The 57,671-nt window shown below is 61.8% G+C and carries 46 protein-coding genes, 7 tRNA genes and 1 riboswitch (1 of these 54 running past the window's edge); of the genes, 25 read left to right on the forward strand and 28 right to left on the reverse strand.

Going from position 1 to position 57,671, the window contains the following annotated elements; all coding sequences use genetic code 11:
* Positions 1-130 precede the first annotated feature (130 nt).
* From P353_RS26375 to P353_RS26405, 7 genes are all read left to right on the forward strand, one after another.
* Positions 131-215: transfer RNA gene (locus tag P353_RS26375), tRNA-Leu, on the forward strand.
* 143 nt (positions 216-358) lie between these two features.
* A tRNA-Leu gene (locus P353_RS26380) sits at positions 359-443 on the forward strand.
* Positions 444-668: 225 nt separating this feature from the next.
* A tRNA-Leu gene (locus tag P353_RS26385) sits at positions 669-753 on the forward strand.
* 143 nt (positions 754-896) lie between these two features.
* Positions 897-981, forward strand: a tRNA-Leu gene (locus tag P353_RS26390).
* A gap of 143 nt (positions 982-1,124) precedes the next feature.
* A tRNA-Leu gene (locus P353_RS26395) sits at positions 1,125-1,209 on the forward strand.
* Positions 1,210-1,352: 143 nt separating this feature from the next.
* Positions 1,353-1,437: transfer RNA gene (locus tag P353_RS26400), tRNA-Leu, on the forward strand.
* A 225-nt stretch (positions 1,438-1,662) separates the two neighbouring features.
* Positions 1,663-1,747: transfer RNA gene (locus tag P353_RS26405), tRNA-Leu, on the forward strand.
* Positions 1,748-1,887: 140 nt separating this feature from the next.
* On the opposite strand, the gene P353_RS26410 is transcribed toward P353_RS26405, so the two are convergent.
* Entirely contained in the window at positions 1,888-4,542 is a 2,655-nt protein-coding gene (locus tag P353_RS26410; protein WP_034376296.1) for a DUF349 domain-containing protein, read from the reverse strand.
* Positions 4,543-4,757: 215 nt separating this feature from the next.
* Positions 4,758-8,678, reverse strand: a complete 3,921-nt coding sequence (locus P353_RS26415; RefSeq protein WP_034376299.1) for a DUF748 domain-containing protein — start codon at positions 8,676-8,678, stop codon at positions 4,758-4,760.
* An 869-nt stretch (positions 8,679-9,547) separates the two neighbouring features.
* Between P353_RS26415 and P353_RS26420 the strand changes: the two genes are divergently transcribed.
* From P353_RS26420 to nrdR, 3 genes are all read left to right on the forward strand, one after another.
* On the forward strand, positions 9,548-10,381 hold the full coding sequence (locus P353_RS26420) for a lytic transglycosylase domain-containing protein (RefSeq protein ID WP_034376301.1): 834 nt from the start codon (positions 9,548-9,550) through the stop codon (positions 10,379-10,381).
* A gap of 115 nt (positions 10,382-10,496) precedes the next feature.
* A riboswitch (ZMP/ZTP riboswitch) is annotated at positions 10,497-10,651 on the forward strand.
* 35 nt (positions 10,652-10,686) lie between these two features.
* Positions 10,687-11,934 (forward strand): serine hydroxymethyltransferase, encoded by a 1,248-nt coding sequence (gene glyA, locus P353_RS26425; protein WP_003053390.1) that lies wholly within the window; start codon positions 10,687-10,689, stop codon positions 11,932-11,934.
* A gap of 21 nt (positions 11,935-11,955) precedes the next feature.
* Positions 11,956-12,438: a transcriptional regulator NrdR gene (nrdR, locus tag P353_RS26430; protein ID WP_034376303.1), complete on the forward strand. Its 483-nt coding sequence runs from the start codon at positions 11,956-11,958 to the stop codon at positions 12,436-12,438.
* 131 nt (positions 12,439-12,569) lie between these two features.
* Here the strand turns inward: nrdR and P353_RS26435 are convergent, their stop codons facing one another.
* Genes P353_RS26435 through P353_RS26445 form a run of 3 tightly spaced genes read right to left on the reverse strand, consistent with a single transcriptional unit; the run spans position 12,570 to position 17,034 of the window.
* The gene (locus P353_RS26435) at positions 12,570-14,405 is read right to left on the reverse strand and encodes a bifunctional metallophosphatase/5'-nucleotidase (RefSeq protein ID WP_034376304.1); all 1,836 of its coding nucleotides are present in this window, start codon (positions 14,403-14,405) and stop codon (positions 12,570-12,572) included.
* A gap of 50 nt (positions 14,406-14,455) precedes the next feature.
* A complete protein-coding gene (gene aroC / locus P353_RS26440) occupies positions 14,456-15,553 on the reverse strand; it encodes a chorismate synthase (protein ID WP_034376306.1) in 1,098 nt (365 codons plus the stop codon).
* A gap of 29 nt (positions 15,554-15,582) precedes the next feature.
* Complete coding sequence (locus tag P353_RS26445) at positions 15,583-17,034, reverse strand: CoA transferase (RefSeq protein ID WP_034376308.1); 1,452 nt, start codon at positions 17,032-17,034, stop codon at positions 15,583-15,585.
* 183 nt (positions 17,035-17,217) lie between these two features.
* Between P353_RS26445 and P353_RS26450 the strand changes: the two genes are divergently transcribed.
* Complete coding sequence (locus tag P353_RS26450; protein ID WP_034376600.1) at positions 17,218-18,486, forward strand: citrate synthase family protein; 1,269 nt, start codon at positions 17,218-17,220, stop codon at positions 18,484-18,486.
* Positions 18,487-18,556: 70 nt separating this feature from the next.
* On the opposite strand, the gene P353_RS26455 is transcribed toward P353_RS26450, so the two are convergent.
* On the reverse strand, positions 18,557-19,009 hold the full coding sequence (locus tag P353_RS26455) for a CBS domain-containing protein (RefSeq protein ID WP_003053381.1): 453 nt from the start codon (positions 19,007-19,009) through the stop codon (positions 18,557-18,559).
* A 253-nt stretch (positions 19,010-19,262) separates the two neighbouring features.
* Between P353_RS26455 and P353_RS26460 the strand changes: the two genes are divergently transcribed.
* From P353_RS26460 to P353_RS26475, 4 genes are read left to right on the forward strand one after another with little or no spacing between them, the layout of a single operon-like run.
* Positions 19,263-20,561: an O-acetylhomoserine aminocarboxypropyltransferase gene (locus P353_RS26460; RefSeq protein ID WP_003076227.1), complete on the forward strand. Its 1,299-nt coding sequence runs from the start codon at positions 19,263-19,265 to the stop codon at positions 20,559-20,561.
* A gap of 15 nt (positions 20,562-20,576) precedes the next feature.
* A complete protein-coding gene (locus P353_RS26465; protein WP_034376310.1) occupies positions 20,577-22,076 on the forward strand; it encodes a DUF4303 domain-containing protein in 1,500 nt (499 codons plus the stop codon).
* Positions 22,077-22,104: 28 nt separating this feature from the next.
* Positions 22,105-22,914: an alpha/beta fold hydrolase gene (locus tag P353_RS26470; protein WP_034376313.1), complete on the forward strand. Its 810-nt coding sequence runs from the start codon at positions 22,105-22,107 to the stop codon at positions 22,912-22,914.
* Positions 22,915-22,931: 17 nt separating this feature from the next.
* A complete protein-coding gene (locus P353_RS26475; protein WP_034376315.1) occupies positions 22,932-23,819 on the forward strand; it encodes a PoNe immunity protein domain-containing protein in 888 nt (295 codons plus the stop codon).
* Here the strand turns inward: P353_RS26475 and P353_RS26480 are convergent.
* Complete coding sequence (locus P353_RS26480; protein ID WP_034376317.1) at positions 23,805-24,617, reverse strand: alpha/beta fold hydrolase; 813 nt, start codon at positions 24,615-24,617, stop codon at positions 23,805-23,807. The two genes, P353_RS26475 and P353_RS26480, sit on opposite strands and share 15 nt — an antisense overlap.
* A gap of 252 nt (positions 24,618-24,869) precedes the next feature.
* On the opposite strand from P353_RS26480, the gene P353_RS26485 reads away from it, so the two are divergent.
* The gene (locus P353_RS26485; protein ID WP_034376320.1) at positions 24,870-25,226 is read left to right on the forward strand and encodes a DUF962 domain-containing protein; all 357 of its coding nucleotides are present in this window, start codon (positions 24,870-24,872) and stop codon (positions 25,224-25,226) included.
* A 134-nt stretch (positions 25,227-25,360) separates the two neighbouring features.
* Here P353_RS26485 and P353_RS26490 read toward each other — a convergent pair whose 3' ends face one another.
* Complete coding sequence (locus P353_RS26490; protein WP_230847607.1) at positions 25,361-26,644, reverse strand: YihY family inner membrane protein; 1,284 nt, start codon at positions 26,642-26,644, stop codon at positions 25,361-25,363.
* 536 nt (positions 26,645-27,180) lie between these two features.
* Here P353_RS26490 and P353_RS26495 point away from each other — a divergent pair.
* Positions 27,181-27,696 (forward strand): DUF2069 domain-containing protein, encoded by a 516-nt coding sequence (locus P353_RS26495; RefSeq protein ID WP_080750696.1) that lies wholly within the window; start codon positions 27,181-27,183, stop codon positions 27,694-27,696.
* On the opposite strand, the gene P353_RS26500 is transcribed toward P353_RS26495, so the two are convergent.
* Positions 27,683-28,627, reverse strand: a complete 945-nt coding sequence (locus P353_RS26500) for a LysR family transcriptional regulator (RefSeq protein ID WP_034376324.1) — start codon at positions 28,625-28,627, stop codon at positions 27,683-27,685. The two genes, P353_RS26495 and P353_RS26500, sit on opposite strands and share 14 nt — an antisense overlap.
* Positions 28,628-28,770: 143 nt before the next feature.
* On the opposite strand from P353_RS26500, the gene P353_RS26505 reads away from it, so the two are divergent.
* Complete coding sequence (locus P353_RS26505) at positions 28,771-30,213, forward strand: FAD-binding oxidoreductase (protein ID WP_034376326.1); 1,443 nt, start codon at positions 28,771-28,773, stop codon at positions 30,211-30,213.
* A 70-nt stretch (positions 30,214-30,283) separates the two neighbouring features.
* Here the strand turns inward: P353_RS26505 and P353_RS26510 are convergent, their stop codons facing one another.
* Positions 30,284-30,913: a hypothetical protein gene (locus P353_RS26510; protein WP_034376329.1), complete on the reverse strand. Its 630-nt coding sequence runs from the start codon at positions 30,911-30,913 to the stop codon at positions 30,284-30,286.
* A 241-nt stretch (positions 30,914-31,154) separates the two neighbouring features.
* On the opposite strand from P353_RS26510, the gene P353_RS26515 reads away from it, so the two are divergent.
* The 3 genes from P353_RS26515 to P353_RS26525 all read left to right on the forward strand — a co-directional run bounded on the left by P353_RS26515 (position 31,155) and on the right by P353_RS26525 (position 33,894).
* Positions 31,155-31,985: a thymidylate synthase gene (locus tag P353_RS26515; protein WP_034376331.1), complete on the forward strand. Its 831-nt coding sequence runs from the start codon at positions 31,155-31,157 to the stop codon at positions 31,983-31,985.
* Between the two features lie 123 nt (positions 31,986-32,108).
* Entirely contained in the window at positions 32,109-32,612 is a 504-nt protein-coding gene (locus tag P353_RS26520) for a dihydrofolate reductase (protein WP_034376334.1), read from the forward strand.
* Between the two features lie 199 nt (positions 32,613-32,811).
* Positions 32,812-33,894, forward strand: a complete 1,083-nt coding sequence (locus P353_RS26525) for a metallophosphoesterase (RefSeq protein ID WP_034376336.1) — start codon at positions 32,812-32,814, stop codon at positions 33,892-33,894.
* A gap of 95 nt (positions 33,895-33,989) precedes the next feature.
* On the opposite strand, the gene P353_RS26530 is transcribed toward P353_RS26525, so the two are convergent.
* A complete protein-coding gene (locus tag P353_RS26530; RefSeq protein WP_034376337.1) occupies positions 33,990-34,196 on the reverse strand; it encodes a DUF333 domain-containing protein in 207 nt (68 codons plus the stop codon).
* Positions 34,197-34,612: 416 nt separating this feature from the next.
* On the reverse strand, positions 34,613-35,515 hold the full coding sequence (locus tag P353_RS26540; RefSeq protein WP_034376340.1) for a LysR family transcriptional regulator: 903 nt from the start codon (positions 35,513-35,515) through the stop codon (positions 34,613-34,615).
* A gap of 191 nt (positions 35,516-35,706) precedes the next feature.
* Here P353_RS26540 and P353_RS26545 point away from each other — a divergent pair, with 191 nt between their 5' ends.
* The 4 genes from P353_RS26545 to xth all read left to right on the forward strand — a co-directional run bounded on the left by P353_RS26545 (position 35,707) and on the right by xth (position 40,545).
* The gene (locus P353_RS26545) at positions 35,707-36,612 is read left to right on the forward strand and encodes a tripartite tricarboxylate transporter substrate-binding protein (RefSeq protein WP_052085030.1); all 906 of its coding nucleotides are present in this window, start codon (positions 35,707-35,709) and stop codon (positions 36,610-36,612) included.
* Between the two features lie 11 nt (positions 36,613-36,623).
* Positions 36,624-38,225, forward strand: coding sequence for a sulfatase (locus tag P353_RS26550; RefSeq protein WP_034376343.1), 1,602 nt, complete (start codon positions 36,624-36,626; stop codon positions 38,223-38,225).
* Between the two features lie 42 nt (positions 38,226-38,267).
* Entirely contained in the window at positions 38,268-39,362 is a 1,095-nt protein-coding gene (locus tag P353_RS26555) for a porin (protein ID WP_034376602.1), read from the forward strand.
* 406 nt (positions 39,363-39,768) lie between these two features.
* A complete protein-coding gene (gene xth / locus P353_RS26560; RefSeq protein ID WP_034376346.1) occupies positions 39,769-40,545 on the forward strand; it encodes an exodeoxyribonuclease III in 777 nt (258 codons plus the stop codon).
* An 11-nt stretch (positions 40,546-40,556) separates the two neighbouring features.
* On the opposite strand, the gene P353_RS26565 is transcribed toward xth, so the two are convergent.
* The 16 genes from P353_RS26565 to hflX form a co-directional block, all read right to left on the reverse strand.
* Positions 40,557-41,324 (reverse strand): hypothetical protein, encoded by a 768-nt coding sequence (locus P353_RS26565; RefSeq protein ID WP_232776943.1) that lies wholly within the window; start codon positions 41,322-41,324, stop codon positions 40,557-40,559.
* Between the two features lie 200 nt (positions 41,325-41,524).
* Positions 41,525-43,075: a nitrogen regulation protein NR(I) gene (ntrC, locus tag P353_RS26570; RefSeq protein WP_034376351.1), complete on the reverse strand. Its 1,551-nt coding sequence runs from the start codon at positions 43,073-43,075 to the stop codon at positions 41,525-41,527.
* A 46-nt stretch (positions 43,076-43,121) separates the two neighbouring features.
* Positions 43,122-44,231: a nitrogen regulation protein NR(II) gene (gene glnL / locus P353_RS26575; RefSeq protein ID WP_034376604.1), complete on the reverse strand. Its 1,110-nt coding sequence runs from the start codon at positions 44,229-44,231 to the stop codon at positions 43,122-43,124.
* Positions 44,232-44,267: 36 nt separating this feature from the next.
* Entirely contained in the window at positions 44,268-44,780 is a 513-nt protein-coding gene (locus tag P353_RS26580) for a hypothetical protein (protein WP_034376354.1), read from the reverse strand.
* Positions 44,781-44,959: 179 nt separating this feature from the next.
* Complete coding sequence (gene glnA / locus P353_RS26585) at positions 44,960-46,375, reverse strand: type I glutamate--ammonia ligase (protein WP_034376356.1); 1,416 nt, start codon at positions 46,373-46,375, stop codon at positions 44,960-44,962.
* A 321-nt stretch (positions 46,376-46,696) separates the two neighbouring features.
* A complete protein-coding gene (locus P353_RS26590) occupies positions 46,697-47,584 on the reverse strand; it encodes an EI24 domain-containing protein (RefSeq protein ID WP_034376358.1) in 888 nt (295 codons plus the stop codon).
* Between the two features lie 14 nt (positions 47,585-47,598).
* Positions 47,599-48,579, reverse strand: coding sequence for a sterol desaturase family protein (locus tag P353_RS26595; RefSeq protein WP_034376359.1), 981 nt, complete (start codon positions 48,577-48,579; stop codon positions 47,599-47,601).
* 21 nt (positions 48,580-48,600) lie between these two features.
* Positions 48,601-49,428: a polysaccharide deacetylase family protein gene (locus tag P353_RS26600; RefSeq protein ID WP_034376361.1), complete on the reverse strand. Its 828-nt coding sequence runs from the start codon at positions 49,426-49,428 to the stop codon at positions 48,601-48,603.
* A gap of 72 nt (positions 49,429-49,500) precedes the next feature.
* On the reverse strand, positions 49,501-50,670 hold the full coding sequence (locus P353_RS26605; RefSeq protein WP_034376364.1) for a YncE family protein: 1,170 nt from the start codon (positions 50,668-50,670) through the stop codon (positions 49,501-49,503).
* A gap of 280 nt (positions 50,671-50,950) precedes the next feature.
* Positions 50,951-51,475, reverse strand: coding sequence for a phosphoribosyltransferase (locus tag P353_RS26610; protein WP_034376365.1), 525 nt, complete (start codon positions 51,473-51,475; stop codon positions 50,951-50,953).
* A 40-nt stretch (positions 51,476-51,515) separates the two neighbouring features.
* The gene (locus tag P353_RS26615) at positions 51,516-52,892 is read right to left on the reverse strand and encodes an adenylosuccinate synthase (protein ID WP_034376367.1); all 1,377 of its coding nucleotides are present in this window, start codon (positions 52,890-52,892) and stop codon (positions 51,516-51,518) included.
* A gap of 37 nt (positions 52,893-52,929) precedes the next feature.
* Positions 52,930-54,078: an ATP phosphoribosyltransferase regulatory subunit gene (locus P353_RS26620; RefSeq protein WP_034376369.1), complete on the reverse strand. Its 1,149-nt coding sequence runs from the start codon at positions 54,076-54,078 to the stop codon at positions 52,930-52,932.
* Positions 54,079-54,171: 93 nt separating this feature from the next.
* Entirely contained in the window at positions 54,172-54,360 is a 189-nt protein-coding gene (locus tag P353_RS26625) for a DUF2065 family protein (protein ID WP_034376371.1), read from the reverse strand.
* A gap of 155 nt (positions 54,361-54,515) precedes the next feature.
* Positions 54,516-55,406, reverse strand: coding sequence for a protease modulator HflC (hflC, locus tag P353_RS26630; RefSeq protein WP_003063801.1), 891 nt, complete (start codon positions 55,404-55,406; stop codon positions 54,516-54,518).
* 11 nt (positions 55,407-55,417) lie between these two features.
* Positions 55,418-56,809, reverse strand: a complete 1,392-nt coding sequence (gene hflK / locus P353_RS26635; protein WP_034376374.1) for an FtsH protease activity modulator HflK — start codon at positions 56,807-56,809, stop codon at positions 55,418-55,420.
* A 71-nt stretch (positions 56,810-56,880) separates the two neighbouring features.
* Positions 56,881-57,671 carry the 3' portion of a GTPase HflX gene (gene hflX, locus P353_RS26640; RefSeq protein WP_196354100.1) on the reverse strand. It continues 373 nt past the right edge of the window, so 791 of the gene's 1,164 nt are visible here — the last part of the coding sequence; its start codon lies beyond the right edge, outside the window; its stop codon occupies positions 56,881-56,883.

Genomic DNA, 57,671 nt, shown 5'->3' on the forward strand with positions numbered 1-57,671 from the left:
TTGCATGCAAATGCAGCGGCTTTTTCGTTTTTACCGCCACACCAGCGGTCGCGAAAAGTTTTCTGAAAAAATCCACGCAAGACGGCATGAGCAGTACTCAAGCTGCTATATAATTCGCTCACTCTGAAATGCCCAGGTGGCGGAATTGGTAGACGCACTAGTTTCAGGTACTAGCGGGTAACTCCGTGGAGGTTCGAGTCCTCTCCTGGGCACCAAACACGACAAGCCGTTGCATGCAAATGCAGCGGCTTTTTCGTTTTCACTACCACACCAACAGTCGCGAGAAGTTTTCTGAAAAATCCACGCAAACCAGCATGAACAGTACTCAAGCCGCTATATAATTTGCTCACTCTGAAATGCCCAGGTGGCGGAATTGGTAGACGCACTAGTTTCAGGTACTAGCGGGTAACTCCGTGGAGGTTCGAGTCCTCTCCTGGGCACCAAATACGACAAGCCGTTGCATGCAAATGCAGCGGCTTTTCCGTTTTCATACTGTACCGATGAAGGCGACTCTGGGCGAACCGGCCTCTGCCCCACCGCACTTCCAACCCCGCGAGTCGACAAGGATCGCTCAAGCTCCAGAACGCCTTGTCGACAACTCGCAAAAAAAGCACCTCAACTGGCCTGGCAGCAACTTTGAACGCTATATAATTCAAGTCATCCTGAAAGCCCAGGTGGCGGAATTGGTAGACGCACTAGTTTCAGGTACTAGCGGGTAACTCCGTGGAGGTTCGAGTCCTCTCCTGGGCACCAAATACGACAAGCCGTTGCATGCAAATGCAGCGGCTTTTTCGTTTTCACAGCCACATCAGCAGTCGCAAAAAGTTTTCTGAAAAATCCATGCAACCCAGCATGAGCACTACTCAAGCTGCTATATAATTCACTCACTCTGAAATGCCCAGGTGGCGGAATTGGTAGACGCACTAGTTTCAGGTACTAGCGGGTAACTCCGTGGAGGTTCGAGTCCTCTCCTGGGCACCAAACACGACAAGCCGTTGCATGCAAATGCAGCGGCTTTTTCGTTTTCACTACCACACCAACAGTCGCGAGAAGTTTTCTGAAAAATCCACGCAAACCAGCATGAACAGTACTCAAGCCGCTATATAATTTGCTCACTCTGAAATGCCCAGGTGGCGGAATTGGTAGACGCACTAGTTTCAGGTACTAGCGGGTAACTCCGTGGAGGTTCGAGTCCTCTCCTGGGCACCAAACACGACAAGCCGTTGCATGCAAATGCAGCGGCTTTTTCGTTTTCACTACCACACCAACAGTCGCGAGAAGTTTTCTGAAAAATCCACGCAAACCAGCATGAACAGTACTCAAGCCGCTATATAATTTGCTCACTCTGAAATGCCCAGGTGGCGGAATTGGTAGACGCACTAGTTTCAGGTACTAGCGGGTAACTCCGTGGAGGTTCGAGTCCTCTCCTGGGCACCAAATACGACAAGCCGTTGCATGCAAATGCAGCGGCTTTTCCGTTTTCATACTGTACCGATGAAGGCGACTCTGGGCGAACCGGCCTCTGCCCCACCGCACTTCCAACCCCGCGAGTCGACAAGGATCGCTCAAGCTCCAGAACGCCTTGTCGACAACTCGCAAAAAAAGCACCTCAACTGGCCTGGCAGCAACTTTGAACGCTATATAATTCAAGTCATCCTGAAAGCCCAGGTGGCGGAATTGGTAGACGCACTAGTTTCAGGTACTAGCGGGTAACTCCGTGGAGGTTCGAGTCCTCTCCTGGGCACCAAATACGACAAGCCGTTGCATGCAAATGCAGCGGCTTTTTCGTTTTCACCCCCCTCCGGTAGCAAGCAGCACATATGAAAAAGGGAGCCTGACGGCTCCCTTTTTCATTAGCAATCGCCTCCCATCGAGGCGATATGTCGCTTACTTGCGCAGCAATTGCTTGAGTGCAGTCTGCAGGCGACGGGCAGATGCCTCATCGCTGGCACTGCCCAGCACAGTGGCCACGTCCTGACCCCAGGTCTGCTGGGGCGAAGGATCGTTGCGGCGGGTCAGCATCTGCAGCTGAAGCACACGGCGTGCCGCCAGCTGATCGGCAGGGGTGTGCACATCGGCAGCCATTTCCAGGCGCAGCAGGGCCTCTGCAGCATTGCCCTTGGGCGCAGCAGCCACAGCGCCGGACCAGGAAGAGCGCACAGGCGCCGTCACCTTGCTGCCCAGCTGCTGAGCCGATGGCAGCTGCGCAGCATCACGAGCCTGCCAGGCACCGAGCAACTGAGTCAGCGCTTCACCGTGCGCCTGAGCCGCCAGCTTGCGCAGAGCCTCCTGGGCATGCTCCACGGCATCACGCTGGGCACGGAAGGCTGGATCGGCCAAGCGCGGCCCGCGCTCCTCGCGCGCGAACTCGCGACGGCCACGGCCGGCATCACGGCTGTCGCGGCCATCACGGCCACCTCGCTCACCACGCGCTGCATCGCGGCCACGGCCGCCATCCTTGCGATCGCCAGGACGACCACCTGCAGCAGCTGCAGTTTCCTTCCTCATGCCAGGGCGGTCATCGCCACGCACGGCCACCACGGGGCGCGCCGGCTTGGCCACTGCAGCGGTTTCGCTCGCTTGCGCCTCAACAGCTTCAGACGCTTGCTCTGTCTGGGCCTGGTTTTCATCAGACTTGGCAGGTTGAGCCTTGATGGCTGCTTCGAGCTCGGCCAGCGCTGCGTGAATCTTTTGCACATCGCCGCTGGCATTGGCCGCCTCGACCGCCTTGGACGCATCCAGCACCCGACGGTCATGCTCTGACAACTCAACCGCCACCGGGCTGCGACCACCACGCTCCACGCTCTTGCGATTGAAGGCATCGTCCAGCGGCTTGCGGAATGCATCCCAGAGCTTTTGCTCGTGCTTGCGATCCAGTGGCACCACCTGGGCTTCAGCCTGCCAGCGCTGCTGCAGCGCCTTCACGGCGTCGATGCGCAGGCTGGGGGCTGCCCCCAAGGCCGTGGCTTCGTCGATCATGGCATGGCGACGCTCCAGGCTGGCCTTTTGTGCAGCCTGCAGGGGCGCTTCGGCAGCAGCCATGGCCTGCTTGAACAGCGGCTGCAGTTCGGCAAACAGCTTTTCGCCGATATGGCCGCTTTCACGCCAGCGCTCACCAAACTGGCGCAGCGCGCGCAACATGTTCTTCCAGTCCTGGCTGGCCGCATTGGCTGCAGCCCAGGCCTTGATTTCTTCGATCAGCTCCAGACGCTGAGCCTTGGCCTGCGTGCTGTCCTGACGAATCTTGTCGTGCCAGGACTCGACCACCTTGTAGGCTGCGTTGCAGGCCTCGTCAAACTTCTTCCACAGCGCATGATTGGCCATGGCACCTTGGTCGGCCTGCTTCCATTGTTCGCGCAGGCTGCGCAGGGTTTCCTGGATCTTGCGGCCACCCAGTGCCTGACCTTCAGGACGGTTGAGCAAGGCTTCTGCCTTGGCCACCAGATCCTCGCGCAGTTTCTCGGCCAGTTGGCGCTGCCAACCCTCGGCTTCACCGGCGGCCAAAAGGGCTTCATGCACTTCGCCTACCAGCGCCTCGTCCACAAAGCGGCCATGGGCCTTGATGGCTGCGCGCATGGCTTGCACGGCTTCGGAGCCTGCCTTGCTGTTGCCGGCTGCAGTTTCCGCTTTCAGCGCCTGCAGGGCCTGAGCCAGGCCAGCCTTGGCTGCTTCCACCTGCTCGGGCGTGGGCTTGCCACGGGCGGCAGCGGCTGCGCGCGGGGCGGCGGGTTTGGCCACTTCCACTGCAGCGGCTTCGGGAGGCAGACCACGAGCCACGCGGATTTCGTCGGCCCAGACGGGGACCGTGGGCAACGGCGCCGCCTCGTCGGCGGCAGCGGCCTCGGTCTGTGCCAGTGCAGACTGGAAAGCATCCCAAACCAGTGCCAGTTGTGCGGAGGCTGCTTCCAGCTGAGGTGGGAAACGACCGTCCACACTGCTCCAGCTGGCGTCGCCGGTCAGTTCCTTGGCCTGCTCCTGCCAGCGCGCGACATCAACCCCCAGGGCGCCCAGCACCGCCGTGGCATCCTTCCAGGACTTGGTGGACAGCACTTCGATACGCTGCGCCAGCAGCAGCGCCACTTCGCGCTGCACCTGGGTGCGATGCTGCAGGTCTTCCACAGCCTTCACTCGCTCGCCCAATCGGGCCTTGAACTGCGACAGAGGCTCGCGCGACAGCGCGGCACCGGCCTTGGCTGCATCACGCTGCCAGGCAGCTGCAGCTGCGGCATCGAAGGGCTCTGCAGCCAGCAGTGCCTGAGCCTTCTCGGCCCATTCCACGGAAATTTTTTCCTGATTCGCGGTGCGACGGATTTCGTCAAGGCGTTCGCGTACGGCACGGGCAGCACTCTTGTCGCCCTTGCTCAGTTCCTTGTGAACGTCCTGGAGTTGCTCGACCGTGGGCTGAGTCGCCAACCAGTCGCGAATGCGCGCGGCGCGATCACCCGACGTCTCGGCGGAGAAAGCACCACCCGTCAATGCATCCAGCGGATGTTGCTCAGTATTCTTGGCAGAAGCCGGGTTCACTTCAGATGCATCAGACATGGTGCTGCTAGGAGAAATAGATGTCATGTAAGGGTCAGAAAATGCTTGGCAGCCAGCGCAGTCAACGCTGCAACGGGCCGGTGCCAACCCACATGAGGGCAGACTTTCCAAGCGCAAGCCCAGGCACATGAGCACCTGGGCAAACCGGTATTTTCGCCTTTATTTAAAGGCAAGCCAAAAAATGCGAAATCGCAAGGTGTTTTGCAGCACTTTCATCACTGCGCAGACAGGCTCAACTGGGCACGTGGCGTCCAGTCCTTGTCCTGCGCATCCAGCTTGGGAGCACCCAGGAACAGACGCTCCAGCGGCAGCTTTTGCGTGGCCAGATAGTCTCGCACAGCCACGCCGCGCGCCAGCGCCAGCTCGCGCATGGCATCGTCGGGCACTTTGATGCTGGCCACCAGCAGCGCCGTCATCTGGTCGGCTGGCAGGTCCTTGGCCATTCCGACCATGTTGCGGGGCTTTTTGATGTCGGCACGACCGTAGACGGCCTTGAGCAGAGCCGGGCGCTCGGCTTCGCTGAACTCCATCACCTCGTCGCCATTCTTGCCTTCGCGAATCACGTTGCGGCGCTTTTGGGCCAGCAGCAGACGGTCCAGCTCTGCAGTCTTCCAGGCCTCCTTGTCTTCGGCTTCACGCGACTCGCCCACCACCGTCATCTTGAGCGCGGGACGGTCGTTGAGTGCCTTGACGATCTTGGCCAGCTGCTCCCTGGCCTTTCCATCGAGCCTGGCACTGCCCGGCGCAAAGTTGACTGCACCCGACTCGTCGCCACCCGAAAACGCTCCCGACAACAGCGCAAACGGCGCGGTCACGGCCTTCATGATGATGTTGCCGATCACCTTGAAGATGATGGGCGCCAGACGGAACTGCGGGTCGTTGAGCGAACCGCTCAGAGGCACATCGAGATCAATCACGCCGTTGCGGTCGGACAGCAGGGCCACAGCCAGCTTGACGGGCAGCGATGCGGGCGCACCTTCCACCTTGTCGCCAAAGGTCAGTTGGCGCAGCACCAGCTTGTTCGATGCCGTGAGCTGCCCATCAGGCTGCACCTTGTAGTTCACATCCATATAGAGCTTGCCGCGCTCTATGCCATAGCCCGCATACTTGATGGAATATGGAGACAGCGGCGACAGCTCCAGGTCATTCATCTGGGCGCGCACATCCAGCGCCAGAGGCTTGGCCAGCGGGTTGACCTTGCCGCTGATATCGAGCATCGCCGTACCCTGGGCCTTGCCCTTGATTTCAAGATCGGCCATTTGCGGCTCTACCTGGCCTGCAGGAGCCTGCGAAGAGAAGGCGCTCAGACGACCGTTCAGCTCACTCAGATCGGCCGAGTAGTTGGGCTGAATGAAGTAGTCAGAGAACTGCACCTTGCCGCCCGTCAGCACAATGGGCCCGACCTTGATGATGGGCACGGGGCCGACATCTTCGGGCTTTACGGGCTCGGCCACGTGCTTGCTGAGTTCGGGCTTCTCGCCAGCAGCCGCCTGGGCGTTCGCCTCTTCGTTCTGCGCGACGGACTGCTCGGACTTTTCAGTCTTCACGATGTCCTGCAGATTGATGCGGCCGTTGCGCTGCACGATGACGCGCGCAAAAAAGTCGCTCAGCGCGGTTTCGCGCACGCTCACCCGCAGGGGCTGGGCCGGCTGCATATTCAGGTCCAGGCCGCGCACCACCAGTGTTTTCCAGGCCAGCAAATCATCGCCCAGACCCAGACCTGTGCGCGCAGCCAGTGCCTTGGCACGGTCTGCCGTGGAGTCATTGAGCACCGCCGTCAGCGCGCCCCTGGCGGTACTGGGCTTGCCCACCTCCTCCTGCACAGGAGCCGCAAGCGTGGAGCGTACGCGCAGGTCGTTGAGCTCCACATCGCCCAACACCGACAACTGCGGCCCCTTGGCATGGGCCAGATAGTTAAGCTTGCCCCGGAAGTTGCCGTCGGCACGCACCAGATCCACATTGAGCTTGTGACCGAAATACGGCTCCAGTGCATGCAGCGGCACGGCACGTGCCTGCAGCTGACCCTGAGCCGAAACAGGGGTCAGGCCCAGCAGCCCTTTGAACTGAATTTGGCCGGCCTGCACCCGGCGATTGGCCGAGAGCTGAGCCGAGACCTCCAGCGGAGTCGGCGCTGCCTTGGCCGCCAGCGGCTCGAAAGCACCCAGGCGTACGCGCAAGGCGCTCACATCCAGCTGCACGGGCCGCGCATTCCCGCCTTGCACAGGTGCGGCATCGCGAAACTGCAGCGCACCGCCATCCACGGCAATCGCTGCGAGCTTGACCGACCAGGGCTGGCCCGGCTCCGCCTTGCCGCCCTGCGTTGCCGGCTTGGCCGCAGGCAACCAACGCTCGTACATCCAGCGCCCTTGTGCGTCACGCAGTGCCGCGAGTTGCGGCTTCTGTACGGCAATGGCCTCTACCTGCACCTGCCGGGCAGCAAGATCGACCTGAACGCCGCTGACCTTGATCTGCTCGATATTGACAGGGGCCTGCTTGTCCTGCAGTTGCAGCTTGTCGGCGGTCAGCTCTGCCACCTCTGCCACGACTTTGCCATCGCCCCAGGAGATCCGGGCATCGGTGCCCAGCATGGCGCTTAGCTGCGGCTTGAAGTGCGCTTCTATATAGGGCTGCACCCATTGCAGCGGCATCTGCTCGAGCTTGAGATTGAGCCTGCCCGCCTTGTCAGTGGCTTCTCCATCCACAGCCAGCCTGGCTGCCCCTTCCACCCGGGCTTGCTCAGTCGTTTGCAGGCCTGCAGTGGCCGTCAGTTGCAAAGGCGCATTCATGGGCCAAGCCAGATTCTTGGCCTGCAGCACCAAAGGAGCCAGAGTCAGGGCTGCAGGTGCCGCGCCTGTTGCGGCATCCTGCCAATGCACGATGCCGCCTTCAATATCGAACTGCTGCACGCCGACGACCAGGGGCTTGCCAGGCTTTTCGGCCTTCGCATCTGCCTGGGCCTTCGCATCTGCCTGGGCCTTCGCATCTGCCCGGGCCGGAGTGCTGGCCTCGGCGGAGGCGGGCTCAGGCACGGCCTTCTCCAGCTGCGCTGCGGGGGCACCCGCCGGCGCATTCAACCCCAACCAGTTGATCACGCCCTGCGCATTGCGGCTGGCATGAATCTCTGGTTTGACCCAGCGTACAGTCTCCAGCGCAATCTGGTTCTGCAGAGGCTGAGCATTCTGCAGCTGCACTTCCAGCGCCTCAAAGTTCAGCAGCGGCGCACTCTGGCGGTCTTGCACTGCGACATTGCTCAAGGCCAGCTTGCCGCTGATGCTGACTACAGGCTGGTCTTTTTCCTCGAAGCTGACCTGCAGATCCGTATCAAGCACTCCCGAGAGGGGCTGCACCGGAACGCTGGCAGGCACATAGCCCAGATAGGGAGCCAGATCGATTCGATCCCATTTGAGGTGCATCGCCGTCTGACGGGTGTCGGTGAACGGCGTGCTCTCGCCCGAAGTATCGAACTTGCTGCCGTTGAGATCGAACGCCAGATGCGGCAGCACCTTGATCTCGCGCTTTGACGCCAGATTGCTGATGAAAGGAATGCTCAGCTGCAAGTCCTTGAGTTCATGCCTGCGCTGCACAAACTCGTCATTGAGCTCGATACGGCCGTCGCGCAAGGCAATGTTGTAGAGCGCAAAGCTCACGGGCTTGGACGGCTCTTCGTCATCGGGCTCGGAGAGCCTGGCAATCACGTCGTCGATATCGAGCTTGCCCAGTGAATGCTGGGTCAGGCGCACCACCGGCGCATCGACCTCGATCGCATCCAGCACAGGAGCGAGTCTGAACAAGGACTGCGCACTGGCATTGATGAAGATGCGCTTGATCTGCATCTGTGGCTCGGCGGCAGACTGCAGATCTTTCTGAGCCACAGAGCCCTCTGCATCAGCAGTTTCAGCTACTTTTTTTATCGCCTTATCGATCACCAGATCATGCAAGGTGATGGACATGGCCCAGGGCGCAAACTCGATCTTACCCACATGCACGCCGCGCCCCAGTTTCTCGGCAGCCCGTTTTTCCAGCTGGCTCTTGGCGACCCAAGGCACTACCGCCCAGAGCAGCAGCCATAACAGCAAAAGAGCAAGAACAGACCAGATCAGCCGACGAAGCCAGCGATTCGATGTGAGCAAGGACATGGGCAATTGTTATTGATACAGAGATTGAAAGCCTTCCAAGACTCTCAGGGGCGGGATCCGCCACGCGCCCGTAACACCACTGTACCTTGAGCGCACCCTGGTGTATCTAGATTGCGCTCTATATATAGATAGAAGCAAGAGGCGTTTCCAGGGAGAAGTTTGCGCTATCGGAATACCCGCCAGAGGCAGATGCGCGCGGAAAAATGCAAACAATGCGCTGCAGAAAAAGACTCGCCGGAAATGACAAAGCCCGGAAGTGGCGAAACCGACTTCCGGGCTTTACGGCCGGTACCAGACCGGGCCGTTTTTCGCGGTTCAAGGAGGGTGTGGTCCTTGCCGCTGGAAGCAACGATTGCTCCCTTTTGTGCCTCAAGCGAAGATAAAGAGCAAGTGCCAACAGCCCATGGAATCAAAGGCCTCGGCGGAGTTTGCTTTTCCTTTCCTTTGGCAAGCACCTGCAACGTGCAGGCAGATTCACTATATCTGTGCTCGTGTAGGGCTACCAGGCTTTTTGCACTTTATTTCGCCTTGATGACAAATAAAACGATGTGAGCGTATACACCTCTTGAATCCGTGATTTTTTGCTGTAATTTTTTGAGCAAACTGTACATTCATACAGTTTTTATATAATTTTAAAATCTAAAAAGTATTTTTGTTAGTGTTGACTGAATATTTAGGGCGCTTCTAGAATCCGCCAGCGCTCGAAATGAGCGTTTTTTGTTTCCGCTGCCTCACGACTGAGCAGACCGATCGGCGCCCCAAGGGGCGCTTTTAATCGGCCCGCAGCAAACCTCATCGGCCAGTTGTCCTGGTTGCACCGCGAGATTGATCCGGTGCGGCCTCGGGCGATAGCCAAGAAAGGACAAGCTATGCCAGCGTCAGGAAAATTAATCGCCTCCGCGCGAACGTTGGGCCATAAGACGGCCCACGGTTTTCTTGCTCTTACTCACAACGGTTTCGCCCTGCTGGGCTTGGCCGTGGCCATTTCGGCCCTGATTTTGATCTCTCGTCCGGACCTGCGTCTGGCCGGCGCCACCGAACTGCGCGAGTGGCTCGACACACGCCTGCCCGCCAGCACCGTTGTGGCTGCCGCCGAAGTGGAGGAAGCCCCTGCTTCCGCCAGCATCGTCGTCGCCAGCGACCGCGCCACGGCCGTCAACCCCAAGAACCTGCCCAAGGAGCAGGCGGCTGTCGCCTACTGGCTCAGCAAAAAATACCGGGTGGCGCCCGAACCGATTGCCGCCCTGGTCAGCGAAGCCTATGCCCAGGGCAAGGCCAACAAGCTGGACCCGACGCTGATTCTGGCCATCATGGCGATTGAGTCGAGCTTCAACCCGTTTGCCCAAAGCTCGGTCGGCGCCCAGGGCCTGATGCAGGTGATGACGTCCGTGCACACCGACAAGTACGAAAGCTTTGGCGGCCAGCACGCGGCCTTCGACCCCGTGACCAATCTCAAGGTCGGAGTCAAGGTGCTCAAGGAATGCATTGCCCGCGCCGGCTCCATCGAGGGTGGCCTGCGCTACTACGTGGGCGCAGCCAATCTTCCTTCGGACGGCGGCTATGCTGCCAAGGTGCTTGCCGAACACCAGCGCCTGCGCCAAGGCGTGGGTCTGCAGGCCAGCTCGCTGATGACGGCCAAGTCCGACGAAGCCACCAAGGTCTCTCACGCTCAGCAAGTGGCACTGGCCGACTCCAACCTCTAAGCGGCAGATCCCTGCATTTCTCAAGCTGGCCGCGGCCAGCTTTTTTTATGCCCCGGCTAGGGCCAGCGGGAAAAACGGGCATAGGCTCTGCAGCCATGCCGGCTCAGCTACACTAGCGGGTGTACGCAACTGGCGATAGGCGCAGAATTTTCTGCCGCTGACGTGGAATCCGGCAGACTGCAAGGTCTGTGAACCACCGGGGAGCGTACCGCCCAGGACCGCAGCGACTGCAGCCTGCAAGCGTTTCAGCCGTTCGCCTGGGCAGCCCTTGGCCTCAAGGGAATTTCTAAGTTCACAGGACTGCCATGTTTCAACGCACCGATACCGTCGCGAAAGTCGACCCCGAACTGTTTGCAGCTATTGAAGCTGAAAACCATCGCCAGCAAGAGCACATCGAGCTGATTGCCAGCGAGAACTACTGCTCGCCCGCCGTGATGGAAGCCCAGGGCTCCCAGCTGACCAACAAGTACGCCGAAGGCTACCCCGGCAAGCGCTACTACGGTGGCTGCGAGCATGTGGACGTGGTCGAGCAACTGGCCATTGACCGCATCAAGCAGATCTTTGGCGCCGAAGCCGCCAACGTGCAACCCAATTCCGGCTCTCAGGCCAACCAGGCAGTGCTGATGGCTTTTGCCAAGCCCGGCGACACCATTCTGGGCATGAGCCTGGCCGAAGGCGGTCACCTGACCCACGGCATGGCGCTGAACATGTCCGGCAAATGGTTCAAGGCCGTCTCCTATGGCCTGAACGCCGACGAAGCCATCGACTACGACAAGCTCGAAGAGCTGGCACGCGAGCACAAGCCCCGCATCATCGTGGCCGGCGCTTCCGCCTATGCCCTGCGCATCGACTTCGAGCGCTTCGCAAAGATCGCCAAGGAAGTCGGCGCCATCTTCTGGGTGGACATGGCCCACTATGCCGGTCTGATTGCTGCAGGCGTGTACCCCAACCCCGTGCCCCACGCCGACGTGGTCACCACCACCACTCACAAGAGCCTGCGCGGCCCTCGTGGCGGCGTGATCCTGATGAAGGCCGAGCACGAGAAGGCCATCAACAGCGCCATCTTCCCCGGCCTGCAAGGCGGCCCCCTGATGCACGTCATCGCCGGCAAGGCCGTGGCCTTCAAGGAAGCCCTGACTCCCGAGTTCAAGGCTTACCAGGAACAGGTCGTGAAGAATGCCAAGGTGTTTGCCGAAACGCTGACCGAGCGCGGTCTGCGCATCGTCTCCGGCCGCACCGAAAGCCACGTGATGCTGGTGGACCTGCGCGCCAAGGGCATTACCGGCAAGGCTGCCGAAGCGGCACTGGGTCTGGCTCACATCACCGTGAACAAGAACGCCATCCCCAACGACCCCGAGAAGCCTTTCGTGACCAGCGGCATCCGTATCGGTACGCCCGCCATGACCACGCGTGGTTTCGGTGAGGAAGAAGCCCGCATCACCGCCAATCTGGTGGCCGATGTGCTGGACAAGCCCGAAGACGAAGCCAATCTGGCCGCCGTGCGCGCCAAGGTGGCCGAGCTGACTGCCAAGTTCCCTGTCTACAGCAAGTAAATTCTGCTGCGCTGAGCTGTCATGAAGTGCCCCTTCTGCAACCATCCGGACACGCAAGTGGTTGAGACCCGCGAGTCCGAGGACGGGGGCTTCATCCGCCGCCGCCGCCGCTGCGGCGGCTGCGACAAGCGCTTCACGACCTACGAGCGCCCCGAGGTCAGCTTTCCGACCGTGGTCAAGAGAGACGGCCGCCGTATCGAATACGAGCGCGCCAAGCTGCAAGGCTCTTTTCAGATCGCGCTGCGCAAGCGCCCGGTGAGCACCGAACTCATCGATGCGGCCATAGAGCGCATCGAGGACAGGCTGCTCAATCTGGGCCAGCGTGAAATCGATTCCAGCCGCCTTGGCGAGCTGGTGATGGATGAACTCAAGGGCCTGGACAAGGTCGGCTATATCCGGTTTGCCAGCGTATACCGCAGCTTCGAGGATGTGGACGACTTCAAGAACATCATGGATGAGGTTCGCAGTCCCAAGGCCAAGGCCACCAGAAAGCCCCAGGCCTGACCGCCGCCATGACAAAAGCCACCCTCGGGTGGCTTTTGTTTTGTGCGCTTGACGGCAGGCATTTGCTATGAATTTATGAGCATCTAGTGCCTTATATCAAAGGATATCAGATAGGTTTTTATCTAATTTCCTTAATGAACGCGCGTAATGCGCTCCTTTAAAGGTAGCACCATCGGACCGCTGCGGCTTTGCTCGCGCACATGCTCGGCCAGGGCATCCAGATCCAGCATGCCGCCCACCACATCGATGCCTTGCGCGAAGATGCTGAAGTTGTCGCCGCCGCCGCCCAGATAGCTCTGCAGTCCCACGCGGTAGTGCTGCGACATCTCGAGCCGCCGGCCGTTCAGGCGCAGCTCGCTCACGCGCCGGCCCGCAGGCTGGCGGCGGTCGAAGCGGTAGCTGAAGCCCTCGGACACCTGCAGGATGCGCGGCGCGCTCACGGTGTTGCTGCCGCTGTCGAATTGCTGCTCCAGCGCCTGGCGAATCTGCTCGCCCGTCAGACTCATCACCATCAGCGTATTGCCAAACGGCTGAACGCTGAACAGCTGGCCATAGGTCACGCTGCCGTCTGCCGCGGGCAGCAGGTCGGCGCGCACACCGCCGGGGTTCACAAAAGCCAGTTGCGCTCCGCCCGCAGCAGCATCGCGCGTGGCAGCGAGTATGGAGTCGGCCACGATGCGCCCCATCACGCTTTCGCCATTGACTTGAGGCATGCGGCTGGCAGCTGCGGCCAGCCGCCCTGCGTCGGCTTCGGCCAGCGGCCGGACCGCAGCCTGGTAGCGCGCCACCAGCGCCGCAACGGGCGCATCGGCGTCAAAGACCGGAAACTCGGGCTGCAGGCCCACCAGACCGGCAGGGCCGCGATAGGCCTCGCCCTGCACAATATTCTGGTGCGCCGATTTGCGGCTCACGCGGCGTGTGCGCGCATCCACCGTGAGCCTAACCTCGGTCAGCAGCGTGCCGTACTGGCCGGCGCTGGTCAGCAAGAACGGCTTGCGGGCATCCACCCTGGCGTAATCGCAGATATAGGAGCGATGGGTGTGACCGGAGATCACCACATCGACTTCGCCGGAGAGCTGCTCCAGAATCGGCACGATGGCGCCGGAGAGGCCCTGGCAGCTATCGTCCTGCAGGCCCGACGTGGTGGCCCCGCCCTCATGGATCAGCACCACGATCACATCAGCGCCCTGCGCCCTCAGCTGCGGAATCAGCGCATTCGCCGTCTGCGCCTCGCCGGCAAACGTCAGGCCCCTGACCCCGCTGGGGCGCACCATATGCGGCGTGTTCCTGAGTGTCATGCCGATAAAGCCCACGCCTATGCGCAGACCGTCCTGCTCGAAGAACTTCACCCCGGTCGCGGGAAACAGCGGCCGGCCGTCGCCGCGCAGCGTATTGGCCGCGAGAAACGGGAACTGCGCTCCCTTGAAGGGCTTGCTGATCTGGCATGGCTGCTTGCTCGTGAACTTCTCGCAGCCGCCGTTTTGCATGCGCAGCAGCTCGGCCGCGCCCTGGTCGTATTCGTGATTGCCGGTGGCCGCGAAGTCCACCCGCATGAGGTTGAGCACCTCTATCGTCGGCTCATCGAGAAACAGCGCAGAGACCATGGGCGAAGCCCCGATCATGTCCCCGGCCGTGACCAGCGCCACATGGCGACTGGCCTGGCGGCGCTGCGCGATGGCTCGGGCCATATAGGCCACGCCGCCAGCGGGCACGGCAATGCTCTGCCCCTGCGCGTTCTGGGCCGTCACCGCCAGCCCGGGCGGCTCCAGATGGCCGTGCAGGTCATTGAAACCCAGCACGGTGATCTCCATGCTGGCCGGCCTTGTCACACCACCGCTGCATGCGCTCAAACCCAGCGCGAGCAGCGCAGCGCACATGGGACGGGAGGCATTGCGAAAAGCGCAACGCCAGCCTGGCGACAAGGCGCGAGACTGGCGTTGATCCGGTTTTTTGTCAGCTGCAACCATCGGACTCTCCTGAGTCAGAGGTTTTAACGCACAAAAAGGTCTGGGCGATGTCAGCCGGCCGAGGCCGGAATCGGGGCCAGGCCGCAATCCACATCGGCATTCTGCGCGCGGTGGCGCAGCGCATGGTCCATCACCACCAGCGCCAGCAGCGCCTCGGCAATCGGCGCGGCACGAATGCCCACGCAGGGGTCGTGGCGCCCCTTGGTGATGACTTCGGTGCTCTGGCCGTGCACATCGATGGATTCGCGCGGCGTGATGATGGAGCTGGTGGGCTTGATGCCGATGCGCACTTCCAGGTCCTGGCCGGTGCTGATGCCGCCCACGATGCCGCCCGCGTTATTGCTGCGGAAACCCTCGGGACTCAGCGAATCGCCATGCGTGGTGCCGCGCTGGGCCACGCTGTCAAAGCCTGCACCGATCTCCACGGCCTTGACGGCATTCAGGCCCATCATGGCGTAGGCGATGTCGGCGTCCAGGCGGTCATACAGGGGCTGGCCCAGACCGACCGGCATATTGCTGGCGTTCACACGCAGCGCCGCACCACAGGAATCGCCGCTCTTGCGCAGCTGCTCCATGTATTCCTCGAAACGGCTCACATCGGCCACGGGCGCGAAGAAGGGGTTGTGAGGCACATGCTCCCAGCTCTCGAAACCTATGGGCAGCTCGCCGATCTGGGTCATGCAGGCGCGGAACTCGGTGCCGAACTTTTCCTTGAGCCATTTCTTGGCCACGGCACCCGCCGCCACGGTGGGCGCCGTCAGGCGTGCCGAAGAGCGGCCGCCGCCACGCGGATCGCGAATGCCGTACTTCTGGAAGTAGGCATAGTCGGCATGACCGGGGCGAAAGCTCTGCGCAATATTGGAGTAATCCTTGCTGCGCTGATCGGTGTTGCGGATCAGCAGGGCGATCGGCGTGCCCGTGGTCTTGCCCTCGTACACGCCGGAGAGGATCTCCACTGCATCGGGCTCGTTGCGCTGGGTGACGAACTTGCTGGTGCCTGGACGACGCCGATCCAGATCATGCTGGATGTCCGCCTCGCTCAAGGCCATGCCCGGGGGGCAGCCGTCAATCACACAGCCAATGGCCGGACCGTGGGATTCACCGAAATTGGTGACCGTGAAAATTGTGCCGAAGGTATTGCCGCTCATAGACCGTCAATTATGCCTGCAGCGCCTGCTCACCACCGCGGCTGACTGCTGCCGGGCGGCATGGATGCATGGTCCCAGGCCACCGGCGTGTGCGAGAACCTGGCGCTGTGACGCACAGCCTGCAACTTGCCAAAGCCGCTGTCCAATGTCTGCAGATAGGGCGTGATATCAGGCTTGGCCTCTGTCCAGGCATGGCCCGCGACCTGCACCCGCCCCAAGCCACGCAACCAGTGCGCCACACCAGCCAGCGTGACACGCACACGCCAGCTCCCCCCCTGCTGCGCTTGACGAAGCAAGGCGGTCTCTATGCCAAAGGCCAGCCAGAACCCTGCACCATAATCCAGCGCCTGCATGGGCAGCGCGCGGGGCTGAGCCGAGCCATGCGCGGCGGCCTCATCCTCGTTGATGCCACTGGCCGTCTGCACCAGAGAATCAAAGCCGCGCCGCCCGGCCCATGGCCCCTCCCATCCATAGGCGCAGAGTTCGGCCACCACCAACCCGGGCCTCATCTGCAGCAGTTGCTCTGTGCCAAAGCCCTTGGCCTGCAAAGCCCCGGGGCGGTAGGCCTGCATGAAGACATGGGCACCCCCTACCAGCCTGCTCAGGGCATCGTGTCCTGCGGCCTCATTCATATCCGCATGTGTGGACCGCTTGCCCCGGCTGGTATCGGCAATAGCATCGATATTGGGCAAATGCGGGCTGTTGGCCAGCATCACATCCGCCCCATAGGCGGCCAAAGTACGCCCTGCAACCGGCCCGGCCAGAATGCGCGTGAGATCCAGTACCCGCAGCCCCGCCAGCGGCCGCTGCCCGTTCTGCAGTCCCGGCCAGGGCAATGCTGGAGCATCGCCCACCCGCTCTATCTGCACCAGCGCAGCACCGGCCACCCCATCCTCCTGGCCCAATGACTGCCACTGGGCATGGCTGCGCGATGCGGCCACCGGCAAGCCACGGAGGGCAGCCTGTGTCTCGAAGTCCTGCGCACGCCAATGGGCCAGAGCCTGAGCCACGGCCTCGCGTGGAGTGGCTGCGCCCTCGGGCAGCCCCAGCAAGGCCAGCGCCCCGTCGCGGTGATGATCGAAATTGGCATGAATACGAACCCAGCCTGGTTCGCCCACCGCCTGGCCGCAGGCATACAGACCGGAGACTGGCGCCCATTGGTCAGGCCTTCGTCCATTCAGGGTGAAATAACCACTGGACTCGAATGCCGCATGCTGGGCATCTACCGTCACCACTTGCACAGGGCGACGGGGCTGACGCAGCTGCTCTATCTGCGTGGCCGCCAGCGCTGCCGCTGCCACGCTGGCCTGCACTGCATCCACCACGGCAAAGCTGCTGACAAAGCCGCGGGCCCTGCCCGTCAACTGCAGCTGCGATAAGGCCGGTGATGGCAAACCGGCCAATTCCCATTGCTGCTGCAGCGCGGCACGAGCCCCCTGTGCGGATGCTGTGGAAGAAAAGCAAGGACTGGCTGTAGACATCGAAACTCCTGGCAAGCGCCGTAAACCCATGTCTTGCATTGCACGCGCCATGGTCCATGGCCGTCAATCTTGATTGGGCCAATCGACTGCGGACAGCGCACACTCGCCATCAACCAATCGGCAGGCGCTACGATGCAGGGCCATCACCTCTCATCGCCTGATCGACTGCCCATGTCCGCTGATATGCCCCCCTCCTCCCCATGGCTGCAGGCGGCAGAAGCTGCAGCCATGCTGGGGGTGCAGCGCGCCAGTCTCTACAGCTATGCCAGTCGCGGCCTGTTGAAGGCTCAACGACTGGTCGGCAGGCGCGGCACCGTCTACCTGCTGTCTGATGTACAGCGTCTCGTGCGTCAGCGGCAGGCCGTGCGCAACCCCGCACAACTGGCCCAATCCACCCTGGACTGGGGTCAGGCCGTGCTGGACTCGGCCATCACCCTGGTGCGCGACGGACAGCTTTACTACCGCGGCCACAGCGCCGTACAACTGGCACAGAGCGCCACTTTGGAAGAAACCGCAATGCTGCTCTGGCAGCAAAGCAGCACAGGCCCCGCCAGGGTCGATGAGGCACCGGCAAGGCAGGGGGCTCGTCACATGCCCCGTAGCGCGGCACAGGCGCTGGCCACATGGTTTGGCATGGCCACGGTGCCGCCGAATCATCTGGCTCTGCTGCACTGCATGGGAGATGTATTGCTGGGTCTGCCGCCACCAGCCAGCGCATCCAGCTCAAAGCCATCTGCGCAACCTGTGACGCTTGCGCCACTGCATCAGCGCCTGGCCGCCAGCTGGCAGATCGATGCAGATGCAGACGCCAAGGTCGATGCCGCCAATGTGCTGCGTAGCGCCCTGGTACTGTGCGCCGACCATGAGCTCAATGCATCCAGTTTTGCCGCACGCGTGGTGGCGTCCACCGGCGCCAGCCTGCACGCCAGCGTCGGAGCAGGGCTGGCCGCATTGTCCGGCCCACTGCATGGCGGCATGACCCAGCACATCAGTGCTCATTGGGATGAATGGCATGGCAGACCGCCCAAAGCCCCCCCGCCAGCCTCCTTGCTAGCCTTGCTGCAAGCCACGCAGACCGGTCAGACACCGCACTACTTGGCAGGATTTGGCCACCCGCTCTATCCTTCAGGCGACCCGCGCAGCGCCTACCTGCTGGCCCTGCTGCCATTTGACTCCCAGCGCGAAAACCTGATTGAGCAGGTCCATGCGACCACTGGACTGCACCCAAGTCTTGACTACAGCCTGGTGGCCATTGAACGCGCCCTGCACCTACCGCCAGGCGCGGCCTTTGTGCTGTTTGCCCTGGGCCGCACCGCGGGCTGGATTGCCCATGCGCTGGAGCAGCAGGCTACGGGCCAGTTGATACGCCCGCGCGCACAATACACCGGCGCCCAGCCCGCTGCAGACCTGGAGACAGCGCCCACTCAGCTCGGCCGCATCATCCGCTTCTAGATGGTTTGCCAGGCCGCAAAAAAACGGCCCGAAGGCCGCCTGACTCAGATGCAGAACTGCTGCGCAGTCATTACTCCGCGCCCTGGCGCTCGCCTTCGGGCCAGTCGCGGATATAGGCCTTGAGCATGCGGTTCTCGAAGTTCTGGCTGTCCACCACGGCCTTGGCCACGTCATACAGCGAGATCACGCCCATCAGCATGCGCTTGTCCATCACCGGCATGTAGCGCGCATGGCGGTCCAGCATCATGCGGCGCACCTCGTCCATATCGGTTTCCATGGTGCAGGTCATGGGCGCGTCGTCCATGGCGCCGCGCACGGAGATGTTCTCCACGCCGCCGGTCTTCACAAAGCCCTGGATCACTTCGCGGAAGGTGAGCATGCCCACCACATCGCCGTGATCCATCACGACCAGCGAACCGATGTCCTTCTCCGACATCACCTGCACCGCCGCGGCCAGGCTTTCGTCGGGCGACACCGTGTACAGGGTATTGCCTTTGACGCGCAGGATGTCACTAACTTTCATTGCTGTTCTCCGAATCTGTTTGGCACGCTGTGGCAGCTTTTGTCCTGCATGTGTCAGCACATGCGGCATCGCTTTGCACAGAATGCAGGTGCGTGCACAAATATAGCCCACAATGGCTTGCATTGAGAAAAACTAAAGCAATGACGAAACATATGAATTTCTACATATTCATTCGTCTATTCGACCAAATCGATCTTTGATTGCGTGCTCGATCACACATTGCGTCGATCAAAACCAGCCATGGAGACAAAACATGCCCGGCTACTCTGACCCCGGCTTTGACACCCTGAGCCTGCATGCAGGCGCCCAGCCCGACCCCGCCACCGGCGCGCGCGCCGTGCCCATCCATCTGACCACGTCCTTCGTCTTCGAATCCAGCGACCACGCGGCAAGCCTGTTCAATCTGGAGCGGCCCGGCCATGTCTACAGCCGCATCTCCAACCCCACCAATGCGGTGCTGGAGCAGCGCGTCTCGGCCCTGGAAGGCGGCGTGGGCGCGATTGCCGTGGCCAGCGGCCAGGCGGCGCTGCACCTGTCGATTGCCACGCTGATGGGCGCAGGCAGCCATATCGTGGCCAGCACGGCCCTGTATGGCGGCTCGCAGAACCTGCTGCACTACACGCTGGCGCGCTTTGGCATAGAGACTACCTTCGTCAAGCCCGGCGACATCGATGGCTGGAAGGCTGCGGTGCGCCCCAACACCAAGCTGTTCTTCGGCGAGACCGTGGGCAACCCCGGCCTGGATGTGCTGGACATTCCCACGGTCAGCCAGATCGCCCACGAAGCCGGGGTGCCGCTGCTCGTGGACTCGACCCTGACCTCGCCCTGGCTGATCAAGCCTTTCGAGCATGGCGCGGACATCGTCTACCACTCGGCCACCAAGTTCCTGTCTGGTCACGGCACGGTGATTGGCGGCATCGTCGTCGACGGCGGCAGCTTTGACTGGGAAAAATCGGGGCGCTTTCCCGAGCTGACCCAGCCCTATGACGGCTTTCACAACATGGTGTTCAGCGAGGAGTCCACCACGGGCGCCTTTTTGCTGCGCGCCCGCCGCGAAGGCCTGCGTGACTTCGGCGCCTGCATGAGCCCGCACAGCGCCTGGCTGATCCTGCAGGGCATAGAGACCCTGCCGCTGCGCATGGAGCGCCATATGCGCAACACCGAAAAAGTGGTGCAGTTCCTCGCCAGCCACCCGCTGGTCAGTCGCGTGGGCCACCCCATGCTGGAGACCCACCCCTCGCACGCCCTGGCCAGGAAGCTGCTGCCGCGCGGCGCAGGCTCGGTGTTCAGCTTTGACATTGCGGGCAACCGCAACCAGGGCAAGAAGTTCATCGAGACGCTGAAGGTCTTCAGCCATCTGGCCAATGTGGGCGACTGCCGCTCGCTGGTGATCCATCCCGCCAGCACCACGCATTTCCGCATGAGCGACGAAGCGCTGGCCCAGGCCGGCATCGGCCAGGGAACGATACGGCTGTCTATCGGCCTGGAAGACGCCGACGACCTGATCGACGACCTCAAGCGCGCACTGAAGGCGGCCGAGAAAGCTGCCTGAGAGACCTGAACAAACATGGTTGCCACAACTTCTGCATCGCTGGACTGGAAGCAGTTTGAACAGACTTTATTCAGCATCTACTGGCAAGATGCTCAGGCGTTCCTGGCCGCGAACCCTCAGGAGAGCATCTACGCACTGGCACTGAACGGCCTGTACCGTGAGGAGGACGGCCCCATTTACCTGCCCACGCTGTCTGCCAATAGCGAGCAGGCCTATTCACACATGGTGAATGCCCACGAGCCGCAGGGTCGCTTGTCCGAATTCGAGCTGGATAGCGGCCAGTTGGGCAGTCTGCGCTGGAACCCGCCGGATTGGGAATGGGAAGAGCTGGATTCGACCTCGGACGCTCAGGAGTTGGAGCAACTGGAGCAAGCCTTGCTGGCCGAGGCCAATAAAAGCACGCCTGCCCACTGGTTGCGTACCGAAGCGCACCTGATCAAGGCGCTGATCCGCATCTGCAAGCAGCTGACCAAAGCCTGCCAAAAATCGCCCTGGGCCAGCCAGCTCACTGCAGAGTTTGCGGTGCTGATCTACGTGCAAGACACGCAGGAATGCGAAGCCATGGCACGCGAGAGCATGGGGGAGGCGCGCTTTCTTGCATTGTTTCCCAGCCATGACCAGCAAGCGCAAAGACGCGCCAGAGTTGCCGCGCTCTCCCCCGCTCAACAGCTGCAATACCATCTGAGCTGTCTTGAAGGTATCGGGTGCTCGGAACTGGGACTGAGCCACCAAGAGGCGCAATTGCTGGGCGAAGAGGCCGAGACTGCGCTGCTTGCCATGGATCACAGCCAGGTGGCTCATGCGCTGCTGCCCATGCTGACTCGGCCTGGCAAACAGTGGCGTGCGGCCATGTTGCTGGCACAGATAGCTTACCGGGACGAACAGGTACTGACTGCACTGCGTCAACAGGTTCAGACCCCCGTCCACAGCCCCAGGGAAGAAAGCGAGCGAGGCTGGTGCGCCAGTGCCTTGGGGTCGTTAGGCGAGCAGCAATGGCTGCAGCAGCAAATAGGCTCCACGGCCGTGCCTGTGGACAGAATCGCGCAAGGCATTGCCTACCCCTACCGCTCCTGGAACAGCAAGCCAGGAACCACGGCCCTGCGCCTTGACTACGCGCCACTGGAGCGGGCGCTCGACCTCAAGCATCCGGCCTTGACCCAGGCGCTGAATGAAGAGCTATCACCCGGAACCGGTTATTGCAGCCTTCGGGTTGAGGATTTGGAGCAAGCCCTGTTCGCCATGCAGTCGGCTCACGCTCTGGTGCGCGTGCATGCTGCGTGCATCATGGGAGAGCGAAGCCTTGGCGCTGCCGCGGGCAGGCGCATCACCCCGGTACTGGCACAAGCCCTGAGTCACGACAGCAATGAAGGCGTACGTTATCAGGCCATGCTGGGTCTGCGGTATTGGAAAAAAGCCAGCGCAGAGCAGCGAGCTGCGATCGAGCATGCCACCGAACACGATACCAGCGACGACATCCGCGAGCTGGCTCAGCAATGGCTGAGCGAACACTGCTGAACCACAAAGAACAGAACCGGAGACAAACATGCAAATCAATGTGCAAGGCGCAGACATCTACGCCTACACCGGCGGCAAGGCCTTCGATGCGGCCAAACCCACAGCCATTTTCATCCACGGCGTGCTCTGCGATCACAGCGTCTGGGCACTGCAAAGCCGCTACATGGCCAATCACGGCTGGAACGTCCTGGCCATCGATTTGCCTGGCCATTGCAAAAGCAGCGGGCAAGCACCGGAATCCGTCGAGGAGGCTGCAGCCTTCATAGGCGCGCTGATGGATGCAGCAAACCTGCAGCAAGCTGCGCTGATCGGCCATAGCTGGGGCAGCCTGATTGCCATGGAGACTGCGGCCAGGCTGCAGGAGCGCATCAGCCATCTGGTGCTGGTGGGTACGGCCTTTCCCATGAAGGTCTCGCCCGCGCTGCTGGAGTCAGCACTGAATACGCCCGAGAAAGCCATCCAGATGGTCAACACCTTCTCGCGCGCCACGCTGGCACCGCCCAATGGCGCAGGCAGCTGGGTGTTCGGCGCCGGCATGGCCCTGGGCCGCCGCGTGCTGGCCAGCAATGCATCCACCAATCTGCTGCATGCAGGCTTCAAGGCCTGTGACAGCTATGCGGGTGGCGAAGCAGCCATGGCCCAGGTCACCTGCCCGCTTCTGTTTGTGCTGGGTGAACAGGACCAGATGACACCACCCAAGGCCGCAAAAGGCTTGATAGAAGCCGCCAAAGGCGCGGGCAAAGCGGTGAAGGTGCAGGTGATTCCCAACGGCCACAACCAGATGACGGAGTCACCAGACGCGACGCTGTTTGCGATTCGGGATTTTCTGGCTGCATGAGCCATTAAGCTTGCGCCATGAGCCAAACCTTCCAGCACCACGGCCAACTGGCTGCCGCCTGCGCCGAATGGGCCAAGATTTCACTGACTGGTTTGCAGCCCCGGCGCAATCTCCATCTGAGCGATAAAAAAGCCGACTGGAAGGAGGCACTGAGCGCGCTCAAGCGCTTTGCCGACAGCGATAGCTATAAAGCTCCCCAGGATTTCAAGGCACATGCGGCACTGGAGAACTACTGGAAATGGAAGGAAGCGGGCGAGCAAGCGCGCTGGCTGCTGATCTATGGCATCGATCTGGGCCTGAGCGGCGATGTGCTGCGCCCCATCTACCAGGAGGTGGCCGCGCTGTGGATTGATGCGGCCTCGGCGGCCGAGCATGCGCGCGCCAGCATGGCGCAGGAAACTGGCGAGGACTATGGCGTAGGTGCGCCCATCAACACACGCACTGACGATTACGCTATTGCCGTGACCCTGCTGTCACTGGCCACACTGCTGGATGCTCAGGACGATGTACCGGCGCTGGATGAGCATGTACTGGCCTTCGATACGGACCAGTTGCTGGATTATCTGTGCGCAGGCGGTCTGCAGCTGCAGCAAGTCAGCGAGGAGCTTTTCCACAAACGCCCTTACGGCGCCATGAAGCCTTTTTTTGAACAGCTCGAAGCCCTGCCTGACCCACTGCTGCCCTATCTGCAAACCCAGTACCAGGAGTTTCTCAAGCTCTCGCCCAAGCAGCAGAAAAAAGGCGGCCCGTGGCTGGGCACGGGCTACTGGGCGCTCGAGGTGGCCGCCCTGGCCGTGCTCTACGGCTGGGATGACAGCGCTTTGCGCAGCAGCCCCCACTACCCGGCCGGTCTGGCCGACTACGCACGCGGGCGACTGGCTCAAACAGAGTCAGGCGATTCTTGACAGAAAAGCGGCGATGCGGCGGCTGATGCGATCGGGCAGCTCGCGGTGCGGCACATGGCCGCCACCGGCAATGATTTCAGCCTCGCAAGGGCCCTGCGCCCAGGTGCAGATGTTCTCGGGATGCACCAGGGAGCCGAATTCATCGAGCTCGCCGTGAATCGCCAACACCGGGCAATGCACCTGCTTCAAGGCCGCATCCAGCCGGTAATGCGCAAAAGGCGGGCTCAGCCAGGTGTCCACCCAGGCCGACAGCACCCAGGCCGCCTTGTCGCCATGGTAGCGAGCGAGTCGCTCCAGCTGGCCGGGCTGGGCAAAGTTGTCGCGCGCCGCCGTGATGCCCTGCAGCGTGCGGTCTTCGACAAAGCTTTGCGCCGACTCGGTAATCAGCGCCTGGCACTGCCTTCCATAGGCCGCCGCCACCATGGCCGCCATGCCGCCGCCCACGCTGTGTCCCAGCATCACGAAAGCGTCCAGGCCCAGCGCCTGATGAAGCGGCGTGAAGCCGGCCTCGACCTCGCTTTCCACAAAACTCGGTTGAAGCCGATGCGGATTGGGGTCCGAATGACCGAACCCCAGGCGGTCATAGGCAATGACTTCGCGCCTGGTGGCTGCGGCCAGCTGGGCGGGAAATTCGCGCCACAGATCCACACTGCCCAGCGAGTCGTGCATCAGCACCAGCGGCGCCTTGGCCGCCCCGCCCTGGGCTTGCCAGCGCTTGACATGCAGCTGCCCGTCGGGCGTCTGAACACGGGTTTCACTGGAGCTGATCACAACGGGCGGCATGGTGTCGTCAAACATGGGCAGGGTCTGGGTTGAATGGCGATGAGTTGTACTGCGACCTTAGCAAGAGAGCGCCCATGGCAGTTCGGCCAGAAGCTGGAGTGGCCGCAAAGATGGCGAATCTGGCCGATTTTGCGCAGTCTTGGCCTCTACAGCCTGTCGTTCAGGTGACGAAGCGCGCTTGAGGCGACTTGGCAGCACTCGCTAACCCGCTGGCCCGCCCAGGCGGTCGGCAGTATAAAAACAGCATCAACTTCAACGGGGTTCGCCATGTCACAGACCACGACCTCAGAACCGGACGGCGCTGCCAAGGCCAGCGTGGATCCGCGCCAGTTCAAGAGCTTTGCCGAGTTCTACCCCTTCTACCTGGGCGAGCACCGCAACGCCACCTGCAGGCGGCTGCACTTCATCGGCACCAGCCTGTCGCTGGTGTTCCTGCTGGCGCTGTTTTTGACAGGCGACTGGTGGTATTTGCTCGCAGGCCTGATCTGCGGCTATGCCTTTGCCTGGATCGGGCATTTCGGCTTTGAGAAAAACAGGCCCGCCAGCTTCAAGCGACCGCTCTACAGCTTTTTGGGCGACTGGATGATGTGGCGCGACATCTTGCTGGGTCGCATCAAGATGTAGCGCCACACCGTTTCTGAAGCGCTTGCACCGGCCTGCTTTGCGGGCAGCGGATCGGCTGCCCATGGGCCGTGCGACGCCTGCCATCAGCGGTCCGGCGTCCAGTGCAGATATTCATAGATATCTGCCAACCACCATCAAACTCTATGAATATCTCCACCCGGGGCGGCAATCAGCTCGGCCACGGTCATGGCATCGAGCTGGGCACGCTGCCACAGCGGCCGCACCGCCTCGGACGGCTCAAGCAGCAGGCTCTGCACCAGAGGCTCGACCCGCGTGGCCTGCGGATCGACCAGCAACACATAGCGCGGCTCGGTGCTCTCAAGCGACACATAGGCATCGGGCGGCTGTACGGCCCCCACCCAGTCCAGCTTGGCCAGCGCCTGCAGCACGGGTTGGATCTGGGACGCTTCCACGCGCAGGCGCCGCGATAGCTGATGCACATACAGACCTTTGTGCGGCAGCTCACGCTCCTTGGCCAGGCATTGCAGCACCTCCACCGCCAGCTCGAACTGCCAGCCGCGATGCCCCGTCATCCGCTCCACCCCGGCAAGCACCGTGGGCAGATAGGCCGTGACCAGAGCCCCCAGCAGCACAATGCTCCAGGCCACATACATCCAGATCAGCAAGATGGGCAGCGTGGCAAACGCGCCGTAGATCACCGAGTAGGTCGGCACGGACGACAGATAGACACCCAGCACCTTCTTGGCCACTTCCATGAACACGGCCACGAACACGCCCCCCACCAGCGCATGGCGCCAGCGCACCGGCGTGTTGGGCACATAGTGGTAGAGCCCGGCCATGCCTGCGGCCAGCACCACGAACTCTATGGAATCAAAGACAAAGCGCAGGCTGCCGGGCAGCGCATTGACCATGCCCTTGGACGCCGACATCACATAGGACGAAAGCACCAGGCTCAGGCCCAGCAGCAGCGGCCCCAGCGTGATGGCGGCCCAGTAAATCAGCACCCGCTGGCCCAGCGGCCGCAGCTGGCGCACGCGCCAGATGTTGTTGAGCGTGCGGTCGATGGTCAGGATCAGCGCAATGGCCGTGACCATCAGTATGGAAAAGCCGACCAGGCCCAGCTGGCTGGCCTTGGAGGCAAACTGCGTGAGATAGCCCAGCACCTGGCGCGCAATGGTCTCGGGAATCAGGCTGTCCATCAGCCAGCGCTCCAGCACCTTCTGCGCCTTGCCAAAAATCGGGAAGGCCGTGAACAAGGCCAGTGCCACGGTAAAAAACGGCACCAGCGCCAGCAGCGATGTGAAGGTCAGGCTGCTGGCCGTCACGCCCAGACGGTCTTCCTTGAAGCGCGCCAGCAGCACCTGGGCCGTGTTGTGCCAGGGGAAGGTACGCAGGCGCTGCTGCGCACGGCGGCTTCTGCGGCGCAAGGCAGTCTTGAGCTCCTGCTGGCTGGGCATCTGGGGCTTGGGGATACGCCCGGCCAGATCCTTGCAGCTAGCCGCCAGCGCCCTGACCTTGTCGAGTTTGCGGCTGCGCGGGCTCTCGGCAACGCGCTGCGAGCTGTCGTCAGGACTGTCGGTCACTCCTGAAACGAAAGCATGCACCGCATTCTGGTCCTTGGCCGGTGTCGTATTCGGCGTGGAATAGCTGGTCCAGCTCTGAGCTGCCGTGCTGAATGCCGCCGCAGGCGATGGAGCAGGAGCAGGCACGGACTCGGGCCGAGCCAGATCGTTGCCAAGATCGGGCATGGGCTCGAACACCGGCTCCAGCGGTACGCCCGGACCATCGAGGCTGGGCTCCTGGCGCTGCTCGACCTGCCTGGGCTCAGTGGCAACGCTCGCTGCGGCAGCTGCCGACGCCGGCAATACCGCATGACCCCGATCTTCCGTCACCGGTCTGGCTTGCTGCGCCTTGCCTTCCAGAGCGGCCCAAAAGCCGGCACGCTCGTTTTTCTTCATGACGGCACTCCTTCACGAACGCAAAAGGAGGACGGGTGCTGCGCAACATCAAGCGCAGAACGCAAAACAAAACGACCGGATTCAAACAGGGCTGGCATGACCGATATGATGCCACTGCTATGACCGACGCCCTCCCGCCCCAAGCCGCCGAAAACACTTCTTCACCAATCCAGCAGCCCGGCTCCGATGTGGCCGCCACGCGCTGGCTGGCCGTGGGCAGTCTGCTGGCACTGATGCTGCTGTGCGTGGCCTGGGAGCTGTGGCTGGCACCGCTGCGCGAAGGCGGCACCTGGCTGTTTCTCAAAGCCCTGCCACTGGCCTTTGCCGTGATCGGCCTGCTCAAGCGCCGCATGTACACCTATCGCTGGCTCAGCCTGCTGGTGTGGCTGTACTTCACCGAAGGCGTGGTGCGGGCCTGGAGCGATGCCGCGCCCAGCCGCTGGCTGGCGCTGGCAGAGGTGGCGCTGTGCGTGCTGCTCTTCATCGCCTGCGCAGCCCATGTGCGCCTGCGCCAGCGTGCCGTCAAGGCGGCCCGCCTCAATCAGGCGTGATGCCTTCGAACTGCGCCAGCGTCCGCACCTGCGCCGCCAGCGCATCGAACAGCAGCTGCGCGGCCGGCGACAGCGCACGGCGCGGGCGCTGAATCAGCAGCGTGCGGCGCAGGATGCGCGGCTCGTCCAGCAGGCGAAAGCCCAGATCCCCCTGCAGGCCCAGCGAAGGGTGGCGCGCCGTCAGCGCCGGAACAATGCTGACGCCCAGGCCCAGGCTTACGGCCTCGAACAGCAATTGCGGATTGGACAGGCGCAGCGGTGTCTGCAGCAGGCTCTGCGGCATGCCCGGTGCCGAAGCCAGCAGCTGGCTGATGGCGGTGTCGGTGGTCAGCCCCACAAAAGCCAGATGAGCCAGATCGGCCGCCACCAGCCGCCCGGCCTGCAGCAAGGGCTCATCGAGCCTGGCCACCAGCCCCATGGCATCGCTGATCAGCGGCTGGGTCAGCAAATCGCCGCCTGCCGGGTGCGCAGCTCCCACGCCGAAATCCACGCTGCCGGCCTGCACGCGCTGGGCAATGCCTTCGGCGCTGTCCTCGATCAGGTCCACCTCGATGCCCGGATGCCGGGCCCGCAAGGCCGGCAGCACCGGCAGCAGCAACACCGCCAGCACTGACGGAGCGGCAGCAATGCGCACCTTGCCGCGGCGCAGCGCGGCCAGATCGCCCAGATTCTGAAAGCCCTGCTCCAGGCTCTCGAAGGCCTGGCGCACATCGAGCAAGAAGGCCTGCCCGGCGGCCGTCAGCCCCACCGTGCGCGTGGTGCGATCAAACAGCCGCAGGCCCAGGGCCTCTTCCAGCTGCCGAATGGATTCGGACAGGGCCGACTGCGTCAGGCACAGCTCGCGGGCCGCAGGGGCAAACGCGCCCTGGCGCGCCACCTCGTCAAAGGCGCGCAGCTGGCGCAGGCTGACATTGTTCGGAAAAACCGGCATAACCAAGCAATTTATTTCGATTGTCCCGTAGTCTGCCATGCTCTACGCTTGCGGCTTCATGGTTTTCCGGCTGCGCCCCTGTGCTTGGCTTAGGATTTCCGTCTGTTTTCCCTCTCTGCCGCCCCTGCTGCGGCCTGCTTGCCATGACTTCCACCGCTTTGCTTGAATCCCTGCGCCAGATTGTGGGCGCCACCCATGTGCTGACCGAGGGCGATCTGACCGCCTACGAGCAGGACTGGCGCAAGCGCGTACACGGCAAGTCCCTGGCCGTGGTGCGCCCCGGCAACACGGCCGAAGTGGCCGGCGTGGTCAAGGCCTGCGCCGCAGCCGGCGTGCAGATCGTGCCCCAGGGTGGCAATACCGGGCTTTCCGTGGGCTCCACCCCCGACGACAGCGGCCAGCAGATCGTGCTCAGCCTCACGCGCCTGAACGCCGTGCGCCATATCGACAAGGACAATCTGACCTTCACCGTCGAAGCCGGCTGCATTTTGCAGAACCTGCAGGATCTGGCTGACCAGCAAGGCCTGCTGTTTCCGCTGTCGCTGGCCGCCGAAGGCAGCTGCACGATTGGCGGCAATCTGGGCACCAACGCCGGCGGCACGCAGGTGGTGCGCTATGGCAACACCCGCGACCTGTGCCTGGGCCTGGAAGTGGTGACGCCCCAGGGCGAGATCTGGGACGGCCTCAAGGGGCTGCGCAAGGACAACACCGGCTATGACCTGCGCGATCTGTTCATCGGCAGCGAAGGCACGCTGGGCATCATCACCGCCGCGACCATGAAGCTGTTCCCGCAGCCTGCCGCACAGCTCACGGCCTTTGCCGCCGTGCCGTCCATGGAAGCCGCCGTGCGCCTGCTGGGCCTGGCGCACCAGCATCTGGGTGCGGGGCTGACGGGCTTTGAAGTCATGGGCCAGTTTGCGCTGAGCCTGGTCGTCAAGCACATGCCGCAGCTGCGCGTGCCCTTCACCGAAAAGGGGGCCGACATGGGCGACGAAGCGCCCTACTGCGTGCTGCTGGAGAACAGCGACAGCGAGTCCGAACAGCATGCACGCCTGCGCTTTGAGCACCTGCTGGAGCTGGCCTTCGAGGACGGCTGCGTGGTCAACGCCGTGGTGGCGGAGAACCTGACCCAGGCCCATGACCTGTGGCATATCCGCGAGAGCATTCCTCTGGCCCAGGCCGAGGAAGGCCTGAACATCAAGCACGACATCTCGGTCGCCGCCTCGCGCATTCCCGCTTTTGTCGAGCACGCCGACGCCGTGCTCAAGCGCGAGATTCCCGGCGTGCGGCTGGTCAACTTCGGCCATCTGGGCGATGGCAATCTGCACTACAACGTGCAGGTGCCCGAAGGCGAGGACGGCAAGGCCTTTCTGCGCGACAAGGAGGCCCTGGTCAACCACCTGGTCTATGAGGCCGTGGATGCCTTCGGCGGCTCGTTCTCGGCCGAGCATGGCGTGGGCGCGCTCAAGACGGACAAGCTCGAAAAATACCAGTCTCCCGTTGCCCTGCAGATGATGCGCGCCATCAAGCAGGCTCTGGACCCGCAGGGCATCATGAATCCCGGCGTGGTGCTGACGCGCGGCTGATCCCGCCGCCGCCGATAAAAAAAGCCCTGCCATGATCGGCAGGGCTTTTTTTCTGGCCGCGGCCAGGGCTTCAATGAGTGGTCACGATATTGCGCAGCATGCTCTGCACCGCGCTGGGCCAGGGAATGTCTGCACCATCCACATCGGTGAACACGGTCTGCCGGCCCTCGCTGAGCAACCAGACGCGCAGGCCGTTGCGCACGGGGTCGATCACCACAGCAGCCATTTCCTCGCCCCCCTGATGCTGGCGGTTGCCCATCACATACAGCAGATCGGCGGAAGGCTCCAGCGGGCCCAGGGTCTGCAGGTTCTTGAGCAGCGTGTCGTACTGATGACCCATCAGCGTCTTCAGCCGCTCGGCCAGCACGCCGTCCTTCACATAGTCCACGCCGTCCCAGCGATACTTGCCCTGCAGTGGCTTGAGGCTGTCCAGGCTCTTGTCGCCCTCCTTGACCACATGGGGGGCGCGTACTTCCTGCATGGAATTCGTGGCCGCATCCTCGACCTGCGCCGTGGCGGCGGGCTCCTGGGCCTTGGCCTCGGGCAGAGGGGCGGGCTTGGCGGGCTCGCTTGCAGGTGCCGCGGCGTCCACAGGGGCTGCGGCCGTGGTGGGCGACGGTGCCTTGGTCTTGTCGCAGGCAGCCATCAAGGCCGCAACCGCCAGCGCAACCGCCGCAGTGCTCACAAAATTGCGTGACATGAACTCACTCTCCTTGTTCGGCTCGGTTGTTTTCCATGACATTGTGAGTCCAGCTGCGGCAGATTTGAGGCTGACAGGACAGCAGGACGGGTCATTGACAGCGGGCAACTCGGCATGCCCCGGCCCGTGGCACACTTCGGCTATCGCGGCCCTGCGGGCCCACCCTCTTCAAGAGCAGCGGCACCTTGTGTACGCTGACGGCACAGCCAGTCTTTGCAAGTCTTTGACCGCTTTTTGCACCATGAACTCCAGCACCTGCACCCTGCGCCCCGTGCGCTGCCAGTACGAAACCTTTATGCGCCATGTGTTCGAGCACGGCGCGTCCAAGACCGACCGCACGGGCACGGGCACGCGCAGCGTGTTCGGCTATCAGATGCGCTTCAACCTCAATGAAGGCTTCCCCCTGGTCACCACCAAGAAGGTGCACCTGAAGTCCATCATTCTGGAGCTGCTGTGGTTTCTGCGCGGCGACAGCAACGTGAAGTGGCTGCAGGAGCGCGGCTGCACCATCTGGGACGAGTGGGCCGACAAGGAAACCGGCGACCTGGGTCCGGTGTATGGCGTGCAATGGCGCAGCTGGCCCAAGGCCGACGGCACGCATGTCGACCAGATTGCCGAAGTCGTCAAGCAGCTCAAGAGCAATCCCGACAGCCGCCGCATCATCGTCAGCGCCTGGAACGTGGCCGAGCTGGACCAGATGGCGCTCATGCCGTGCCATTCCTTCTTCCAGTTCTATGTGGCCGACGGCAAGCTCAGCTGCCAGCTCTACCAGCGCAGCGCCGATATCTTCCTGGGCGTGCCCTTCAACATCGCCAGCTACGCGCTGCTGACCCATATGCTGGCCCAGCAATGCGGCCTGGAAGTGGGCGACTTCATCTGGACCGGCGGCGACTGCCACATCTACAACAACCACTTCGAGCAGGTGCAGACCCAGCTGTCGCGACAGCCCTTCGCCTATCCGACGCTGAACATCAAGCGCAAGCCAGACTCCATCTTCGGCTACGAGTACGAAGACTTCGAAGTGCTGGACTATCAGCACCATGCCGGCATCAAGGCGCCTGTGGCGGTCTGAGCTGCGCCTCTCCGGATCACTATAAAAATCAAAGCTGCTTTCGCCCTACCTCAAATGATTTCAGGTACTTTCATATCTGAAATCCATAACTGACAAGCGCTAGCAGCTTCTTTATTGATAGCTATGGCCATTCAACTCATCTACGCCCGCGCAGCCAACGGCGTCATCGGCAAGGACAACACCATGCCCTGGCACCTGCCGGAAGACATGGCGCATTTCAAGGAACTGACCCGGGGCTGCGCCGTCATCATGGGCCGCAAGACCTGGGACTCGCTGCCTGCGCGCTTTCGCCCCCTGCCGGGCCGCAGCAATATCATCGTCACCCGCCAGACCGACTGGCAAGCCGAGCCGGCATCCGAGCAGGTCCTGCGCGCAGCCAGCCTGCCCGAAGCGCTGGAGCTGGGCCGCAAGCTCTCGCCAGACGTCTGGGTCATCGGCGGCGCGCAGATCTATGCCCAGGCCCTGCCGCTGGCCGATGCCGTGGAAGTGACCGAAATCGGCCGCGACTTCGAAGGCGATGCCTTTGCCCCCGAACTGGGCGCGCAGTGGCAGGCCGTGAGCCGCAGCGAACATGTCTCTGCCAATGGCCTGCCCTACTGCTTTGTGCGCTTCGAGCGCCGGGGCTGAGCCTTGTCCCGGGCTCGTGCCGTGCGCTATCGCATCGGCATCGGCCGGCCTGCAGTCCGGCACGAGACAAAACTCTCTTGCCCTCGCGGTGCTGCATTGCAACAATTGTCAGCTTCACTGCATGACTGCCGTATGACAATGGCATGGCAGCCCGCTGCAGCCTGAGCCCTCCAACCCCGCAAGCCTATCGCCCTTCATCATGAGCCTAGTCCAGCCCCTGCCTCCTGGCGCCCTCGATATCGTTGGCGATATCCACGGCGAATATGCCGCGCTGGTGCAATTGCTGGGCCATCTGGGCTACGACCTGCAGGGCCATCACCCCGAAGGACGGCGACTGGTGTTTGTCGGCGACTTCTGCGACCGTGGGCCGGACAGCCCTTCGGTGCTGGCGCTGGTCGGCGCCATGCTGGCCTCGGGCACGGCCCATGCGGTGCTGGGCAACCACGAAATCAATCTGCTGCGCGAAGATGCCAAGGATGGCTCGGGCTGGTTCTTCGACAGCCGCATCGACTCCGATCAGCCCAAGTACGCGCCTTTTGCACGCATGCCAGCCGAGCAGATTCCCGCCATGCTAGAGCGGCTCGGTCAGCTGCCGATCGCGCTGGAGCGCGAGGACCTGCGCATTGTTCACGCCGCCTGGCGACCCGAGCAAATTGCCATGATTCGCCAGCTGCCCAGCGGCAGCGCACGCGCTGCCTACGACCACTTCGAGACGATTGCCGAAGAACAGTCCGTCGCCCAATGCGTGGCCGAGCGCATGCGCCAGGAAGAACAGAGCTGGCCTTACAACCTGGAAGACTACCGCCACGAGCCCCCCTTTTTGCAAGCGCACAGCGAAAACGAACTCAACAAGGCCATGGTCAACCCTTTGAAGGTGCTGACGGCCGGCGTGGAGCGCGAATGCCGCAACCCCTTTTACGCGGGCGGCAAATGGCGTTTTGTCGAACGCGTGGGCTGGTGGAATGAATATGAAGAAGCGCCCGCCGTCATCGTCGGCCACTACTGGCGCCGCCTGCGCCCGGCCGACGCACCGGCGCATGGCTCGCAGTTTGAAAACCTGTTTGGCGCGACGCCCCCGCTGTCATGGCACGGCCTGCGCGGCAATGTGTTCTGCGTGGACTATTCGGTAGGAGCGCGCTGGCTGGACCGCCTGCGCGGCGACAACCCCGTGCAGCGCAGCAAGCTCGCCGCCATGCGCTGGCCCGAGCGCGTACTGGTCTTTGACGACGGCGCACAGGCCATATCGGAGAATTTCGAGCACTCCGCGGTGCTGCGCGATTGAAGCCATCTTCCACGCCTGCCAGCCCCTGCGGCATCAAGACAGCTGCGGCCTGAGCAGCGCCTTGCCGCTGCCTGAAGCCAGGTCCGGGCCTAGACCTATTTCGCGGGCGGCTGCCGCGCGTGCTGCACCCACTCCTCAAAAGCAGAGCCGTCAGGCAGCACGCAGGTATTTCGATCGGCATCCGTCCCCTTCTCGGTGCGCAGCACGCCGCCCTGTTTCTTGCAGTTGACTTCCGAGGGGTTGCCGAAATTGACGGAAACCGATTGCGCGCAGCCACCGGCTGCCGCCACGACGATCATCATCCCTGCCAGGCTTGAAGCATGTTTCATGGGCTCAATGTAGCAAACCCCTGCAGGCCCGCTTGTGAGCAATTTGCTTTCCGAAGGCATCAAGAAAGACCATGTCCCTCCAGAAAGTCCAGCCTCCCGAAGCCCTGAAAGGGATCGCTGCAGACCACCTTGCCTGCACCAGATCTTGATCTGCTGGCAGCCACAGGCTGAACCAGATTTGGATCGCCACAGCCCCCCGTGGACCGTTGGCAGGCTCGCCTGTCGGGTGGTTGGAGAGGTGTCCAGCTCGCGTGAGTTTCACAGCGAGGAACATGCCCGAACTCACCATTTGCGTGCACAGCATTGATGCACCAGATACCTATTCTGGTGTACTCCCACTCCTGTATCTGCAGCCCTCGCTATCGACCAGGGCCTCTCTCCTTCGTCTTTTAGCCGTGAAAGAACTGCTTGAGCTTTTCATAGAGGAAGTCATTGAGCAACTTGATGCGCCGGGGCGTGTGTTCGCGCTGGGGAATGAAAACATGTACGTCCAGACGAGGGCCGCTGTAGCCGAGGGGGAGCTCTACCAGCGCTCCGCTGGCTATGAGAGGTCGCGCAAAGTAATCTGTCAGCTGGCCGATGCCGGCCCCCTGCAGCACGAGGTGCCGCTGCACGGCAGGGTCCTGCGTGATGAAGGAGAACGGCGGCTCCAGCATCGTCTGCCGGCGCGCCGATTGAAAGGTCCAGGGCCAGATGCGGTTGGTGCGTGGGTGCCTCAGGCCGATGCAGCAGTGCTGCAGCAGTTCCTGCGGGCTCTTGGGTGTCCCCTTGGCGGCCAGATAAGCAGGCGCGGCGCAGAGCATGTGAGTGAAGCGCCCGACTCTGCGCGCGACCAACGATACGTTGAGCAGTGGCCCGCCGATTACACCGATGTCCATGCCCAGGTCCACCGTGTCGGGCCAGGGGTTCTGTGTCACGAGTTCGATGCGGATATCGGGATAGCTTTCATTGAACTGTGCCAGCAGTGGCGCCACCAGCAATTGCCCGAGACTCAGGCTTGAGGCCACCTTGATCGAGCCGGTGATGCCGCTTGCGCGCTCGCGCAACTCACGCTCTCCCTGGTCGATCGACTGAAGACCGACGCGGCAACGTTCATAGAACACACGGCCGTCTTCCGTCAATGCCATGCGGCGCGTGGAGCGGTGGAACAGGCGCACGCCCAACCACGATTCGAGCTGTGATATTTGCAGACTCACAGCCTGTGGCGTCAGGTGCAGCGATTGCGCGGCACGGCTGAAATTCTCTGCCTCAGCCACGTTCATGAATGTGGTGATGAGTCTAAGCCTGTCCATGGATTTACAAATTCTGCTTGAAGCTGTTTCAATCTCTCACCTACTGTGACAGCACGCGGGCGCTAAGTAAAGTTCGGCAAACATTCAAAATCGCCGGAGACACACAGATGCCCCACCTGCTTGGACAACTATTACTCCCCCTTTGCCTCGGCCTCGGCGGGGCAGCTTGGGGCGCGGCCGCGCAAGCCGGCATGCCCACACATCCGGACAGGCCCATTACCTTGGTCGTCTCGTTCCCGCCAGGAGGAGCTCCCGACCAGATAGCGCGCCTGTTGGCGCCCCAGCTTCAAGCGCGCTGGAAAAATCCCGTCATCGTGGTGAACAGGGCGGGTGCGTCGGGCAACCTGGGCAACGACTCCGTAGCCCGCGCAGAGGCCGACGGCCACACCCTGCTGGTGACACCGAATACCTTCACCATGGTCCCTCACGTGCTGCCGGCGGGCGGGCAGCATGCCGACGTCGTCAAGGACTACACTCCGATCGCGCTGCTCTCATCAGCCTCCATGCTGATGCTCGCCAACCCCAGACTCGGTGCAAAAACGGCGGGCGATGTAGCCCGGATGGCGAAGACACAGCCCGACCTGGGCTACGCCACCTCGGGCAATGGGTCTCCCATGCATATCGTGGGCGAGCTGTTCAACAAGGTAGCTCGCGTGCAATTGCGCCATGTGCCCTACAAAGGTACGACACCGGCGATCAACGACGTGCTGGGCAGCCATGTGATGCTGACCTTCCTCGGCATGCCTGTTGCCAAGCCCCTGATCGATGCGGGGCGCCTGGTACCGCTGGCCGTGGCAGACAAGGCCCGCAGCTCTTTTCTGCCCAGCTTGCCAACCATGCAGGAGCAAGGCTTTGCAGGGGTGGAGGTCGACATTTCCTTCGGCGTCTATGGCCCCCGCAACATGGAGCCGGCGCTGGCTGACGATATCAACAAGACCTTGCGCGAGATTTTGGCCAAGCCCGAGGTCGCAGCCCAGTTCAGAAACCTGTACCAGAGCGTGGAAAACCAGTCACGCAGCGCTTTCGCCGAAAAGACCCGCACCGACTACAAGCGCTACGGCAAGCTTGTGAAAGAACTTGGCATCACTGCCGACTGAAAGCCGGCCCCATGACGAACAAGACTCCCAACGTGCTGCTGATCGTCACCGACCAGCAGCGTGCCGACCACCTGGGCTGCGCAGGCAACACGCTGCTGAGGACGCCGAACATCGACCGCCTGGCCCGCACCGGCGTACGCGCCAGTAACTTTCACGCTGCCAGCACCACCTGCATGTCCAATCGCGCCACGCTGATGACCGGACGGCTGCCATCGCTGCATGGCGTGGTGCACAACGGCATCAGCCTCTCGCGCGATCACACGACCTTTGTGGAGCTGCTGCGCGCAGGAGGCTATGCCACGGCACTCATAGGCAAGTCTCACCTGCAGTCTTTTGGCTATGACGGCCCGGCACGCCGTCGCTGGAGCCATGGTGACCAAGGTGTCGCGCCGCCGCTTGAGCTACTGGACGCACGAAAGCGCCAGCGTGACGGCGACGGATATATGAACGAATGGACGCCCGATTGGCGCAGTGGCAAGCGCATGGCGGTGACCACGCCTTACTACGGCTTCGAACATGTGGAGCTGGCTACGTTCCACGGCGACCAGGTCGACGGTGACTACGCCCGCTGGCTGGCCCAGCGCCACCCTACACCCGACAGTCTGCGCGGCCGTGCCAACGCCCTACCTTCGCCAGGCTACAGCGCGCCGCAGGCATGGCGCACGGCCATGCCCGAGGAGCTGTACCCCTCGGCCTGGGTGGGGGAGCGCGGCTGCGATTGGCTCAGAAAGCATGTGCAAGGCTCGTCCGGCAAGCCGTTCTTTCTCAACCTGTCCTTTCCTGATCCGCACCATCCATTCACCCCTCCGGGACGGTTCTGGGATATGTACGAGCCTGAGGACATGCCATTGCCGCCCAGCTTCGGCAAGCCCGGCAACTCTCAACTGCTGGTCGACGTTCATCGTTACACCAAAGAGGGAGGCTCCCGCGAGGGTTACGGCGCCTATGCCGTAACCAGCCGTGAATGCAAGGAAACGCTGGCCCTGACCTACGGCATGGTCAGCATGATCGACGAGCAGGTCGGGCAGTTACTCCAGACTCTTCAGGAGTTGGGCATAGAGGACGACACGGTCATCATCTTCACCAGCGACCACGGCGACATGATGGGCGACCATGGCATCGTGCTCAAGGGTGCCATGCATTTCAGTGGGCTCACGCGCGTACCCTTCATCTGGAAGGACCCATGCAGCCGGGCAGCTCCTCCAGTCCTGGAGCTGCCATCCGGAACCATCGACATTGCCAAGACCGTGCTGGCGCGCTGCGGGCTCGCCCCCTACAACGGGATCCAGGGACTCAATCTGCTGCCCTGGCTGGACGGGCAGTCTCAAACAGTCCCATCGCGCCCTGGTGTCATTGTCGAAAGCGAGCCCGTGGTGCTGCCGCACGGAAGAACGCGCCGCTACCGCCTTCGCAGCCTCGTCAGCGAAGAATGGCGCCTGACCTTGAGCAACTTGCCCGAGCTGTGCGAGCTCTACGACCTGCACGCCGATCCGCTCGAGCAACACAACCTGTGGCATGAGCGCGCTGCCGAGCGCGGACAGCTGTGTATGCAGCTGCTGATGGAGCTCAGCGAACAGGCTGATTGCTCGCCACTGCCGACGGCTATCGCCTGAGGTGCGTGCGGACGTTGGACCGCAATGCTGGAGGAGACCCCGATGAACAAGCAATTTTTCTGTGCCGCTGCATTCCTGTGGGTGGGAGGCGCCTGTCATGCCCAACCAAACATCACAATCTATGGGTTGCTCGACACCGCTGTCGAGCACATCAACCATGTGGGTGCCACTGGCTCTGGGCTCACGCGCATCCCCAGCAATGCGGGCAACATTCCATCCAGGCTGGGATTTCGTGGCCGTGAAGATTTGGGTGGCGGAATAAGTGCCCAGTTCGTTCTCGAAATGGGCATCGCACCTGATTCGGGCGTCTTGAACCAAGGTGGGCGCGGGTTTGGGCGACAGTCGTTTGTTGGCCTAAACGGCCCCTGGGGTCAGGTTGGCCTGGGCCGGCAGTACACGATGCTGTTTTGGTCGATGCATGACGCCGATGTCATCGGGCCGGGTATGCACAGCATTGCGAACTTCGACAGCTATTTTCCGAATGCACGCGCCGACAACGCCATCTCCTACAAGGGCACATTCTCAGGACTGACCGTGGGCATGACCTACAGCTTTGGGCGCGATACGGTCAATGCCGGCCCTAGCCCCGCCGGCACAAATTGTGCCGGTGAGAGTGGCACCGACAGGAACGCTTGCCGCGAATGGTCGATGTTGCTCAAGTACGACTCCGCCAGTTGGGGGACTGCGCTGGCTCATGACGTGCTGAAGGGGAGCTCAGGTGCATTTGGTGGTCTAAGCCAAAGCAGCATGAGCGACAAGCGCACCATGCTCAACGGTTATGTGAAATTCAACGGAATCAAGATTGGAGCGGGATTTCTGCGCCGCGACAACGATGGCTACAGGGTCTCCCCCCGCAGCGACCTGTGGTTCGTCGGCCTTTCATATCCCGCAGGGGCATGGACTTTCGACACCCAGTACTACCGGCTCCAGTACAAGTCCAATAGCGACAAAGGCCAGTTCATGGTGCTGCGTGGCACCTACCACTTCTCCAAACGAACCGCCGCCTATGCGTCACTGGGACACATGAAGAACAGCGGCAATGCCACATTCAGCGCTAGCAGCGGCCAGGCTGGCAGCCTGCCGGTCGCCGGAATCAACCAGACAGGCTTTGGCGTCGGTATCCGTCATATGTTTTAGCCAATGGCACTCGCCCACATACGAGCCTGACGGAGATGCCGAACCAGCCTTGTCGCTGTGACATGGCTCAATCACCTCGCTGGTACAAGCCGTCAAGGCCCTGGAGCGTGTGCGTAGCCTGATCGCACTCTGGCTGTGACACCGGCAAGGCACAGCACGTGCAGGTGATGGCACATGTGCGACGGCTCAAAGGCATGTTCAGCACTCATAGGCTTGCGACTGCAACTTGGCCGCCTTATTCCAAAACGCGCTCGCTCAGCGGGAACTATGTGGCTGATACGATAGAAGGAGCTGAAAGCACGACCATTTTTTGAACACCTTTTTTGGGTAGCTAGCTGGGTAGCCAGAGCTAGAAACCTAAGAATCAGATACGCAACCCATTGAAATCAAGTGGGCTTATATGACAATGAAAATTGCCACCTGGAATGTGAACTCCTTGTCCGTACGACTGCCGCAGGTGCTGGACTGGCTTGCCGCCAACCCCGTCGATGCGCTGGGCCTGCAGGAGCTCAAGCTCACCGACGACAAGTTCCCGCACATGGCGTTCGAGGAAGCTGGCTACAAGGCTGTCAGCCACGGCCAGAAGACCTATAACGGCGTGGCCTGGATCACGCGCGAGCCGGGGCGCGATGTGGTGCGCAACATCCCCGGGCTTGACGACGAACAGGCCCGCATCATTGCCACGACCATAGATTCGCCAAACGGCGAGATTCGTCTGATCAACGGCTACTTCGTCAACGGCCAGGAACCTGGCTCGGAAAAATTTGCCTACAAGATGCACTGGTTGCAGGCACTGCACGATTGGATCCAGAGCCAGATGGCCCAGCATCCGCGCCTGGTGCTGGTGGGGGACTTCAACGTGGCTCCCGAAGATCGCGACTCCTACGACCCCGTCGGCCTCAAGGACACGATCCACCACACGGTGCAAGAGCGCGACCATTTCCAGCGTCTGCTGCAACTGGGCTTGAGCGATGCCTTCCGCATGTTCGAGCAACCGGAGAAAAGCTACTCCTGGTGGGACTACCGCATGCTGGGCTTTCAGAAGAATCGCGGCCTGCGCATCGACCATATTCTGGTCAGCGAGGCTCTCAAGAGCAAGGTCAGCGCCTGCAGCGTGGACCGCGCTCCGCGCAAGAACAAGCAGCCCAGCGACCACGCCCCCGTGATCGTCACGCTGGACTGAAGCCCGACGGCTCAGGCCGCGCCATGGCTGAGCCACTGCAGGGCCTGCAGCTGGCCGCGCAACAGCATCACATGGCGTTTGAGCAGCTTGGCGACTTTGGCAGGCAAATCCAGCTGAACAGTGTGCTCGGTGCGCTCCAGCCAGGTCTGCAAGCGCCGCAGCACATCCAGCCAGGTTTCGGCCACCGTCTCCCCCAGGTAGTCAAGCCAGGTCTTGCGCACTCGCTGCAGCAGACCACCCTCATCCAAGGCCATGGATCGCGGGGCCACCGCAACACCATCAAGCAGCTCCTCCAGCTCGGAAACCAGCTTGTGTGAATCCTGCGAGAAGCGGCGCAGGGCATCGACAGCCATGCTGGAGTCCGCGGTGGTCAAGAACAGTCTGGAGCTTTGTGCAAAACGCAGTCCTGCCTGTAACGCCAGAGCAAGACTGTTCTTCGCCATCTGGCCCAGTACGGCCTCCGCGCAAGGCTTGGACGCGGGTGGAACAATTGCACGGCGCCAGGCTGCCTTGACGGCTGCTCTGACCTGAGACCAGTCCAGCAGACTGCCCCCGCAATGCTCCGACCAATGCTGGCGCAGCTCGGCCTCCAGGGATTCGAAACTCCTGCTCCCCCCCGAAGCCGTCTGCCGGGCCCGATATCTGCCGGCCTGCCAGCCCAGCAGATAGGCGGGGTAATACTGATCAAAGCCACGCCCCGGGACGAAGTAAGGCTCGCACATATAGCGCTCGTGCCAGAAGGCCTCCTCGGCCTCCGGCATCTGCAGCAATGGCGACAAGGCGCTCGCATCCCGCGGGAAAGACCCCGGTGCAGGCGGGAAAGAGATGGATAAAGGCAAGGCAGACAACGCAAACAGTCCAATCAACAAAAGGCCTGCTGATTGTTATCCCTGCGCCATCTGCCTCATGTCGTCAACCGTGATTGCACCATGTAGGACGGATCAAGCCCACCGCGAGAGCGAGTGACCACTGCACTGCTTCAGTCGAAATTTTCGTTTTCCAGCCCCAGCTCCTGCAGCTTTCGGGTAATGGTGTTGCGGCCAATTCCCAGTCGGCTTGCAGCCTCCACCCTGCGACCATGCGTGGCTGCCAGAGCCGTTCGCAGCAACTGTGCCTCGAACTGATGGGACAGCTGATCCCATACATCGTGGTGGCCTTGCGACAACAGTTCCTCGGCCTGCTTGCCCAACCCTTCCAGCCAGCCCTCGGTCAATGCCGGCGCTTCGGTCAAAGGCGTTGGCGCAGTGCCAGGCACGGACATGGCTGCCGCCTCAGGCAGGTTTGCCTTGGACTGGTCCAGGCCCACACCACTGCTCAAGGCACCGGCAAAGACTGCTGTGTTCACCGATGCAGAGCTGCCCAGCACTTCGGGCGGCAAGTCCTTGAGTGCAATCTGCTGGGCCGGAGCCATGACGGTCAACCAGTGACAGATGTTTTCCAGCTGGCGCACATTGCCCGGAAAGTTGAAGGTCTGCAGGCGGCTCATGGCGGCAGTGCTCATGCGTTTGGGCTCCACCCCCAGCTGACGCGCGCTTTGCTGCAGGAAATGCTGGGTCAGCATGGGCACATCCTCCTTGCGCTCGCGCAGCGCGGGCAGGCGCAGGCGGATCACATTCAGACGATGGAACAAGTCCTCGCGGAAAGCGCCGTCCTTGACGCGCAGCTCCAGGTCCTGATGGGTCGCGGCAATCACTCGAACATGGGCCTTGACGGCCTGATGTCCGCCAACCCGGTAGAAGTGACCGTCGGAGAGCACCCGCAGCAGACGCGTCTGCAGCTCGAACGGCATGTCGCCGATTTCATCGAGAAACAGCGTACCGCCTTCGGCCTGCTCGAAACGCCCCCTGCGCTGGGTCTGCGCGCCGGTAAAGGCGCCGCGCTCGTGACCGAACAGTTCGGACTCCAGCAGGTCTTTCGGAATGGCGGCGGTATTGATGGCCACAAACGGTCCACCAGCAACCGGAGAATGCTTGTGCAGCGCTCGTGCCACCAGCTCCTTGCCGGCGCCGGACTCCCCGGTGATCAGCACCGTGACATGACTCTGGCTCAGTCTGCCGATGGCACGAAACACGTCCTGCATGGCAGGTGCCTGACCCAGCATTTCCGCCTGCACCGGTGCCTGCACATCGGCCACCTCCTCGCGCTGGCTTTCCTCCACGGCGCGCCGGATCAACTCCACGGCCTTGGGGACATCAAATGGCTTGGGCAGATACTCGAAGGCCCCGCGCTGGAATGCCGAGACTGCACTGTCCAGATCGGAATAGGCCGTCATGATGATCATCGGCAGCCCGGGCTGCTGCGCCCTGACCTGCTCCAGCAGCTCAAGGCCCGAGCCGCCAGGCATGCGTATATCGCTGACCAGCACCTGTGGAGCTTGACGCTCGGGATCGCTGTTGTCCACATCAGCCAGGGCCTTGAGCACATCGCGCGGCTGGGTAAAGCTGCGAATGGGCCAGCCTTCACGCCCCAATGCTTTTTCAAGCACAAAGCGGATGGAAGGGTCGTCGTCCACAATCCAGATTGGCTTCATTCGTGCAACATCCTTCCCTTCTTCTGCATATTGATAATGTCAGGCTTTATGGCAGAGGTATCAGGATTCGGAAATCCGTCCTCCCCGGCTGGCTCTCGCATTCGATCAGGCCATGGTGACGCTGCACAAAGGTCTGAGCCAGCGTCAGACCCAGGCCGGATCCGCCGTCTCTGCCCGAAACCAAAGGATAGAAAATCCGTTCCTTGATGGCATCTGGCACGCCTGACCCGTTGTCGATTACATGCAATTCCAGTGCCAATCTGTAGCGCTCGCGCCCCAGAGTGACCTGTCTGGCCACACGCGTCCTCAGAATGATCTCGGCATCGCCCTCTGCAATGCGCCGCCCCAGCGCCTGGGCCGCGTTCTGAACGATATTGAGCAAGGCCTGTATCAGCTGTGCGCTGTCGCCTCTGAACTCGGGGATGGAGATGTCATAGTCACGCGTGATCTTGAGCCCCTGGGGGTGCTCGACCAGCACCAGTGAGCGCACGCGCTCGCAGACCTCGTGAATATTGACGTCGCCCACCTCATGCGGGTGGCGATGCGGGGCCAGCAACCTGTCCACCAGCGCCTGCAGGCGATCGGCCTCGTGAATGATGACCGTGGTGTATTCCAGCAGCTCGGGCGTGACCAGATCCATCTGCAGCAGCTGGGCTGCGCCGCGAATGCCGCCCAGCGGATTCTTGATCTCGTGCGCCAGATTGCGAATCAGCTCCTTGTTCGCCAGAGCCTGCTCTCGGATGCGTTCCTCGCGATCCTGACGAGCCTGCTGTTCCAGCGGCCACATCTCCACCATGACATGGCCGGCCTTCTCGGCCAGCGAAACAGCCGCGTGAATCGGCAGGGGTTCCTGCCCCAGACGCAGCAGGCTGGCTTCGAAACGCAGCGCAGCAAAGTCGTTGGAACGGGCGCCACTGAGCGCTTTGTCCAGCAAGGCAGGCTCGGCAAAGCAGGTGGCGAAGTCGCTGCCCACCATGATGCGGCGCGACTGGCCCAGGGCATTTTCCAGCGCCGCATTGACAAAGCGCACCATGCCGTACTCGTCAAGCACGGCAATCAAGGTGCAAAGCCAGTCCAGCGATTGGTAGCCGTTGGCATTGGCCTGATCCGGATCAGGCCTGGAGATATCGGGGAGCGGGGCTGCAGTGGAACTCATGCGATAGACCAAAAATGACCAGCCCCAGGGGGCGGATTAGTTGACCGCAGGCAGCCGGTCCAGCTCTCGCTTGATGCCTGCGACATCACTTTCCTGGCGTGTGATATCGGCCTTGAGCTTGGCCACCCGCTCCGGGTAGCCCTGAGGATTGCGCAACTCCAGCGCCGTGCGCACGGGGTTGCCATCGTTGTACTCTGCCTTCAGCTCGGCCAGTCTGGCCTGGGCCTTGTTCAGTTCGCCTTGCAGGATGGCTCGCGCATCGGAGTCACGCGCTTTCTGAGCGGCACTGTCGCTGCGGGCCGGGGCCGGCGCGCTCGATGCAGAGCCACTTGCCGGCTTTGGCTTGGCCGGCGCCGCAGCGGCATTGCCCCCCGAGGCTCTGGTGCCGTGAATCACCGTCACGCCACTGCCATCGACCGGCTTGCACCCTTTGGCCTTGGCCTGCGAAACATTGTTGGTGTACTCATTGCCGCAGCGGTAGATCACATCCTGGGCAGAAACCAGCCCGGATGCGAGACACAGCAACGACAACACATAAAACTTCTTCATTCGGTCCTCTCAGGCAGGCGGCGGCCGCAAGTCCGCAATACCCTGAGTATCGCTCCAAGCCTGCGGCTTTTATTGACTACTTGACCGCCACCAACCCGTTTGGTTCCTTTGCTGCCACGCCCACCGCAGCGGGCGTTCAATAAAAAAGGCGGCTTGCGCCGCCTTTTTTGACCTCTGCTTTACAGCGAGAAGTACATATCGTATTCGACAGGATGCACCGACTGGCGATAGCGAGTCACTTCGCCCATCTTCAGCTCGATGTAGGCATCCAGCATGCTGTCGGAGAACACACCGCCCTTGGTCAGGAACGCACGATCGGCGTCCAGGGCTTCCAGAGCCTGATCCAGGCTGTGGCAGACGGTAGGCACCAGCTTGTCTTCTTCGGGAGGCAGGTGGTAGAGATCCTTGGTCGCGGCTTCGCCGGGATGGATCTTGTTTTCCACGCCGTCAAGGCCGGCCATCAACAGGGCTGCGAAACCCAGGTAGGGGTTCATCAGAGGATCGGGGAAGCGCGCTTCCACGCGGCGACCCTTGGGGTTGCTGACGTAAGGAATACGGATGGAGGCCGAGCGGTTCTTGGCCGAGTAAGCCAGCTTCACGGGCGCTTCGAAGCCGGGAACCAGACGCTTGTAGCTGTTGGTGCCGGGGTTGGTGATGGCATTCAGTGCACGAGCGTGCTTGATGATGCCGCCGATGTAGTACAGGGCGAAGTCGGACAGGCCGGCATAGCCGTCGCCTGCAAACAGGTTCTTGCCATCCTTCCACACGGACTGGTGCACATGCATGCCGGAGCCGTTATCGCCAGCGTAGGGCTTGGGCATGAAGGTTGCCGTCTTGCCGTAGGTGTTGGCCACGTTCCAGATGATGTACTTCTGCAGCTGTGTCCAGTCGGCACGCTCGACCAGGGTCGAGAAGCGTGTGCCGATTTCGTTCTGACCGGCACCAGCCACTTCATGGTGGAACACTTCGACAGGGATGCCGACCGCTTCCAGCAGCAGCGACATCTCTGCACGCATGTCCTGGGTGCTGTCGACAGGAGGAACGGGGAAGTAGCCACCCTTGACGCGAGGACGGTGACCACGGTTACCGGTCTCGAACTTGGTGCCAGTGTTCCAGGGAGCCTCGTATTCTTCGATTTCGAAGAAGGGGTTGTGAGGCTCCGTGCCCCAACGCACGCCGTCGAAGATGAAGAATTCGGGTTCGGGACCGAAGTAAGCGGTATCGCCCAGGCCGGAGGCCTTCAGATAGGCTTCGGCACGCTTGGCGATGGAGCGGGGATCGCGGTCGTAGGCCTTGCCATCACCGGGTTCGATCACATCGCACTGCAGAATCAGTGTGGTTTCTTCGAAGAAGGGATCGATATTGGCAGTGTTGGGATCGGGAACCAGCTGCATGTCCGAGGCTTCGATACCCTTCCAGCCGGCAACGGAAGAGCCGTCGAAAGCATGGCCCGAGGTGAACTTGTCCTCGTCGAAGTGCGACACGGGCACGGTCACGTGCTGTTCCTTGCCGCGGGTATCGGTAAAGCGCAGGTCCACGAACTTGACCTCGTTATCCTGCACCATCTGCATCACGTCTGCAACGGTCTTCGCCATTAGATCTCTCCTGCCAACTTGGCTGATCAAATAAAGAATGAATAGTATCTAGCAGTTTGCGTGCCAACTCGACCTCGGCACCTCACAACAACATCTGCGCACCGAAACCGAGCCTTGGTGTAGAGATATTCGGCACAAGACATAAGCACTTACCTGAGCTGCATCGGCAAACTGCACCAAACAGACGCGCATTGTCTCACTGCCAGAGCACGCCTCACAACTGCACCATCTTGGTGAATATATTTGCACCAGAATGGTGCAAATCAGAAATAGGATTGTTTTTGGTGCATGACACCTGGATCGCCCTGCTGCAGACGCGTCTCAGCGAGCCACCGAAGCTGCACCATCCGAATCATCTGCACCAGGTGCAAACGGGACCTGTGGATCAGCGGCACTCGGCATGGTCTGCGCCCTCATCTGCTCCAGCGCCGCCAGACAGAAGTGGGCAAACCACAGTGCAGAGAAGGCAAACACCAGCGCATAGATCCAGATCGCAATCGGAACCAGAATCCAGAAAGCGGCCAGGAACAGCAGCCCGGAAATCCAGACCACACCGGGTGCTGCGCCCAGATAGCCACAGATCACCCCCATCAGAATGAGCGACATGCGGTGACGGGCAAACAGGGCCCGGCGCTCATCCTTGCTGGCATGCTCGGACAAGGCGTCAAATGCCATGACCCTGTAGGTGAGCCAGCCCCAGATCAGGGGCGCCACCACCAGCATCAGCGGCGGGAACACCCATAGCGGCAAAGTGACAAACAGGGCCAGCAGCGCAATCAGCGTGGAGCCGCCCGACCAGACCAGGCTGGCCACGGTAGAGCCGCCATGCTTTTTCTCAAGCCCGACAAAGCGCCTCTCGGCCACCAGTTGCGTCAGCACTGGTGCCATGAACAGGCCCACCAGCAGCAAAACCAGCACCACGAGTACCGGCATTGCTCCCAACACAACAAAAATGGAAGCCACCACCTCCGAGGCATACCCAAGGCCCAGCCCTTGCAGCCATAGCCACAAGGAATGCAGCCAGCCCACCCCGTCCAGCAGGCCTTGCACCTTGAGGACCGCATCGGCCCAGAAGAAGTAACCAAGAAGCCAGGCCATCAAGGCCATGGCCAGCAGCGGCAAGAGTGACCAGACAATGACCCGCTTATGCAGGCAATACGCCAGGGCACGCCAAAAAGAGTCGAGTAGCAAGCTCATGCCGGCAAGCATACTCAAGGATTGACTTATGCGCGACCCATCAATCGCAGGACAGCCAGCCACTGCTGCGCCCAGAAGCCACGGCCATAGTCGCGCAATTGTCCTTTTGCATTCGCTTGCACTTGATCGCGAATGCCAGTGGGGTCATAGCGCAGATCAAAGTTGGCCGTGCCAAACAACATGTCCCACCAGGGCAACAATACGCCGAAGTTGTTGCCATGCACCTTCTTGTTGCGCACCGGCGCCATGGGCTCGTGGCCAATACCGATGGCGTGATGGCGGCGGTGAAAGCGCGGGCTGATCCACAGGCGCTCGCCCAGCTGGCCAAACCAGATGCGCACATTGGCATGCTGAAAGCTCTCGCTGAGCTGGGTCAGGGCCACGATGGCCACGAACTGCCCCGGAGCCACGCCAATCAGCTGCGCCACCAGCACGATGATGGCGTCATGGATCACGTCGTCGAGCAGGTGATTGCGGTTGTCGCTCCACACCGTCATCTGGCGCTGCGAGTGGTGCACGGCATGCAGCTTCCACCACCACGTAAAGCCGTGCTGACCGCGATGAATCCAGTACTCGACCAGATCGAAGACCACCAGATACATCAGCAAGCTGACCCAGGCATTGTCCGTCACGCCCGGCCAGAGGTCGTCAAGATGAAAGCCCGGCAAGCCCCAGACATGGAGCTGGCCCATGAGCGAATTCCACAGCGGCTCCGTCGTGAAGAACAAGGCCAGCCTGAACAGTCCCAGCCGGTGAATCAGCGTATAGAGGATGTCCACACGAATCGCCTGACGGTCCACCACGGGCTCGACCGGCCTCCAGCGCTGCAGCGGCACGATCACCGCGACCATGACCGCTATCTGCAGCAGCCCCACCAGCAGCCAGCCCGTGGCCGTATAGCCATCTTCGAGCAGGTTCGCCATGCCGAAATGGAACAGGAACGGCTGCACCACGCCTTCGAACAGACGTTGCTGCGCCTCACCAAACATCTGAACCAACCAATCCACAACTCACTCCTCCTGCAGCACTCAGCGGTGCTGCGCAATCCAGCCCTGGTACGCCGGATGCTCGGCCAGCGTACGAAAGCAAAAACCCTTATCCATCAGACCGACGATCAGCGGCTCCAGCACCGCCGGGGCCCAGGGATCCTGGCGCGACCAGATGCCCAGGTGAGCCAGCAAGATATCGCCGCCGCCTATGTTTTTGAGTGCCTGGGCCAGCAAGCGTTCATTCGGATATTTGTCGCTGGGCAGCTCGTCGCCCAGAAAGCCTGCCGGCGCCCAGCCCACATGCTGAAAGCCGCCCTGCTGGGCTGCGGCAATCAGCGCTGGCGATGTCTTGCCGCCCGGCGCACGATACAGCGGCAAGGTCTTGCGGCCCGTGATCTGGGTCAGCCGCTGGGCGGAGCGGGCAATCTCCTGGCGGTATTCATCGGCAGACACCACAAAGCTCTGGCCGGCCCTGGGGCCGGCCGAGGGCTTGACCTTGAAGTGCGTGACCTGGCCCGTGGCCTTGTCGCGAATATCGGCCAGCCAGTACATATGGTCGAAGGTATGGGATGCGAGCTGGTGACCTTCGTCGGCACGCGCCTTCCACCACGGCGCCCAGAAGTCGCCCAGACTGCTGCCGCCTTCTTTCGTGGCCTCATTGGCCGCAAAAAATGTGACGGGAACCTTGTGCTTTTGCAGAACCTGGGCGACAAGCTGGGCTATGCCCATATGCCCGGTATCAAAAGTCAGGTAAACCGCCTTGGAGCAAGTGCCTGAAGCTATCTTTTTTGAAGCTTCGACAGCGAAGGCCGGAGCGGCAGACAGCCCCCCGACCAGCGAGCCGAGCATGAAACAACGTCTTTGCATCCACCCTCCTTGAGGTGGTCAACACGAAAACCAGGCCGTCCCCGCCACTCCGACGCAGCCGGGACCAGCGCTTTAGCGCGCGGCGTGGGACAGCGTCCAGACCCCGTGGGGCGACTTGCCCACATTGACCTGATTGACCACCTTCTTCTCCACTGTGTCGATCACCGACAGCTTGCGCGCCCAGCGCGAGGCCACAAAGATGTAGCGGCCGTCGGCCGAGACATCCATGCAGTCCGGGCCGCCAGGCGCCGGGTAGCTGGCCACGACCTGGCTGCTGACCATATCGATCTTGCTGATGGTATTGGCCACGCGATTGCTCACGTACAGATGGCGGTCATCGCCGGCGGCACGGAAGGCATGCGCTCCGGCAGCCGTCTTGATCTGACCCAGACTGCGTGGCTCGGCGCCGGTGATGTCGAACACCTCGACGCCATCGCCGCCCGTCAGGCCGACAAACAGCTTTTTGCCGTCAGGGCTGCCGTAGACGTCCGCAGGCATGGGGCCGGTGGGCACGCGAGCCTTGATGGTCTGGGTGGCGATATCGATGGCCACCAGGGCATCGCTGTCCTGCATGGTGGAGTACAGCGTCTTGCTCTGCGCGTCGATGAACAGATGGCTGGGCGTCTTGCCGGTGGAGACGCGCTTGACCAGCGTCGGCGTCTGCGTGGCCGCATCCCAGCGGTAGAAATCGATGTGGTTGAGGCGGTTGGCTGCCGTGACGAACCACTTCATGTCCGGTGAAAAGCGCAGATGGTACGGGTCCACGATGTCGCGGATCACGCGCTGCACTGCCCCCGTGCGGGGATCCACCAGCGTCAGCGAATCGCCCAGGGCATTGGCCACCACCAGCGACTTCTCATCTGGCGTCAGGTACAGGTGATGAGGCTCCTTGCCCGTGGGAATGCGCGACTGCTCTTTCCATGTCTGCGGATCGATCACGCTGATGGACGCATCCAGGGAGTTCAGCACAAAGATGGGCGTGGGGCCTTGAACGGCACGCGCTGCCTGTGCCGGCTTGACGGCGGCAGGCGGCACAGGCGCTGCACCGGCCGGTACAGCAGCTGCGGGCGTGACTGCAGGCACTGCCGCGACCGCTGGTGCGGCTGCCTTGGCAGACTTGAAACCGGGCAAGGCCGAAGCCCCCAACCATGCCGCAGCGCCCACGCCCACGACCAATGCCACAGCAGCGCCAGTGCGCCCAATAGAAAGACGTCCCACAACCACCACCTTCTCAGAATCCATGCAGTGTAGCTGCGCCAATGCAGCCGCTGCCAACACAAGCCTTCTGGTTTACAAAGCTTGTTGAAATGCCACGCGAGACTTGCCTTATCGGCGCAGGCAGCATCATGACAACAATTCAAAAACAGGAGCAGTTAGCTCCTACTTTTATTACGGTACAGCTTTAAAAAAGCCTGAAACCGTTGAAATAAAGGCACATGGCGCTCATTTATTGATGAACATCATTGCTCTATAAAAAAAGGAGCCCTAAAAGGGCTCCTTTGCCAACGTCAGTGACGGGTCCTCAGACCTTCCACTTCTCCGCCAGCTTTTCGGGATTCAGCGTGTCATAGCATTCGAAAGGCTGGTGAATCCAGGGGTTGGTACCCAGGAAGTCCACCGAATAGTCAGGCTCGAAGGTCGACACACCCTTGGTCCAGATCACGGCGCTGCGCAGCTCCGTAATGGGTGCGTAGTTGGTCTTGAGCATGGCAATCACGGCCTTGAGCGTGGCGCCCGAGTCCGCCAGATCGTCCACCAGCAGCACGCGGCCGGAAATGTCGCCCTTGGGCGTGGCAATGAAGCGACCGATGTCCAGATGGCCCTGCACCGTGCCGGCTTCGGCGCGGTAGGAGCTGGTGGACATGATGGCCAGAGGCTTGTCGAAAATGCGGCTCAGGATGTCGCCGGGGCGCAGACCACCGCGTGCCAGGCACAGGATGGTGTCGAATTCCCAGCCGGACTGGTGGATCTTGATGGCGAGCTTTTCGATGAGACCGTGGTACTCGTCGTAGCTCACATACAGGTGCTTACCGTCTTCTGTCAGCATGGGCACAGTTCCTTTGAAAGTTCAGTAAAACCCGGCCCGATCAGGCGGCGCTGTACGGGTTGTGCATCAGGATGGTGTGGTCGCGGTCGGGGCTGGTGGACACCATGGCAATGGGCACACCGGTCACTTCAGCGATACGGTCCAGATAACGGCGAGCATTCACGGGCAGCTTGTCGTACTCGGTCACACCCACGGTGGAGTCTGTCCAGCCGGGGATGGATTCGTAGATGGGCTTGCAGCGCTCGATATCGTCCGCGCCCAGAGGCAGCAGGTCGATCTTCTCGCCGTCGAGCTCATAGCCCACGCACAGTTGCAGCTCTTCGATGCCGTCCAGCACGTCCAGCTTGGTGATGCACAGACCGGACAGACCGTTGATCTGGGCCGAACGCTTGAGCAGCGCAGCATCGAACCAGCCGCAGCGGCGCGAGCGGCCGGTGGTCACGCCCTTCTCAGCGCCCACGGTGGACATGACCCAGCCGGGAGTGCCTTCCTTTTCCCATTCCAGCTCGGTGGGGAAGGGACCGCCGCCCACGCGGGTGCAGTAAGCCTTGGTGATGCCCAGGATGTAGTGCAGCAGACCTGGGCCCACGCCAGCGCCTGCGGCGGCATTGCCGGCCACGCAGTTGGACGAGGTGACATAGGGGTAGGTGCCATGATCCACGTCCAGCAGCGTGCCTTGCGCGCCTTCGAACAGCAGGTTGCCGCCTTCGGCGTGCACTGCGTTGAGCTCTCGCGACACGTCGGCAATCATGGGCTTGATCAGCTCGGCATGACGCATGGCTTCTTCGTACACGGCGTCGAACTGAACTTCGCCATCCTTCATGTAGGGAGCCAGGCCGGCACCGAAGTCGAAGTTCTTGGAACCCAGCACATTCACCAGAATGTGGTTGTGCAGGCTCAGCAGCTCGCGCAGCTTGGTGGCGAAGCGCTCGGGGTGCTTCAGGTCCTGCACGCGCAGGGCGCGGCGGGCAATCTTGTCTTCGTAGGAAGGGCCGATGCCCTTGCCGGTGGTGCCGATCTTCTGCACGCCACCCTTTTCACGGGCCGCTTCACGGGCCACGTCCAGAGCCTGGTGGAAAGGCAGGATCAGCGGGCAGGCTTCAGACACGCGCAGGCGCTCACGCACTTGCACGCCGGCCTTTTCCAGACCTTCGATTTCTTCAAACAGCTTGCCCACGGAGAGCACCACACCGTTGCCGATGTAGCACTTCACGCCGGGGCGCATGATGCCGCTGGGAATCAGGTGCAGAGCCGTCTTCACGCCGTTGATGACCAGTGTGTGACCAGCGTTGTGGCCGCCCTGGAAACGCACGACGCCGCTGGCGCTCTCGGTCAGCCAGTCGACCAGCTTGCCCTTGCCCTCATCACCCCACTGGGTGCCGACGACGACCACATTGCGACCTTTGGATGTATTCATATTCCAATCCGATAAATCGAAGAATTAGTCAAATGCCTTAAATGGCTTGCACGACCCATTGCCCGCCGACATTGGCAAGCTCACGGTCGCAGTGGAACTCATCCACTTCGCTTTCATGCCCTGGCAGCACGCAGACCACCGTCTCGCCCTGCTGGCGCAATGCGGCAATGGCGGCAGCCACTTGCGCGTCATCGCCCCAGGGAGCGCGAATGGCTGCCTTGAGCGGACGCTCGGGCACGACAGCCACCAGTTGTTTGATATCGAGGCTGAAGCCGGCAGCGGGACGATTGCGCCCGAACACTGCACCGACTTCGTCGTAACGGCCACCGCGCACCAGGGCATCGCTGCCGCCGGGCACATAGATCGCAAAGCGCGTGCCGCTGTAGTAGGAGTAGCCACGCAGATCGGCCAGGTCGAAGCTGACCTTGACGCCATCCAGGTGCTGCACCAGCCAGCGCAAATGTGACAGCACATTGCGCACGCCGGCAGTGCGCTCCAGCAGCTTTTCAGCTTGATCGAGCACTTCCATGCCGCCGTACAGCTGCAGCAGCGCCATCAGGCCTTCACGCGAGGCCTCAGGGAAATCGCGGGTCAGCTGGGCCAGCTCGGTTGCATCCTTGGAAGCCAGGGCTGCATGAACGCCTCGCAGCACTTGCTCGTCCACCATCACGCCGGCCAGCAGACTGCGCACGATGCGCACATCGGCCAGATCCACGATGACGTCCTTGACGCCCGCACCCTTGAGGCAGTCCAGAGCCAGGTGCAAGGCTTCGAGGTCGGCTTCCAGGCCTTGATGGCCGTAGATTTCAGCACCGAACTGAAGCGGCTCACGCGTGGCACGCGGACGATCGGGGCGCGCATGAACGACAGGGCCACAGTAGCACAGACGGGTTACGCCCTTGCGATTGAGCAAATGTGCATCAATGCGTGCCACCTGCTGCGTCATGTCTGCGCGCAGGCCCATGGTGCGACCGGAGAGCTGGTCAATCAGTTTGGAGGTTTGAAGGGCAAGAGCTTCGCCTGTACCCGTCAACAAGGACTCCAGATACTCCAGCATGGGTGGCATGACAAGCTCATAGCCATAGCTGCGCGCAGTATCGAGCAATCCTCGACGCAATTCTTCGATGTGCCGTGCCTCGGAGGGCAAAACATCGGCAATGTGATCCGGCAGGACCCAAGCAGACATGGAGAAATGGGGAGGCTGTTAAAAATGCGATTCTACCGGCTTTGCCAGCCCTGCCCAATTTGACCGCTAAGGCCTAGCCAGTATCGGCAGTATTCAAAGCAGCACCAGCATGATGGCGCCTGCTGCGATACAGAGCAATCCGCAAAAGCGCAGCTGCCCATCCCTGAGTTGCAGCAGCTGGGCAAACAGCTGGCGCCACAGCCTGGGCGCGAACAGGGGCAGCAGCCCTTCCAGCACCAGCAGCATGGCGATCGCCAGCCCCAGACTCTCCCACCAGTCCATTGCCATCCCCCCAATGAGCAATGGCCCTCAAGGGGCCATTGCTTATATCGCTGTCAAAGCTTTCCGAACTTGCGCAAACAAGGATGCACAACAGGCACTGCTATCGGCAATACACCATGCCACCATGCCTGATCCGAATTTCCGCAAGCCAAGGCTTATTTGCCAGCAGAGCCGCCACTGCGATAAGCCTTGAAGAAGTCGCTTTGCGAAGGATCGAGCACCAGCACATCGCTCTTCTTGGAGAAGCTCTCCTTGTAAGCATCCAGGCTGCGATAGAACTGCGCAAACTGCGGATCCTTGCCAAAGGCTTCTGCGTAGACACGTGCTGCTTCAGCATCGCCCTCACCCTTGATCTTCTGGGCATCGCGGTAGGCATTGGCAATGGTGATGTCACGTTGACGGTCGGCCTCGGCGCGAATCTTTTCACCCTCAGCCGCACCTGTGGAGCGCAACTCGTTGGCCACGCGCTTGCGTTCGGCCTCCATACGGCGATAGACGGACTCGGTGATGGTCTCGGCATAGTCCACGCGAGTGATGCGCACATCGACGATGTCGACACCCCAGGGCTTGGAGCCGCGCACGGTTTCCAGCACTTCACGCTTGACGTCGGCCATCAGCGTTTCACGCTTGGAAGACAGCAGCTCACGCACGGTGCGGCGGTTGATCTCTTCCTGAAAGGCATTGCGTACCACACGGTTGAGCTGCATGGCACCGGCAGATTCATCCAGACCCACGTTACGGATGTATTCCGAAGGCTCGGAGATGCGCCAGCGCACATACCAGTCGATGACCACGCGCTGCTTTTCAGCCGTGAGCATGGGCTCGGTATCGGTGCTGTCGAGCGTCAACAGACGCTTGTCGATGTAGCGCACGTTCTGCAGCGGTGGCGGCAGCTTGAAGTTAAGCCCGGGCTCGGTGATCACTTCCTTGATCTGCCCCAGCGCATAGACCACACCGAACTGACGCTGATCCACCACGAACAGGGTGGAGCTCAGCAAGGCCAGCACCACGAGAATGCTGGTGACAAAAAATCCGATTCGATTCACTGCATTCTCTCCTAGCGTGCGTCACGGTCACGGCTGCGCGCATCGCGGCTGCGGGCGTCACCGGCGGGATTGGGAACTACACGTACGTTGGCTGGAGCCGAAGCGGCGCCGCCGGCAGCTGCATCACCCGACGCAGCAGGAGCAGTTGCGCCGCCGGTCACGTTCTGCATGATCTTGTCCAGCGGCAGATACAGCAGATTTGAGCCCTGACGCGACTCAACCAGAACCTTGGTCACGTTGGTGTAGACCTGCTGCATCGCATCGATGTAGAGGCGATCACGCGTGACCTGAGGAGCCTTCTGGTACTCGGAATACAGCGAACTGAAGCGCCCTGCATCACCCTGAGCCTGGGCCACGATCTTGGCCTTGTAGGCTGCTGCCTCCTCACCCAGACGCGCCGCTGCACCCGCAGCGCGGGGCACCACATCGTTGGCATAAGCCTGGGCCTCATTCTTGGCACGCTCACGCTCCTGACCAGCCTTGAGCACATCGTCAAACGAGGCCTGCACCTGCTCGGGCGGCCGCACGCCGCCTTGCTGCATATTGATGCCCACCACTTCAACGCCCACCTTGTAGCGATCCAGAATGGACTGCATCAGATCACGTACTCGCGGCGCGATCTGGTCACGCTCCTCAGCCAAAGCCGCGTCCATCTTCATCTTGCCGACGACTTCACGCACGGCGGACTCTGCCACCTGGATCACGGCCTCGGAAGGACTGCGGCTTTCGAACAGCCATGCTCGCGCATCGCTCAGGCGGTACTGCACGGCAAACTTGATCTCGACGATGTTCTCGTCCTCGGTGAGCATTGCCGATTCACGCAGCCCCGTGCTGCGCACGATGTTGTCGCTACCTACCTCGGCCGAGCGAATCTGCGAAACATAGACCAGCTCATGCTTTTGAACGGGATAAGGCAGGCGCCAGTTGAAGCCCGCTCCCACCGTGCTCTTGTACTTGCCAAACTGCGTGATGACGGCCTGCTGGCCTTCCTGCACGATGAAAAAGCCCGTACCCAGCCAGATCAGCACGGCCACGCCGGCAATCAGGAAAATTCCCTTGCCGGGGTTGAAAGGCTCGCCAGGCTGACCGCCACTGCGGCTGGGCGGCACACCACGGCCATTGCCGGAGCCACCACCGAACAGACCGGAAAGCTTGCGATTGAGATCACGCCACACCTCCTCCAGATCAGGCGGCTGGCCTTGTTGAGGAGAGGAAGGACGGGGCCGCTGCTCGGGTGCGGGCGGCATCGGAGGACGCTCCCCTTCGGGTGCCGAGCTGTCCGGCTTGGAGCCATCTTCGTTGTTGTTGTCGCCACGACCCCAGCGCGGATCGTTCAAATTGAACATCCCGCGAATGCGTTGCGGCAGCACCGCCAGGCGATGGACGCGTTGTGAAAAATTCATGCGAGACGTCTCTGTGTTTTCAAAAAGACATGGACCATGGCAAGCATTGTGCCCAATAGGAACGCAAGCCCCTAGTATTGCGCGTCGTCATCAGGGGACATCCAGTACGTATCGTCCTGCCCCTCGACTTCTTCGCGTGCCGCCTCTTCACGTACCTGCAAAACCCGGTCAGCCAACATCTGCCGCAGCTGCGCCAGTCCCTGCCCCGAGCGAGCACTGACAAACACACGCGGCACCGGCGTGCCATCGAGCTCATACATATCCTGCAGCATGGCAGGCTGACGCTCGGGCTCAATGGCATCCAGCTTGTTGAAAACCAGAATCTGGGGCACATCATCGGCCCCGATTTCACCCAGAACTTTTTGGACTTGTTGTATTTGTTCCGGGAATCCGGGGTTCGATGCATCCACGACATGCAGCAGCAGATCGGCGTCAATCGCCTCCTGCAAGGTCGCCTGGAAAGCATCCACCAGACCGTGCGGCAAGTCACGAATAAAACCGACGGTATCCGACAGCGAGACCGACTCCTCGGCCTCCGCCAGATACATCTGCCGGGTGGTGGTATCCAGCGTGGCAAACAGCTGATCTGCGGCATAGGCGCGAGCCTTCACCATGGCATTGAACAGCGTGGATTTGCCGGCATTGGTATAGCCAACCAGGGAAATATTGAAAACTTCGCGACGCGAGCGCTGGCGCCTCTGCGTAGAACGCTGCTTCTTGACCTTTTTCAGGCGCTCCTTGGTGCGCTTGATGGCTTCGTCAATCATGCGGCGGTCCAGCTCGATCTGCTTTTCACCGGGACCGCCACGGCCGCCGATACCGCCGGCCTGACGCTCCAGGTGACTCCAGCGGCGCACCAGGC

Source organism: Comamonas testosteroni, assembly GCF_000761245.1.
GTDB lineage: Bacteria > Pseudomonadota > Gammaproteobacteria > Burkholderiales > Burkholderiaceae_C > Comamonas > Comamonas testosteroni_C.

Coding starts and splice junctions, on each gene's coding strand:
- ntrC (WP_034376351.1), bottom strand. CDS start 43,075: ATGAAGCCAATCTGGATTGTGGACGACGACCCTTCCATCCGCTTTGTG.
- P353_RS26455 (WP_003053381.1), bottom strand. CDS start 19,009: ATGAAAGTTAGTGACATCCTGCGCGTCAAAGGCAATACCCTGTACACG.
- P353_RS26510 (WP_034376329.1), bottom strand. CDS start 30,913: ATGTCACGCAATTTTGTGAGCACTGCGGCGGTTGCGCTGGCGGTTGCG.
- P353_RS26530 (WP_034376337.1), bottom strand. CDS start 34,196: ATGATGATCGTCGTGGCGGCAGCCGGTGGCTGCGCGCAATCGGTTTCC.
- P353_RS26555 (WP_034376602.1), top strand. CDS start 38,268: ATGAACAAGCAATTTTTCTGTGCCGCTGCATTCCTGTGGGTGGGAGGC.
- P353_RS26525 (WP_034376336.1), top strand. CDS start 32,812: ATGAGCCTAGTCCAGCCCCTGCCTCCTGGCGCCCTCGATATCGTTGGC.
- P353_RS26450 (WP_034376600.1), top strand. CDS start 17,218: ATGCCCCCCTCCTCCCCATGGCTGCAGGCGGCAGAAGCTGCAGCCATG.
- aroC (WP_034376306.1), bottom strand. CDS start 15,553: ATGAGCGGCAATACCTTCGGCACAATTTTCACGGTCACCAATTTCGGT.
- P353_RS26615 (WP_034376367.1), bottom strand. CDS start 52,892: ATGAATACATCCAAAGGTCGCAATGTGGTCGTCGTCGGCACCCAGTGG.
- P353_RS26465 (WP_034376310.1), top strand. CDS start 20,577: ATGGTTGCCACAACTTCTGCATCGCTGGACTGGAAGCAGTTTGAACAG.
- P353_RS26620 (WP_034376369.1), bottom strand. CDS start 54,078: ATGTCTGCTTGGGTCCTGCCGGATCACATTGCCGATGTTTTGCCCTCC.
- P353_RS26625 (WP_034376371.1), bottom strand. CDS start 54,360: ATGGACTGGTGGGAGAGTCTGGGGCTGGCGATCGCCATGCTGCTGGTG.
- P353_RS26500 (WP_034376324.1), bottom strand. CDS start 28,627: ATGCCGGTTTTTCCGAACAATGTCAGCCTGCGCCAGCTGCGCGCCTTT.
- P353_RS26445 (WP_034376308.1), bottom strand. CDS start 17,034: ATGTCTACAGCCAGTCCTTGCTTTTCTTCCACAGCATCCGCACAGGGG.
- glnA (WP_034376356.1), bottom strand. CDS start 46,375: ATGGCGAAGACCGTTGCAGACGTGATGCAGATGGTGCAGGATAACGAG.
- P353_RS26420 (WP_034376301.1), top strand. CDS start 9,548: ATGCCAGCGTCAGGAAAATTAATCGCCTCCGCGCGAACGTTGGGCCAT.
- P353_RS26410 (WP_034376296.1), bottom strand. CDS start 4,542: ATGTCTGATGCATCTGAAGTGAACCCGGCTTCTGCCAAGAATACTGAG.
- hflK (WP_034376374.1), bottom strand. CDS start 56,809: ATGAATTTTTCACAACGCGTCCATCGCCTGGCGGTGCTGCCGCAACGC.
- P353_RS26545 (WP_052085030.1), top strand. CDS start 35,707: ATGCCCACACATCCGGACAGGCCCATTACCTTGGTCGTCTCGTTCCCG.
- P353_RS26460 (WP_003076227.1), top strand. CDS start 19,263: ATGCCCGGCTACTCTGACCCCGGCTTTGACACCCTGAGCCTGCATGCA.
- P353_RS26505 (WP_034376326.1), top strand. CDS start 28,771: ATGACTTCCACCGCTTTGCTTGAATCCCTGCGCCAGATTGTGGGCGCC.
- P353_RS26590 (WP_034376358.1), bottom strand. CDS start 47,584: ATGCTTGCCGGCATGAGCTTGCTACTCGACTCTTTTTGGCGTGCCCTG.
- P353_RS26540 (WP_034376340.1), bottom strand. CDS start 35,515: ATGGACAGGCTTAGACTCATCACCACATTCATGAACGTGGCTGAGGCA.
- P353_RS26490 (WP_230847607.1), bottom strand. CDS start 26,644: ATGCCCAGCCAGCAGGAGCTCAAGACTGCCTTGCGCCGCAGAAGCCGC.
- P353_RS26550 (WP_034376343.1), top strand. CDS start 36,624: ATGACGAACAAGACTCCCAACGTGCTGCTGATCGTCACCGACCAGCAG.
- xth (WP_034376346.1), top strand. CDS start 39,769: ATGAAAATTGCCACCTGGAATGTGAACTCCTTGTCCGTACGACTGCCG.
- P353_RS26475 (WP_034376315.1), top strand. CDS start 22,932: ATGAGCCAAACCTTCCAGCACCACGGCCAACTGGCTGCCGCCTGCGCC.
- P353_RS26435 (WP_034376304.1), bottom strand. CDS start 14,405: ATGGTTGCAGCTGACAAAAAACCGGATCAACGCCAGTCTCGCGCCTTG.
- P353_RS26470 (WP_034376313.1), top strand. CDS start 22,105: ATGCAAATCAATGTGCAAGGCGCAGACATCTACGCCTACACCGGCGGC.
- glnL (WP_034376604.1), bottom strand. CDS start 44,231: ATGAGTTCCACTGCAGCCCCGCTCCCCGATATCTCCAGGCCTGATCCG.
- P353_RS26480 (WP_034376317.1), bottom strand. CDS start 24,617: ATGTTTGACGACACCATGCCGCCCGTTGTGATCAGCTCCAGTGAAACC.
- P353_RS26485 (WP_034376320.1), top strand. CDS start 24,870: ATGTCACAGACCACGACCTCAGAACCGGACGGCGCTGCCAAGGCCAGC.
- P353_RS26610 (WP_034376365.1), bottom strand. CDS start 51,475: ATGCTGACAGAAGACGGTAAGCACCTGTATGTGAGCTACGACGAGTAC.
- nrdR (WP_034376303.1), top strand. CDS start 11,956: ATGAAGTGCCCCTTCTGCAACCATCCGGACACGCAAGTGGTTGAGACC.
- P353_RS26515 (WP_034376331.1), top strand. CDS start 31,155: ATGAACTCCAGCACCTGCACCCTGCGCCCCGTGCGCTGCCAGTACGAA.
- P353_RS26415 (WP_034376299.1), bottom strand. CDS start 8,678: ATGTCCTTGCTCACATCGAATCGCTGGCTTCGTCGGCTGATCTGGTCT.
- glyA (WP_003053390.1), top strand. CDS start 10,687: ATGTTTCAACGCACCGATACCGTCGCGAAAGTCGACCCCGAACTGTTT.
- P353_RS26605 (WP_034376364.1), bottom strand. CDS start 50,670: ATGGATTCTGAGAAGGTGGTGGTTGTGGGACGTCTTTCTATTGGGCGC.
- P353_RS26580 (WP_034376354.1), bottom strand. CDS start 44,780: ATGAAGAAGTTTTATGTGTTGTCGTTGCTGTGTCTCGCATCCGGGCTG.
- P353_RS26520 (WP_034376334.1), top strand. CDS start 32,109: ATGGCCATTCAACTCATCTACGCCCGCGCAGCCAACGGCGTCATCGGC.
- P353_RS26600 (WP_034376361.1), bottom strand. CDS start 49,428: ATGCAAAGACGTTGTTTCATGCTCGGCTCGCTGGTCGGGGGGCTGTCT.